Annotated in this window: 52 protein-coding genes and 1 riboswitch (2 of these 53 running past the window's edge); of the genes, 38 read left to right on the top strand and 14 right to left on the bottom strand. The window is 65.0% G+C overall.

What is annotated here, in order from left to right:
• The 9 genes from putP to V9K84_RS19710 all read left to right on the top strand — a co-directional run.
• Nucleotides 1-1,200, top strand: the 3' portion of a protein-coding gene (putP, locus tag V9K84_RS19750) for a sodium/proline symporter PutP (protein WP_088514703.1). The gene continues 285 nt to the left of window position 1, outside the view; only the last 1,200 of its 1,485 coding nucleotides appear in the window; its start codon lies beyond the left edge, outside the window; its stop codon occupies nt 1,198-1,200.
• 128 nt (nt 1,201-1,328) lie between these two features.
• The gene (gene rlmJ, locus V9K84_RS19745; protein WP_043863583.1) at nt 1,329-2,165 is read left to right on the top strand and encodes a 23S rRNA (adenine(2030)-N(6))-methyltransferase RlmJ; all 837 of its coding nucleotides are present in this window, start codon (nt 1,329-1,331) and stop codon (nt 2,163-2,165) included.
• 210 nt (nt 2,166-2,375) lie between these two features.
• Complete coding sequence (locus V9K84_RS19740) at nt 2,376-4,133, top strand: carbamoyltransferase (protein WP_043863582.1); 1,758 nt, start codon at nt 2,376-2,378, stop codon at nt 4,131-4,133.
• Nucleotides 4,117-5,247 (top strand): glycosyltransferase, encoded by a 1,131-nt coding sequence (locus V9K84_RS19735; protein ID WP_088514704.1) that lies wholly within the window; start codon nt 4,117-4,119, stop codon nt 5,245-5,247. The genes V9K84_RS19740 and V9K84_RS19735 overlap by 17 nt, the downstream gene beginning before the upstream one ends.
• Nucleotides 5,247-6,143, top strand: coding sequence for an antimicrobial resistance protein Mig-14 (locus tag V9K84_RS19730; RefSeq protein WP_088514705.1), 897 nt, complete (start codon nt 5,247-5,249; stop codon nt 6,141-6,143). Before V9K84_RS19735 ends, V9K84_RS19730 begins: the two co-directional genes overlap by 1 nt.
• Entirely contained in the window at nt 6,140-7,549 is a 1,410-nt protein-coding gene (locus V9K84_RS19725) for a PIG-L family deacetylase (RefSeq protein WP_088514706.1), read from the top strand. Before V9K84_RS19730 ends, V9K84_RS19725 begins: the two co-directional genes overlap by 4 nt.
• A 49-nt stretch (nt 7,550-7,598) precedes the next feature.
• Nucleotides 7,599-8,555 (top strand): glycosyltransferase, encoded by a 957-nt coding sequence (locus tag V9K84_RS19720; RefSeq protein ID WP_088514707.1) that lies wholly within the window; start codon nt 7,599-7,601, stop codon nt 8,553-8,555.
• A gap of 70 nt (nt 8,556-8,625) precedes the next feature.
• Nucleotides 8,626-9,399 (top strand): hypothetical protein, encoded by a 774-nt coding sequence (locus tag V9K84_RS19715; RefSeq protein WP_088514708.1) that lies wholly within the window; start codon nt 8,626-8,628, stop codon nt 9,397-9,399.
• Nucleotides 9,400-9,447: 48 nt separating this feature from the next.
• Nucleotides 9,448-10,560 carry a glycosyltransferase gene (locus V9K84_RS19710; protein ID WP_088514709.1) on the top strand — a complete coding sequence of 371 codons (1,113 nt, stop codon included), beginning with the start codon at nt 9,448-9,450 and terminating at the stop codon, nt 10,558-10,560.
• On the opposite strand, the gene V9K84_RS19705 is transcribed toward V9K84_RS19710, so the two are convergent.
• Nucleotides 10,546-11,151 (bottom strand): lipopolysaccharide kinase InaA family protein, encoded by a 606-nt coding sequence (locus V9K84_RS19705; RefSeq protein ID WP_088514710.1) that lies wholly within the window; start codon nt 11,149-11,151, stop codon nt 10,546-10,548. The genes V9K84_RS19710 and V9K84_RS19705 overlap by 15 nt on opposite strands.
• A 100-nt stretch (nt 11,152-11,251) precedes the next feature.
• Between V9K84_RS19705 and V9K84_RS19700 the strand changes: the two genes are divergently transcribed.
• From V9K84_RS19700 to hldE, 3 genes are all read left to right on the top strand, one after another.
• Nucleotides 11,252-12,424 (top strand): O-antigen ligase family protein, encoded by a 1,173-nt coding sequence (locus V9K84_RS19700; protein WP_178075067.1) that lies wholly within the window; start codon nt 11,252-11,254, stop codon nt 12,422-12,424.
• A gap of 15 nt (nt 12,425-12,439) precedes the next feature.
• Complete coding sequence (gene msbA / locus V9K84_RS19695) at nt 12,440-14,248, top strand: lipid A export permease/ATP-binding protein MsbA (RefSeq protein ID WP_058541611.1); 1,809 nt, start codon at nt 12,440-12,442, stop codon at nt 14,246-14,248.
• 122 nt (nt 14,249-14,370) lie between these two features.
• Nucleotides 14,371-15,792, top strand: a complete 1,422-nt coding sequence (hldE, locus tag V9K84_RS19690) for a bifunctional D-glycero-beta-D-manno-heptose-7-phosphate kinase/D-glycero-beta-D-manno-heptose 1-phosphate adenylyltransferase HldE (RefSeq protein ID WP_058541610.1) — start codon at nt 14,371-14,373, stop codon at nt 15,790-15,792.
• Between the two features lie 36 nt (nt 15,793-15,828).
• Here hldE and V9K84_RS19685 read toward each other — a convergent pair whose 3' ends face one another.
• From V9K84_RS19685 to V9K84_RS19670, 4 genes are all read right to left on the bottom strand, one after another.
• Nucleotides 15,829-16,782: a metal ABC transporter ATPase gene (locus tag V9K84_RS19685; protein WP_088514711.1), complete on the bottom strand. Its 954-nt coding sequence runs from the start codon at nt 16,780-16,782 to the stop codon at nt 15,829-15,831.
• 40 nt (nt 16,783-16,822) lie between these two features.
• On the bottom strand, nt 16,823-17,635 hold the full coding sequence (locus V9K84_RS19680) for an aldo/keto reductase (protein WP_058541609.1): 813 nt from the start codon (nt 17,633-17,635) through the stop codon (nt 16,823-16,825).
• Nucleotides 17,632-18,807, bottom strand: a complete 1,176-nt coding sequence (locus tag V9K84_RS19675) for an FAD-dependent oxidoreductase (RefSeq protein WP_088514712.1) — start codon at nt 18,805-18,807, stop codon at nt 17,632-17,634. The genes V9K84_RS19680 and V9K84_RS19675 overlap by 4 nt, the downstream gene beginning before the upstream one ends.
• 68 nt (nt 18,808-18,875) lie before the next feature.
• On the bottom strand, nt 18,876-19,208 hold the full coding sequence (locus V9K84_RS19670; RefSeq protein ID WP_043863569.1) for a multidrug efflux SMR transporter: 333 nt from the start codon (nt 19,206-19,208) through the stop codon (nt 18,876-18,878).
• Nucleotides 19,209-19,293: 85 nt separating this feature from the next.
• Between V9K84_RS19670 and V9K84_RS19665 the strand changes: the two genes are divergently transcribed.
• Nucleotides 19,294-20,184 carry a LysR family transcriptional regulator gene (locus tag V9K84_RS19665; protein ID WP_043863568.1) on the top strand — a complete coding sequence of 297 codons (891 nt, stop codon included), beginning with the start codon at nt 19,294-19,296 and terminating at the stop codon, nt 20,182-20,184.
• Between the two features lie 14 nt (nt 20,185-20,198).
• Nucleotides 20,199-21,473 (top strand): lipid IV(A) 3-deoxy-D-manno-octulosonic acid transferase, encoded by a 1,275-nt coding sequence (gene waaA / locus V9K84_RS19660; RefSeq protein ID WP_088514713.1) that lies wholly within the window; start codon nt 20,199-20,201, stop codon nt 21,471-21,473.
• A gap of 78 nt (nt 21,474-21,551) precedes the next feature.
• Here waaA and V9K84_RS19655 read toward each other — a convergent pair whose 3' ends face one another.
• A complete protein-coding gene (locus tag V9K84_RS19655) occupies nt 21,552-22,982 on the bottom strand; it encodes a TolC family outer membrane protein (RefSeq protein ID WP_043863566.1) in 1,431 nt (476 codons plus the stop codon).
• Nucleotides 22,983-23,124: 142 nt separating this feature from the next.
• Nucleotides 23,125-23,230, top strand: a riboswitch (TPP riboswitch).
• Between the two features lie 146 nt (nt 23,231-23,376).
• Here V9K84_RS19655 and thiC point away from each other — a divergent pair.
• Complete coding sequence (gene thiC, locus V9K84_RS19650; protein ID WP_088514714.1) at nt 23,377-25,257, top strand: phosphomethylpyrimidine synthase ThiC; 1,881 nt, start codon at nt 23,377-23,379, stop codon at nt 25,255-25,257.
• Nucleotides 25,258-25,375: 118 nt separating this feature from the next.
• Nucleotides 25,376-26,659 (top strand): putative hydroxymethylpyrimidine transporter CytX, encoded by a 1,284-nt coding sequence (gene cytX, locus V9K84_RS19645; RefSeq protein WP_054915741.1) that lies wholly within the window; start codon nt 25,376-25,378, stop codon nt 26,657-26,659.
• Here the strand turns inward: cytX and V9K84_RS19640 are convergent.
• A complete protein-coding gene (locus V9K84_RS19640; RefSeq protein ID WP_043863563.1) occupies nt 26,628-27,374 on the bottom strand; it encodes an RsiV family protein in 747 nt (248 codons plus the stop codon). The genes cytX and V9K84_RS19640 overlap by 32 nt on opposite strands.
• Before the next feature lie 182 nt (nt 27,375-27,556).
• On the opposite strand from V9K84_RS19640, the gene V9K84_RS19635 reads away from it, so the two are divergent.
• The 9 genes from V9K84_RS19635 to V9K84_RS19595 all read left to right on the top strand — a co-directional run bounded on the left by V9K84_RS19635 (nt 27,557) and on the right by V9K84_RS19595 (nt 36,871).
• Nucleotides 27,557-28,174 (top strand): NUDIX domain-containing protein, encoded by a 618-nt coding sequence (locus V9K84_RS19635; protein ID WP_043863562.1) that lies wholly within the window; start codon nt 27,557-27,559, stop codon nt 28,172-28,174.
• Complete coding sequence (locus tag V9K84_RS19630) at nt 28,165-28,617, top strand: DUF1249 domain-containing protein (protein WP_043863561.1); 453 nt, start codon at nt 28,165-28,167, stop codon at nt 28,615-28,617. The genes V9K84_RS19635 and V9K84_RS19630 overlap by 10 nt, the downstream gene beginning before the upstream one ends.
• Nucleotides 28,618-28,702: 85 nt before the next feature.
• The gene (cpdA, locus tag V9K84_RS19625) at nt 28,703-29,518 is read left to right on the top strand and encodes a 3',5'-cyclic-AMP phosphodiesterase (protein WP_043863560.1); all 816 of its coding nucleotides are present in this window, start codon (nt 28,703-28,705) and stop codon (nt 29,516-29,518) included.
• A 147-nt stretch (nt 29,519-29,665) separates the two neighbouring features.
• Nucleotides 29,666-30,274: a YqiA/YcfP family alpha/beta fold hydrolase gene (locus tag V9K84_RS19620; RefSeq protein WP_043863559.1), complete on the top strand. Its 609-nt coding sequence runs from the start codon at nt 29,666-29,668 to the stop codon at nt 30,272-30,274.
• A 36-nt stretch (nt 30,275-30,310) separates the two neighbouring features.
• Nucleotides 30,311-32,215 (top strand): DNA topoisomerase IV subunit B, encoded by a 1,905-nt coding sequence (parE, locus tag V9K84_RS19615; protein WP_043863558.1) that lies wholly within the window; start codon nt 30,311-30,313, stop codon nt 32,213-32,215.
• Complete coding sequence (locus tag V9K84_RS19610; protein WP_058541604.1) at nt 32,212-33,198, top strand: esterase-like activity of phytase family protein; 987 nt, start codon at nt 32,212-32,214, stop codon at nt 33,196-33,198. Before parE ends, V9K84_RS19610 begins: the two co-directional genes overlap by 4 nt.
• Nucleotides 33,195-33,713: a TIGR02281 family clan AA aspartic protease gene (locus V9K84_RS19605; RefSeq protein ID WP_078479871.1), complete on the top strand. Its 519-nt coding sequence runs from the start codon at nt 33,195-33,197 to the stop codon at nt 33,711-33,713. Before V9K84_RS19610 ends, V9K84_RS19605 begins: the two co-directional genes overlap by 4 nt.
• A 10-nt stretch (nt 33,714-33,723) precedes the next feature.
• Nucleotides 33,724-35,988, top strand: a complete 2,265-nt coding sequence (gene parC / locus V9K84_RS19600) for a DNA topoisomerase IV subunit A (protein WP_043863555.1) — start codon at nt 33,724-33,726, stop codon at nt 35,986-35,988.
• A gap of 172 nt (nt 35,989-36,160) precedes the next feature.
• Complete coding sequence (locus V9K84_RS19595) at nt 36,161-36,871, top strand: PqiC family protein (protein ID WP_043863554.1); 711 nt, start codon at nt 36,161-36,163, stop codon at nt 36,869-36,871.
• A 69-nt stretch (nt 36,872-36,940) separates the two neighbouring features.
• On the opposite strand, the gene V9K84_RS19590 is transcribed toward V9K84_RS19595, so the two are convergent.
• Nucleotides 36,941-38,434: a HAMP domain-containing protein gene (locus V9K84_RS19590; protein WP_058541603.1), complete on the bottom strand. Its 1,494-nt coding sequence runs from the start codon at nt 38,432-38,434 to the stop codon at nt 36,941-36,943.
• 135 nt (nt 38,435-38,569) lie between these two features.
• On the opposite strand from V9K84_RS19590, the gene serB reads away from it, so the two are divergent.
• Nucleotides 38,570-39,784 carry a phosphoserine phosphatase SerB gene (gene serB, locus V9K84_RS19585; RefSeq protein ID WP_043863552.1) on the top strand — a complete coding sequence of 405 codons (1,215 nt, stop codon included), beginning with the start codon at nt 38,570-38,572 and terminating at the stop codon, nt 39,782-39,784.
• A 153-nt stretch (nt 39,785-39,937) separates the two neighbouring features.
• On the opposite strand, the gene asd is transcribed toward serB, so the two are convergent.
• The 3 genes from asd to V9K84_RS19570 are packed head-to-tail and all read right to left on the bottom strand — an operon-like array spanning nt 39,938 to nt 43,187.
• Nucleotides 39,938-40,804 (bottom strand): archaetidylserine decarboxylase, encoded by an 867-nt coding sequence (gene asd / locus V9K84_RS19580; protein ID WP_043863551.1) that lies wholly within the window; start codon nt 40,802-40,804, stop codon nt 39,938-39,940.
• Nucleotides 40,805-40,813: 9 nt separating this feature from the next.
• Complete coding sequence (locus tag V9K84_RS19575) at nt 40,814-41,620, bottom strand: rhodanese-like domain-containing protein (RefSeq protein WP_043863550.1); 807 nt, start codon at nt 41,618-41,620, stop codon at nt 40,814-40,816.
• A 46-nt stretch (nt 41,621-41,666) separates the two neighbouring features.
• Nucleotides 41,667-43,187 (bottom strand): HDOD domain-containing protein, encoded by a 1,521-nt coding sequence (locus V9K84_RS19570; RefSeq protein WP_088514715.1) that lies wholly within the window; start codon nt 43,185-43,187, stop codon nt 41,667-41,669.
• A gap of 148 nt (nt 43,188-43,335) precedes the next feature.
• On the opposite strand from V9K84_RS19570, the gene motA reads away from it, so the two are divergent.
• Together motA and motB are read left to right on the top strand one after the other, a co-directional pair.
• The gene (gene motA / locus V9K84_RS19565) at nt 43,336-44,187 is read left to right on the top strand and encodes a flagellar motor stator protein MotA (protein ID WP_043863548.1); all 852 of its coding nucleotides are present in this window, start codon (nt 43,336-43,338) and stop codon (nt 44,185-44,187) included.
• A 3-nt stretch (nt 44,188-44,190) separates the two neighbouring features.
• Entirely contained in the window at nt 44,191-45,207 is a 1,017-nt protein-coding gene (gene motB, locus V9K84_RS19560; protein WP_043863547.1) for a flagellar motor protein MotB, read from the top strand.
• A gap of 67 nt (nt 45,208-45,274) precedes the next feature.
• Here the strand turns inward: motB and V9K84_RS19555 are convergent, their stop codons facing one another.
• The gene (locus tag V9K84_RS19555; RefSeq protein WP_043863546.1) at nt 45,275-45,754 is read right to left on the bottom strand and encodes a toll/interleukin-1 receptor domain-containing protein; all 480 of its coding nucleotides are present in this window, start codon (nt 45,752-45,754) and stop codon (nt 45,275-45,277) included.
• A gap of 681 nt (nt 45,755-46,435) precedes the next feature.
• On the opposite strand from V9K84_RS19555, the gene V9K84_RS19550 reads away from it, so the two are divergent.
• Nucleotides 46,436-46,723, top strand: coding sequence for a DUF3077 domain-containing protein (locus V9K84_RS19550; protein WP_043863545.1), 288 nt, complete (start codon nt 46,436-46,438; stop codon nt 46,721-46,723).
• A gap of 3 nt (nt 46,724-46,726) precedes the next feature.
• Here V9K84_RS19550 and rsgA read toward each other — a convergent pair whose 3' ends face one another.
• Nucleotides 46,727-47,758: a small ribosomal subunit biogenesis GTPase RsgA gene (gene rsgA / locus V9K84_RS19545; RefSeq protein WP_043863544.1), complete on the bottom strand. Its 1,032-nt coding sequence runs from the start codon at nt 47,756-47,758 to the stop codon at nt 46,727-46,729.
• 100 nt (nt 47,759-47,858) lie between these two features.
• On the opposite strand from rsgA, the gene orn reads away from it, so the two are divergent.
• Complete coding sequence (gene orn / locus V9K84_RS19540) at nt 47,859-48,401, top strand: oligoribonuclease (RefSeq protein ID WP_043863543.1); 543 nt, start codon at nt 47,859-47,861, stop codon at nt 48,399-48,401.
• Between the two features lie 90 nt (nt 48,402-48,491).
• Nucleotides 48,492-49,106 (top strand): trimeric intracellular cation channel family protein, encoded by a 615-nt coding sequence (locus V9K84_RS19535; RefSeq protein ID WP_173925102.1) that lies wholly within the window; start codon nt 48,492-48,494, stop codon nt 49,104-49,106.
• 87 nt (nt 49,107-49,193) lie between these two features.
• Here V9K84_RS19535 and queG read toward each other — a convergent pair whose 3' ends face one another.
• A complete protein-coding gene (gene queG, locus V9K84_RS19530; RefSeq protein ID WP_043863541.1) occupies nt 49,194-50,261 on the bottom strand; it encodes a tRNA epoxyqueuosine(34) reductase QueG in 1,068 nt (355 codons plus the stop codon).
• Nucleotides 50,262-50,325: 64 nt separating this feature from the next.
• Between queG and V9K84_RS19525 the strand changes: the two genes are divergently transcribed.
• The 7 genes from V9K84_RS19525 to hflX form a co-directional block, all read left to right on the top strand.
• Nucleotides 50,326-51,186: an NAD(P)H-hydrate dehydratase gene (locus V9K84_RS19525; protein WP_058541594.1), complete on the top strand. Its 861-nt coding sequence runs from the start codon at nt 50,326-50,328 to the stop codon at nt 51,184-51,186.
• A complete protein-coding gene (gene tsaE, locus V9K84_RS19520) occupies nt 51,174-51,644 on the top strand; it encodes a tRNA (adenosine(37)-N6)-threonylcarbamoyltransferase complex ATPase subunit type 1 TsaE (protein WP_088514716.1) in 471 nt (156 codons plus the stop codon). Before V9K84_RS19525 ends, tsaE begins: the two co-directional genes overlap by 13 nt.
• A 3-nt stretch (nt 51,645-51,647) precedes the next feature.
• A complete protein-coding gene (locus tag V9K84_RS19515) occupies nt 51,648-53,072 on the top strand; it encodes an N-acetylmuramoyl-L-alanine amidase (RefSeq protein WP_196932996.1) in 1,425 nt (474 codons plus the stop codon).
• Nucleotides 53,069-54,976 (top strand): DNA mismatch repair endonuclease MutL, encoded by a 1,908-nt coding sequence (mutL, locus tag V9K84_RS19510; RefSeq protein ID WP_043863537.1) that lies wholly within the window; start codon nt 53,069-53,071, stop codon nt 54,974-54,976. Before V9K84_RS19515 ends, mutL begins: the two co-directional genes overlap by 4 nt.
• Nucleotide 54,977: 1 nt before the next feature.
• Nucleotides 54,978-55,952 (top strand): tRNA (adenosine(37)-N6)-dimethylallyltransferase MiaA, encoded by a 975-nt coding sequence (gene miaA, locus V9K84_RS19505; RefSeq protein ID WP_088514717.1) that lies wholly within the window; start codon nt 54,978-54,980, stop codon nt 55,950-55,952.
• 95 nt (nt 55,953-56,047) lie between these two features.
• Nucleotides 56,048-56,308 (top strand): RNA chaperone Hfq, encoded by a 261-nt coding sequence (gene hfq, locus V9K84_RS19500; protein ID WP_043863535.1) that lies wholly within the window; start codon nt 56,048-56,050, stop codon nt 56,306-56,308.
• Between the two features lie 12 nt (nt 56,309-56,320).
• Nucleotides 56,321-56,799 carry the 5' portion of a ribosome rescue GTPase HflX gene (gene hflX / locus V9K84_RS19495; RefSeq protein WP_058541590.1) on the top strand. Its footprint extends 853 nt past the window's final position, so only the first 479 of its 1,332 coding nucleotides appear in the window; it begins with the start codon at nt 56,321-56,323; its stop codon lies off the right edge, out of view.

The raw sequence follows: 56,799 nt of genomic DNA, 5'->3' as shown, positions 1-56,799 counted from the left end.
CGCCTGCGCGTGCAGACCGAGCACAACGGCGACGCGCTGACCCTGCCGGACTATTTCGCCAGCCGTTTCGAAGACCGCAGCGGCCTGCTGCGCATCATTTCGGCAATCGTGATCCTGGTGTTCTTCACCATCTATTGCGCCTCCGGCATCGTGGCCGGTGCCCGCCTGTTCGAAAGCACCTTCGGCATGTCGTATGAAACGGCACTGTGGGCCGGTGCTGCTGCCACCATCGCCTACACCTTCATCGGTGGCTTCCTGGCGGTGAGCTGGACCGACACCGTGCAGGCCACGCTGATGATCTTCGCGCTGATCCTGACCCCGGTGATCGTGCTGATCGCCACCGGCGGCTTCGACACCACCTTCCTGGCCATCGAAGCCCAGGGCGCGGGCAACTTCGACATGTTCAAGGGCGCCACCTTCATCGGCATCATCTCGCTGATGGGCTGGGGCCTGGGCTACTTCGGCCAGCCGCACATCCTGGCGCGCTTCATGGCGGCAGACTCGGTGAAATCGATCGCCAATGCCCGGCGCATCTCCATGACCTGGATGATCCTGTGCCTGGCCGGTACCGTGGCCGTGGGCTTCTTCGGCATCGCCTACTTCTCGGCGCACCCTGAAGTGGCCGGCCCGGTCACCGAGAACCACGAGCGCGTGTTCATCGAACTGGCCAAGATCCTGTTCAACCCGTGGATTGCCGGTGTGCTGCTGTCGGCCATCCTGGCTGCAGTGATGAGTACCCTGAGCTGCCAGCTGCTGGTGTGCTCCAGCGCCCTGACCGAAGACTTCTACAAGACCTTCCTGCGCAAGAACGCCTCGCAGGTCGAGCTGGTATGGGTCGGTCGCCTGATGGTGCTGGCGGTTGCGCTGATCGCCATCGCGCTGGCCGCCAACCCGGACAACCGCGTGCTGGGCCTGGTGGCCTACGCCTGGGCCGGCTTCGGTGCCGCCTTCGGCCCGGTGGTGCTGATTTCGGTACTGTGGAAGGGCATGACCCGCAACGGCGCACTGGCCGGCATCGTGGTGGGCGCGGTGACCGTGATCCTGTGGAAGCAGTTCGACACCATGGGCCTGTACGAAATCATCCCGGGCTTCCTGTTCGCATCGCTGGCGATCTACTTCGTGAGCAAGGCGGGCAGCCCGTCGGCTGCGATGGTCAAGCGTTTCGAAACCGCTGAAGCGGCGTTCCACGCCGACAAGTAACACGGCTGCATCATGCTGCCCGGCAACGGCCCGGCCTCTTCTGGAGGTCGGGCCGTTGTCATTCTGGCGGCTGTCACCTGACGGCGCGGGCCTGACAGGGTAAACTTCCGGGCCTTGCAGGAGTTGCCATGAACTATCGTCACGCCTTTCACGCCGGCAACCACGCCGACGTGTTCAAACACCTCGTACTGACCCGGCTGATTGCGCTGATGTCGCGCAAGGAGCAGCCGTTCGCCTACCTCGACACCCACGCCGGCCTTGGCCTGTATGACCTGCAGGGCGACCAGGCGACCCGCACCGGCGAGTGGCTGGAAGGCATCGGCCGGCTCTGGGGGCGCGACGACCTGCCCGAGGTGACGGCCGATTACCTGCGCATCCTGCGCAAGATGAACCCCGATGGCGAGCTGCGCTACTACCCGGGGTCGCCCGAACTGGCACGGCGCCTGGCGCGCCAGCAGGACCGCGTGCTGCTCAACGAGAAGCACCCCGAAGACGGGCGCCTGCTCAAGGAAAACATGAAGAAGGACCCGCGCGTGGCGGTGCACCTGGGCGAGGGCTGGCACGTGCCGAGGGCCTTGCTGCCGGTGCAGGAGAAGCGCGCGGTGATGCTGATCGACCCGCCCTTCGAGCAGGCCGATGAGCTCAAGCGCTGCACGGTGGCGATGAAGGAGACGATTGGCCGCATGCGCCAGACGGTCGCGGCCATCTGGTACCCGATCAAGGACCAGCGCCAGCTGGTGCGTTTCTATCAGGACCTGACCAGCACCGGTGCGCCGAAGCTGTTGCGGGTGGAGCTGTACGTGCACCCGCAGGACAGCCCGCAGGGCTTGAACGGCTCGGGCCTGGCGATCGCCAACCCGCCATGGGGCCTGGAAGAAGAGCTGCGCGCATTGCTGCCGTGGCTGGCCCAGGTGCTGGGGCAGACCCAGGGCAGCTGGCGCATGGACTGGCTGATTGCCGAGTAGGGCGTCCGGCCTCTTCGCCGGCAAGGCCGGCTCCTACAAGTGTGCGCGACCCCGTAGGAGCCGGCCTTGCCGGCGAAGAGGGCGCAACTGCCAACACAACGCTGCGCCTCCTACATGCACCCCCACGCTTTACGCTATAATCCCGCCCTTTCGCTGCCACCCGCCCATGAGGCCGGGGCGCACATCTACAGATTTGAAGAGGCTAGACCCTTGGCATTGACGATTCTTGGCCTGTCCGGCGCCCTTAGCCATGATCCTTCCGCGGCCCTGTACATCGACGGCAAGCTGATTGCCGCCGCTGAAGAAGAGCGCTTCGTGCGCGACAAACATGCAAAGAACCGCATGCCCTACGAATCGGCGAAGTTCTGCCTCGAACAGGCCGGCATCAAGCCGTCCGATGTCGATGTGGTAGCGATTCCGTTCGCCCCCATCAGCCTGTTCGGCAAGGCCCGCTGGCACTACGCCAAGCGTTACTGGTACGCCCCGGATCGCGCCCTCGACGCGCTGCTGATGGGCAACCGTCGCTACAAGCGCTACCGCAACAAGATCGTCTGGTGCCTGGAGCAACTGGGCTTCGATCCGAAAAAGATCAAGATCGAACCGGTCGAGCACCACCTGGCCCACGCCTCCAGCGCCTACCACTGCTCGGGTTTCAAGGAAAAGACCGCGATCCTGGGAATCGACGGCAAGGGCGAGTACGCCACCACGTTCTTCGGCTACGGTGAAAACGGCAAGATCCACAAGATCAAGGAATTCTTCGACCCGGACTCCCTCGGCGGCCTGTATGGCGCGATCACCGAGTTCCTGGGCTTCGAAATGCTCGACGGCGAGTTCAAGGTCATGGGCATGGCGCCGTACGGCGACGCCAGCAAGTATGACTTCTCGCGCCTGGCCAGCTTCGAAAACGGCGAGCTGGAGATCAACACCGACTACGCCAACGTCATCGGCCTGCGCCGCTATAAAGAGAAGGGCAAGGGTTTCTACTTCTCACCCAAGCTGATCGAGTGGCTGGGCCCCAAGCGCGAAGGCGACATCGCCGACGAGCCGTACATCCACTACGCGGCCAGCATGCAGGCGCTGTTCGAGAAGCTCGCGCTGCAGATGATCGACTACTACCTGGGTGACGTGCTCAAGGAAACCGGCAAGCTGGCCTTTGCCGGCGGCTGCGCGCTGAACGTCAAGCTGAACCAGAAGATCATCGCCCGTCCCGACGTGAAGGAGCTGTTCGTGCAGCCCGCCTCGGGCGACGCCGGCACCGCAGTCGGTGCTGCCGCCTATGTGTCCCACGCCCGTGGCGTACCGGTCGAGAAGATGGAACACGTCTACCTCGGCCCGGCGTACAGCAACGAGGACGTGATCGCCGCCTGCGCCCGTCACGAACACAAGCCGACCTGGCGCAAGCTGGACAACATGCCCGAGCAGATCGCCCGGATCATGGTCGACGGCAACCCGGTGGCCTGGTTCCAGGGCCGCATGGAGTTCGGCCCGCGGGCCTTGGGCGGACGTTCGATCATCGGCTGCCCGAGCGTGCCGGGCGTGGCCGACCGCATCAACCACCAGATCAAGTTCCGCGAGCGCTGGAGGCCTTTCTGCCCGTCGATGCTCGACACCGTGGCGCCGCAGATGATCAAGATCGATCACCCGGCCCCGTTCATGACCTTCACCTTCGAAGTGGCTGAAGAGTGGAAGACCCGCGTGCCGGAAGTGGTCCACGAAGATGGCACCTCGCGGGCCCAGGTGCTCAAGCGCGAGTACAACCCGCGCTACTACGACATGATGAAGGCGCTGGAGACCCTGACCGGCAACGGCGTGTCGCTCAATACCTCGCTCAACCGTCGTGGCGAACCGATGATCTGCTCGCCGACCGATGCCCTGAACATGTTCTTCGGCTCGGACCTGCAGTACCTGATCATGGAAGACATCCTGGTGGTCAAGGACGGCGCGAAAGCTTATGACAGTGTTGGCTGAACGGCACGTCCTGCAGTTTTGCCATGGCTATGACGGGCCGTTTCTCGACTGCGCCCGTCAGTACGCCAGCCTGTTCGCGGGCAAGGGCTACCGCGTCACCACGGTGTTTCTCACCGGCGCCGCCGATCCGCAGGTGGCGGCGGGCTGTGCGAGCGATGAAGTGCTGTTTCTCGAGTTCAGCTCCAAGGCCATTCGTGGCTTGAAGCTGGGCGCGATTCGCGAACTGCGCCGCATTGCCGCGTCGCGCCGATTCAGCTTCTGCATCGCCCATCGCTTCAAGCCTATCTACATCGCCCTGCTGGCCACCCGCCTGCCGGTGATCGGCGTGCACCACGCCTTTGGCGACTACCAGCGGCGTACCCGCCAGCTGTTCGCCACTATTTTCAGCAAGCGCCTGAGCCTGCTCGGGGTGTCGGACGCGGTGCGCGACGACATGCGCCAGTGCCTGCCCAAGTGGCCGGCCGAGCGTATCCAGACGCTGTACAACCGCATCGATATCGACGCCCTGCAGGCCAGCCTGGTGCCCGCCGCGCAGGCGCGCCAGGCCCTGGGCCTGGATGCGAAGGCGTGGATCGTCGGCAACGTCGGCCGCCTGCACCCGGACAAGGACCAGGCCACCTTGCTGCGCGGGTTTGCCCAGGCGCTGCCGGCACTGCCGGCAGGCGCCCGCCTGGCAGTGCTGGGCACCGGCCGCCTGGAGCACGCGCTCAAGGCGCAGGCCGAGGCGCTGGGGATTGCCGCACAGGTGGACTTTCTCGGCCAGGTACCGGATGCGCGGCGCTATTTCAGTGCCTTCGACGTGTTTGCCCTGAGCTCGGACCACGAGCCTTTCGGCATGGTGCTGCTCGAAGCGATGGTCGCCGGCGTGCCGTTGCTGGCCACCGCCTGCGGTGGCGCCAAGGAAGTGGTCGAAGGTGTCGGCACCCTGTTCCCGCTCGGGGATGCCGAGCGTCTGGCGCAAGGCCTGCAACACCTGGCCGAGCTGGACCAGGCGCAACGCCAGGCCTGTGCCGAGCGCATGCTCGAGCGCCTGCGCGAACGCTTCTCCGACACGGCCGTGCGCGAGACTTTCTGGCACCTTCCCCAGGTTGTCGAACTGACGGGGCAGGCCTGATGCTCAATTATGTACAAGGCTGGCGTGAGCGCGGCTGGCGCGTGATCGATGCGCCGGCCTACGCCGACGCCTGGCAGCGCTTTGGCGGCAGTGTGGCGACCCACCCGCTGGTGCTCGCGCAACTGGCCGAGATGGCCGATATTCCGGTGCGTTACCTGGGCTGGTACCAGGGTGACGAACTGAAGGCGGCCATCCCCACCTGGGACCGCTACCTGGCACTGTCCAAGGACGTGCTCAAGCGCCGGGGCAAGAAGGGCCTGTTCGACCTGGGCAATGCCGAGCTGATTCTACCGGCCGCTGCCGATGCACAGGCGCCGCTGCGCCATGCCGGGCGCTACCTGTCCGAGCTCAACCAGGGCCGTTTCAGCGGCCTCAAGGCGCAGCCCGAAGCCCTGGCCATGGCACGCCAGCCCGAAGAACTGTCGAAGAAGTTTCGCTACAACCAGCGCCGCGAACTGCGTTTGCTGGAAGAGGCGGGCGGGCAGGTGCGGGCCATCACCGAATTCACCAGTGCCGAGATCGCGTCGATATATTGCAACCTGTTCCAGCGCCGCTGGGGCTTTGCGGCCACCGGTGCCGAGCGCATGGCCGAGATGGTCGAACGCCTGCGCGCGTTGCTGATCGGCTCGGTGCTGTTTCTGGAAGACAAGCCGATCGCGATCCAGCTGGTGTACCGCGTCGAGGCTCCCGAGTGGGTCAGCGTCGAGTACGTCAACGGCGGCGTCGACCCCGAGACGCGTGCCTTCAGCCCGGGCAGCGTGCTGAGCTTTCTCAACACCCAGAGCGCCTGGGAAGCCGCGCGTGCGCTGAACAAGCCGCTGCGGTTCTCCTTCGGCCGCGCCGATCGCGAGTACAAGGACCGATGGTGCAACCCCGTGCCGGTGTTTCAGGTGTGAGCCGCAAGCAGCAGTTGCTCAGGCGCCATCGGCGCAACAAGCGCGTGGGCCTGCTGGTCGCTCTGGTGGTGCTGATCGCCCTGGGCGTGCTGGTGAAATGGTGGCTGGCGCTGGTGCTGTTGCCGCTGCTGTGGGTGGCTCACGAGGCATGGTTTGCCGATCACCTGTTCTATTCGCCAGGTGATGATTATCTGTACGAGTTCCCTGAACCCTGCGAGCGTGTGCCGGTGTCGCTGGACGGCCTGGTGCTGCGTGCGCCGGCATCATTGCGCCTGTCGGGCGATGAGACGCTGGTGCTGCAGGTGCGTGTCAAAAGCTCGCTGCTGGGGCGTTTTCGTGATCCTGGCGTCGAGGTGTTGGGCGAGGGGGTGGCGGACCTGCAGGGCTTGGAGCGCGGGGTCGACGGGCTGCGCTACCTCAATCTGACCGGGCAGGCGCCGGCGCTGCTGGCCGGCACGCTGCGCATCCGCGGGCGTTGCTGCCGGGTGGTCGAGGCTGCGTCGCTGATCGTGGTGCGCGCCAGCGACCTGCGCCAGCGACGGGTGATGGTGATTGCGCCCCACGCCGACGATGCGGAACTGGCCGCCTACGGGCTGTACAGCCAGGCCGAAGAGGCGTGGGTCGTGACGCTTACGGCCGGCGAGATCGAGGCCGAGCATTACCAGCAGATGGGCCTGGAGCCTGCGCAGGCCGCACGCCTGAAGGGCCGCTTGCGCGCGTGGGACAGTATCGCCGTACCGCGCTGGGCCGGTGTGCCAGAAGCGCAGTGCGTGCAACTGGGCTATTTCTGCCTGCAATTGCCCGCCATGCAGGCCGCCCCGGATCAGCCCGTCGCCTCACGCGAAGCCGACCTGAGCGATACGCGGCTGTTCCGCCAGCTCAACGCCCTGTCGCTGCCGGGCGACCAGGACGGCGCGCCCACCTGGAACAACCTGCTGGCCGACCTGCGTGCACTGATCATGCAGGCGCGTCCACAGGTGCTGGTGATGCCGCACCCGACCCTGGACCCGCATCCTGACCATCTGTGTGCCCAGGCCGCCGTGCTCGAAGCGTTGCACGGCCTGCAATGGCAGCCCGAGAGCGTGCTGTACTACGCCAACCACCTGCATGACAACGATCGCTGGCCGATGGGTGACAGCGGTGCCGGCATTGCCTTGCCGCCGCAGGTCGAGCCTGGCCAGGCCTGGGCGCCCTACAGCCTGTGCCTGACGCTGGACACCCAGCGCGACAAGGCCATGGCCCTGGGCATGATGCATGACCTGCAGCCGCGTGCACCCTTCAAGCGTCGCCTGCGTCGGCTGCTGCAACGTTGGCTGGCCGGTCGTCAGCCTTCGCCTTACGGTGAGAACGAGTTCTTCCGCAAGGCGGTACGTCGACACGAATTGTTCTGGCGCCGGGACCTCTGAACCCGGTGCATGACTGCATAGCTGTGGCCCGAGCGCCGCAAGGAAGACAATGAAAGTTCTATTTCTGGTGCAGAAGGAACAGCGGGCCATTCTTGACCGGCTGTACGAAGGGGTTGCGGCCCATTGCGAATGCGACCTGCGCTGGTTGAGCAGTGCCGAACAGCGCGACCTGCGCGGGTATTTTCGCCGCGAGGTGGACGTCACCCGGTACGACCGCATCATCTTCTTCCTGCGCTTCAAGCAGGAGATCCGTCAGGTCGGTTTCATCCGTACCGTGCCCAATCTGGTCATTCTGGAGCACGATGCCTACCAGAACTACATTCCGTGCAAGTACACCGGCAAGTTCAGCGCGCATTACCGCAAGCTGCCCTGGGCCCGGGTGATCAGCTCGGGTTTCATGGTCAGCGAGCGCCTGCGCCAGGAAGGCTTCGACGCGGTGTTCGTGCCCAAGGGCTACGACCAGCAGTTGCTGGCCGACCAGGGGCGCGAGCGGGACATGGAGCTTGCCTTCGTCGGCAGCACCAACAGTGTGGCCTACAGCGGCCGCAAGGCGTTGCTCGACGAGCTGGGGCAAGTCGAGAACCTGGTGGTGACCCGTACCAATTCGGGGGCCGAGTATTGCGACACGCTCAACCGCATTCGTTTCTTCGTCAGTGCCGACGTCGGCATGGGCGAATACATGATCAAGAACTTCGAGGCCATGGCCTGCGGTTGCGTGCTGCTGGCGTTCGACCAGGGCGAGGCGGAGAATCGTGCGCTGGGTTTGCAGGACATGCACAACGTCGTACTGTATGGCAGCATTGCCCAGCTGCAGGCCAAGTTGAAGGTCCTGCGTGCCGACGAGGCCCTGGTGCAGCGTATCGCCACCAACGGCCGAGATCTGGCGGTTTCACGTTTCAGTTTCGCCCAGGTCGGGCGCAGTATTGTCGAGCAGTTGCAGCCGGCACTCCGTCCTCACCCACCACTGAGCGCTTGGCAGCGTCTGCGTCTGAAACTGGGGGTCTGACTCCCCTGGGCTGCCACCCGAACGGGTTGGAGAGGTTGCAACTGCATGGATGTATTTACCGGGGGTTGCTGTGCAATTTAGTGAAAAGAGTGATGTGACGCTGGTAGTGACCAGCTGCGGGCGGTTCGATCTGCTCAAGCTGACGCTGGACAGCTTCGATCAGTTCAACACGGCGCCTATCCGTGAGGTTTTCATCACCGAAGACAGCGGTGACCAGGCCGTGCACGACGCCATTCCGGAGCACTGGAAGCCTTACTGCACGGTGTTCGTGAACAAGCCCAAGCTTGGGCAACTGGCGTCGATCGACCTGGCCTACGGTCATGTCAAAACCCCGTACATCTTTCATTGCGAAGATGACTGGCGGTTCTATCGCCCGGCCTTCGTCGAAGATTCGCGGGCGATTCTCGAGGTGCGGCCGAACCTGCTGCAGGTATGGCTGCGCAATTTCGTCTACGACCTCAATGTCAACAGCCCCTACATTCATCTGGGCGAGCGCGAGATCATCGCTGGGGTCCCTTGCTACCCACTGCTCTCGGACAAGCCCGAGTGGCAGTCTTTCTCGCTGAACCCAGGGCTGCGGCGCCTGAGTGACTATCATCTATGTGCACCCTTCGCTGCGCATGGCGGTGAAAAGTCGCTGTCAAAGCGGTATGCCGAACTTGAACTGACCGCTGTGACCCTTGAAGGCGATGCGGTACTGCACACCGGATTCGGCCATCACGTCACGATGCCCGAGGAGCGGCTGCGCAAGGCACGTCGCAAGCAGCGCGAGCGTGTTCGGTTGTCGTTGGCGGCAATAGCGGGGTTGGTGGTGGGAGTTGGCCTTGCTCTTCTGTTGTCGTGAGTCGTTTTCTGCCTTTCCAGTGATAGGTGAATCAAGGTGGGCTGGCCAGTGAACGTCATCAATATCATGTGGGCGGGCGGCTCGCCGTTCGTCTCCGTGCACAAGGTCCACCAGCAGATTCTTTCACTGGTGCCTCCCGACATGTCTGTGAACAGTTGGTTGCTGCAGGGCCATGGGGCGGCGTGTGCCCCGGGCGCAACGCGAGAATGGAACCTGCCACAGCGCCTGATAAAAGGCCGTCATGTGTGGGGGCTGCTGCAGCCCTGGTTGCGCGCTCGCCTGCGCAAGGCGTTGCTGGAGGCCGATGCCGACGCCTTGCTGCTCGATGGGGTGGGTGTGTCGCGCCTGATCTTGCCTGTGCTCAAGAGCCTGCCTGAGGTAAAGGCAACCGTGGTGTTTCACGGCAAGACCCGTTTGAACCCCAGGGATGTGGCACTGTTGCGCGGGTTCAAGCCTGCGCAGCTGTCACTGGTGGCGGTGTCGGCCACGCTGGCGGCGTCATTGCAGGCCGAGCTGGGCCTGAAGGTGACGGCCTTGCGTACCGCGTTGGAACCCAACCGCTTTTGCGCCGAGCAACTGACAGCGCAGCAAGCGCGCCAGGTCATGGGGTTGAGGGAGCCTGGTGTGCGGATCATGGGGGCTGTCGGTCGCCTGGTCATGGACAAGGGGTTCGACTACCTGATCGATGCATTTGCCGCCGCCAGCCGGGCGCAACCCGATCTGCGTCTGGTCATTCTCGGCGAAGGGCCCGAGCGCCCATTGCTGCAGCAAAAGATCCAGGCGCTGGGCCTGCAGGGCAAGGTATCGCTGACAGGGCATTGCGACATTCTGGAGTGCCTGTACCAGGCATTCGACTGGTTGCTTGTGCCTTCCCGGTCCGAGGGCCTGGGCCTGGTATTGCAGGAGGCGGTCATTGCCGGCGTGCCGGTGCTGTGCAGTGACCTGCCGGTGTTTCATGAACAGTTGGGTGATAGTGGCCTGTACGCACGGGTCGGTGATGTGCAGGGCTGGGCCGCTGCCATCGAGCGTTGCGCCAGCTTGCCGGCAACCGCCGTCGCCCAGGCGCAGTACCGCTCGCTGGCCCCGGAGCAGGCCTGGGATTGCTTCAGCCGAACCCTGCGTGAAATGTGGGCGGTCAAGCCTGACTCAGGGAGCCAGTAGGGCCTGTTCCAGCTCGGCGAGGGGGAAGCTCCCGTCGAGTTTTTCACGTGACAGGTAGCGGGCGAAGTGCTGTATGTTGCGCTTGATCATGCGCCGGCTCAGCGGCCCGCGCAGAAAGCGCATGTCCGCCACATCGATCAGCCCCCACTGCTGACCGGGCGTCACCACGATGTTGCCCAGGTGCAGCGAGCGAAAATACACCCCCGAACGGTGCAGGGTGCGTATCAGGCGGACCATGCCCGGCAGTGCCTGCTGCCAGCTGAAGTCTTCCTGGCGGCTGAGCTGGCTCAGGGTTTGGCCGGGCAGGGGGTGGTACAGCACCGCCGTCATGCCGGGCTTTTCCAGGCGGTAATGCGCCAATACACGCAGAGTCGGAATGCCCAACTGCTCCAGCCTGGCGGCGTTGTCGATGAAGCGGCGGGAGTAGGGCCGCAGCAACGCCGACGACAGCAGGCGCTTGCGCCGGAAAAGTTTAAGGATATTGCCGTTCTCTAGCAGGTAGACTTTCGCACCGTAGCTGTCAGCTTCCAGTATCTGGGCACCGACGATCAGTTGGTTGAGGTCGGCCTGAGGGAGCCGGGAGCATTGCATGTAGATGGCCTTGTCGAAATAGCGAGCAGGAATGACAGGGCATAATGCCGAAAACTAAAAGAATGCACCATGTTGGTCGCTTGGGTTGAATGGGGAAGGGATGATGTACACGAGTCGCTGGGCGCAAGTGTGGTTGGCTGTAGGGCTGCTCTGGTTTCTGGCAGGTATTGCTCTGGCGCCTAGTAACAAGATTTATCAGCAAGGTCTGATCGCGTTTCTTTGGCTGCCGACCCTGGTACTGGGCTGGTCGGCCCGGGAGCAGTTCGGCCGGTTGTGGGCGCAGCAGCGTGCACTGTGTGTGAGCGTGCTTCTGTTGCTGGGCTGGGGCCTGGTATCGCTGAGCTGGGCCGTAGGTGAAGAGCCGATCCGGGAGGGCAAGCGGCTGTTCTACATCATCCTGTTCCTGTTGGCGTTTCCTTTGCTGGCGAGTGCAGGTACGCAGCGATTAGTACTTTTGATGCAATGGGGCGGCATCGGCTTGGGACTGGCGGCGGCCATCTCGATCATTCATTTCTACGGAGTCATGGGGCAACCATGGTTGGCCCGGCTGGAAGGCATCGGCGAAGTTTCCCATCCGATTCTGGGCGCCTACGTGATGGGCGCGGCCATTGTCTGGATGTTGCACTGGATGCCGCAACAGCGCTGGATGCAGCTTTTATGGGCACTTTCGGTGGTGTGCCTGGGAGTCTTCGTGATGCTTGGCCAAAGTCGCGGCGCCGCGCTGGCCCTTCTGCTTACCGTCGCGGCAATGCCGCTTTGGTGTCGTGACCGGCGCAGTTGTGTGTTCGCCGCTGGGGCGCTGATCATTTCGGTACTGGGCTTTCTGATGGTCTACCAGCTGATCATGCGCGGTGTTTCCTATCGTCCCGAGATTTTCAACAGCGCGCTTCAGATGATTGCCGACCACCCCTGGTTGGGGTTGGGCCTGGGCACGCAGTTCAAGGTGGTGGCCAACGGCATCGCCTTCGATCACTCGCACAACATGTTCACCCATATAGGCATCGAACTGGGTGTGCCTGGCCTGTTGCTGTGGGCTGCAGTGTGGCTGCTGGTGCTAAGGGAGGGGTGGCGTGCCCGCGACACGCTGTTGGGCAAGGGCCTCATCGGTCTGTGGCTGTTCTGCACCCTGGCCATGCAGTTCGACGCTGCGAGCCTGACCGGCACCCCCCGTGCCGAATGGTTCATCAGTTGGCTGCCAGTGGGGCTGGCCAGCGTGCTGGTGTGGGCGCGTGCCCAATCGGCAGGCTGTGATAAAATCGATCGTTCAACCTGAACAGTGAGCTCGAAGATGGCTGAAACACCGCGCACGGCGCAGCAGAGCTCCAGTCTGAAGATCTATTTCCGACTGTTGACCTACGTAAAGCCCTACATTGGCATTTTCCTGCTGAGTATCCTCGGCTTCGTGATATTCGCCTCGACCCAGCCTATGCTGGCGGGCATCCTCAAGTATTTCGTCGATGGGCTGAGCAATCCCGAAGCGGTGTTGTTCCCCAACGTGCCTTACCTGCGTGACCTCCAACTGTTGCAGGCCGTGCCGCTGCTGATCGTGCTGATCGCCGCCTGGCAGGGCCTGGGCTCGTTTCTGGGCAACTTCTTTCTGGCCAAGGTTTCCCTGGGCCTGGTACACGACCTGCGGGTGGAGTTGTTCAACAAGCTGCTGGTACTGCCCAACCGCTATTTCGACAGCCATAACTCCGGACACCTGATTTCGCGTATCACCTTCAATGTGACCATGGTCACCGGCGCCGCCACCGATGCAATCAAGGTGGTGATCCGCGAAGGCCTGACCGTGGTGTTCCTGTTCGGCTATCTGCTGTGGATGAACTGGAAGCTGACTATCGTGATGCTGGCGATCCTGCCGCTGATCGCGCTGATGGTCAGCAGTTCGAGCAAGAAATTCCGCAAGCAGAGCAAGAAGATCCAGGTGGCCATGGGCGATGTGACGCATGTCGCGTCCGAAACCATCCAGGGCTATCGCGTGGTGCGCAGTTTCGGGGGCGAGAATTACGAGCAGCAGCGCTTCGCCGATGCCAGCCAGAGCAACACCGAGAAGCAGCTGCGCATGACCAAGACCAGCGCGGTGTATACACCGATGCTGCAACTGGTGATCTACTCGGCCATGGCCGTGCTGATGTTCCTGGTGCTGTACCTGCGCGGCGACTCCACCGCCGGCGACCTGGTGGCCTACATCACCGCGGCCGGCCTGCTGCCCAAGCCGATCCGCCAGCTGTCGGAAGTCAGCTCGACCATCCAGAAGGGTGTGTCGGGGGCCGAGAGCATCTTCGAGCAGTTGGATGTGGAGCCGGAAGTCGACCACGGTACCGTCGAGCGCGACCGGGTTACCGGGCGCCTGGATGTCCGCCACCTGAGCTTCACCTACCCGGGTAGCGAGCGCCGCGTGCTCGATGACATCAGCTTCACCGCCGAGCCGGGTCAGATGGTGGCGCTGGTTGGGCGTTCGGGCAGCGGCAAGTCGACCCTGGCCAGCCTGATACCGCGTTTCTATCCGCATGCCGAGGGCGAGATCCTGCTCGATGGCGTGGAGGTGGAGCAGTACCGCCTGCGTAACCTGCGTCGGCACATTGCCCAGGTGACCCAGCATGTGACCCTGTTCAACGACACCGTGGCCAACAACATCGCCTACGGTGACCTGGCCGGTGCGCCGCGCGAGCAGATCGAGGCTGCGGCAGCCGATGCCTATGCCAAGGAGTTCATCGATCAGTTGCCCCAAGGGCTGGACACCGAGGTCGGCGAGAACGGCGTGCTGCTGTCCGGCGGCCAGCGCCAGCGTCTGGCGATCGCCAGGGCCCTGCTCAAGAATGCACCGCTGCTGATTCTCGACGAGGCCACCTCGGCCCTCGACACCGAGTCGGAGCGGCACATCCAGGCCGCCCTGGACCAGGTGATGAAAGGCCGTACCACCCTGGTGATCGCGCACCGCCTGTCGACCATCGAGAAGGCCGACCTGATCCTGGTGATGGATCAGGGGCGCATCGTCGAGCGTGGCACGCATGGCCAGTTGCTGGCCGAAAACGGCTATTACGCGCGCCTGCACGCCATGGGCCTGGATGAGCCGGCCAAGGCCGACATCACCTGAGTCACCCTGCCAGGGCGCGTTCTGCGCCCTGGTTGTCACAGCAGGTTACCGGCGCCGAACAGGCCGGTGCCAGGGCTGTGCTAATATCCCGCCCCTGTTCATTTTGTCTATATGGGTTGCCCATGAAGTTGTCCATGCCGCGTTTCGATCAAGCTCCGGTACTGGTGGTCGGGGATGTCATGCTCGACCGCTACTGGCATGGCGGTACCTCTCGCATTTCACCTGAAGCCCCGGTACCGGTGGTCAAGGTCGAGCAGATCGAGGACCGTCCGGGTGGTGCAGCCAACGTTGCGCTGAACATTGCCGCGCTGGGTGCGCCGGCCTCGCTGGTGGGCGTCACCGGCCAGGACGAGGCCGCCGACAGCCTGGCCAACAGCCTGCAGGCAGCGGGGGTGCGTTCGATCTTCCAGCGCATCGCCCATCAGCCGACCATCGTCAAGCTGCGGGTCATGAGCCGTCACCAGCAATTGCTGCGCATCGATTTCGAAGAACCCTTTGCCACCGACCCGCTGTCGCTGGGCGCCGAAGTCGACGCCCTGCTCGAAGGGGTGAAGGTGCTGGTGCTGTCCGACTACGGCAAAGGCGCATTGAAGAACCACCAGAGCCTGATCCAGGCCGCGCGAGCCAAGGGCATTCCGGTGCTGGCCGACCCCAAGGGCAAGGATTTCTCGATCTACCGCGGCGCCAGCGTCATCACGCCGAATCTGGGCGAGTTCGAGGCCATCGTCGGGCATTGCGCCGACGAGACCGAACTGGTCAACAAGGGCGGCGAGCTGATGCGCGAGCTGGAACTGGGCGCCTTGCTGGTGACCCGAGGCGAGCACGGCATGACCTTGCTGCGCCCGGGCCATCCGGCCATGCACCTGCCGGCACGGGCGCGTGAAGTGTTCGATGTGACCGGTGCCGGTGATACCGTGATCTCCACCCTGGCGGCGGCGATCGCCGCCGGTGAGGAGCTGCCCCATGCGGTCGGTCTGGCCAACCTGGCTGCCGGCATCGTGGTCGGCAAGCTGGGTACGGCGGCCATCAGCGCGCCGGAACTGCGTCGCGCCATCCAGCGCGAAGAAGGCTCCGAGCGCGGGGTGCTGAGCCTTGAGCAGTTGCTGCTGGCCATCGACGATGCGCGGGCGCACAACGAGAAGATCGTGTTCACCAATGGCTGCTTCGACATTCTGCATGCCGGGCACGTGACCTACCTGGAGCAGGCGCGTGCGCAGGGCGACCGGTTGATAGTGGCGGTCAATGACGATGCTTCGGTCAGTCGCCTGAAGGGGCCGGGTCGGCCGATCAACAGTGTCGACCGGCGCATGGCGGTGCTGGCGGGGCTGGGGGCAGTGGACTGGGTCATCAGCTTCTCCGAAGGCACCCCGGAAAACCTGCTTGCCGAGGTCAAGCCCGACGTGCTGGTCAAGGGTGGCGACTACGGCATCGATCAGGTGGTGGGCGCCGATATCGTCAAGGCCTATGGCGGTACGGTGAAGGTGCTGGGGCTGGTGGAAAACAGCTCGACCACGGCGATCGTGGAGAAAATCCGCAAGAACTGAGTGGCTTGACCCGCGATTAGGGCCTGCAAAAACGTCCTACTTCTGCAACGCCAGCCCCAACAGCTGGCGGGCCTTGCCCGTCAGCCTTTTAAGTTTCGAGTCCGGCCTGGGCCCCACCAGCCCCTGCTGCCTCAGCCAATCCTTCCAGCGAATCCGCTCTTCACGCACCAGCCAGCCATCCTGCCGGGCAAAGCTTTCGGCCAGGTAGATACCACGTGTACTCGCCGGCACCAATCGGTCCTTCTTCAGGGTGTACAGCTCGGCCTGCGGCTGACCGTCTTCCAGCGGCATCAGGTACAAGTCTGGCCGGCTGCGGTTGAGGCGTGCCACCAGTTGGTCGCCCTCAAGGCGCTCGTCCACATGGAACAGGCTCAATGATTTGGCTTCCCTGGGCACTTGCAGGCGTAGGTCATAAATCAGTTGCAGTGACGCCGTGGGCAGGTGGACATAGGCTCGCGGTCGCTCGATCAGCGGCTGGTTGCCACAGCGCACCGGTCGCGCGGCCCCCGAGTGAGGGGTCAGCACGAAGGGCATCGCTTCACGGTAATGCAGCGCGTCGGCGTACGGCGCCGGCAACCAGGTGTCGTTGAAACGCCCGCCAAGCCAGCCTTCCGGGGTCTCCAGCAGGCATTCCTCGGCCACTTCCTGCACGGCCGTGTGCAAGGGCAGGTTCAGCTCCTGAGCGGGCACGTAACCGGAGATCAGCTTGAGCACCACATCACCGCGGTCCTGGCGGCGCTGGCGCACCAGTACCCAGTAGTCGCGGTTCTGCCACTGCAGGGTGAGGCGCACCGAAACGCCCAGGTTGGCCAGCTCCACGGCGAAACGCTCGGGGTCGGCCACCTGGATGGCCTTGCGCCGCTGCAGGGTCTGGGCAAAGTTCAGCGGCATGCCGATGCTCTGGTAGCTCAGGCCCTCGGGGCCGGCTTCCACATGCAGGGGCAGGGTCTTGAAGTTGCTGGGGTTCTTGCGGATCAGCGTGCGCGGCATCTCGGCTCCTTCTTGCGTTGGGGTCGGCCGCGACGGCGGCTCAGCGCTGGCTCAGGATCTTGGCGACCACGCCCACGTTGTGGGCCAGGTGCACGGGATTGATGGTGCCGACAATAGCACTGCTCACCCCGGGGTGGGCAAACAGCAGCTCGAAGCTGGCCCGCACCGGGTCGACGCCCGGGGCCAGGCAGGCATGACCGCTGGCCAGGGCCTTTTTCACCAGGATGGCCTTGCCGTGTTCGGCAGCATAGTCCAGCACCGGGCGTTCGCCCTGCTCGTCGAGATTGTAGGTAACCATCGCGCAATCGCCTGATTGCAGGGCCTGCAGCCCACCTTCGACGGTTTTGCCGGACAGCCCGAAGCCGCGAATCTTGCCTTCCTGCTTGAGTCGGGCCAGGGTTTCGTACACCGCTTCCTGCTGCAGAATGCGCAGATCGTTGCCGTCGGAATGCACCAGTACAAGATCGATACAATCTGTTTCAAGGCGCTGGAGGCTGCGTTCCACCGAGCGGCGCGTGTGGGCGGCGCTGAAGTCGAAGTGCGAGTGGCCGTCGTCGAACTCTTCGCCGACCTTGCTGACGATCACCCAGTCGTGGCGCTGGCCGCGCAGCAATGGGCCCAGCCGCTCTTCGCTGCGGCCATAGGCCGGTGCGGTGTCGATCAGGTTGATGCCCAGCTCACGGGCCTGGCGCAGCAGCAGGCGGGCCTCGTCGTCGTCGGGGATGGTGAAGCCGTTGGGGTATTTGACGCCCTGGTCGCGGCCCAGCTTGACCGTGCCCAGCCCCAGCGGGGAAACGCTCAGGCCGGTGCTGCCCAGCGGGCGGTGATAGGGGTGCAGGGTCGGCAGGCTCATGGCAGCAGTTGCTCCCATACCGGTTGTGCCAGGGGCGGTTTTGGCAGGGGCGGCAGGGCAGGCAGGTTGCCTGGCTTGATACCGTCACGTTCCAGGCTGTTCAGCACGCGGTCAGCGAAGTCCGGTGCCAGGGCCAGCTTGGTCGGCCAGCCCGCCAGCAGGCGCTGCTGGTCGGCGAGGAAGGCGTTGTCGGGGCGCACCAGGCCCGATTGCGCGGGTTCGGCGCGGTCGACACGCACGGTGGCCCACTGCACCTGGCTGAGGTCGACCCAGGGCAGCAGCCCCGCGACCTCCTTGCGGGCGGCAGCGATCTGCGCTTCGGGTTCGCGGGCAACGCCCTCGGCTTCGGCCAGGTCGCCGCCCAGGTACCACACCCACTGGCCGTCGGCGGCCGGGTGGGTGGTCACGGTGATGCGCGGCTTGGGCCCGCCGCCCAGGCAGTGGGCGTACAGGGGCTTGAGGCTCGGGCCCTTGGCCATGACCATGTGCAGCGGTCGGCGCTGCATGGCCGGCTGGCTCAGGCCCAGGCTTTGCAGCAGCGCGGCATTGCCGGCACCGGCGCTGAGCACCACGCGCTGGGCGCGGATATCGCGGCCATCGACACGCAAGCCGACCAGTTCGTCACCTTCATGCAGCGGTTCGATATGTTCACCGGCCAGCAGGCTGTCGCCGGCCAGCTCTGCCAGGCGCGCGAGCAGGCTCGGCACGTCCACCACCAGTTCGGCCAGGCGGTACACCTTGCCCTTGAAGGCACGGTCCTGCAGGGCAGGGGGCAACTGGTCGCCCTTGACCTGGTCGACCCGGCCGCGTACCGCCTTGCTGGCGAAGAAGCTGGTGAGGTTGCCGGCCAGGGTGCCGGGCGACCACAGGTAGTGCGCCTCGGACAGCAGGCGCACGCCGCTCAGGTCCAGTTCGCCGTTGCCGGCCAGGGCCTCGCGCCAGCGCCGCGGCATGTCGGCAATGGCCTCGGAGGCGCCGGTGAGCGCACCGTGCAGGGCGTACTTGGCACCACCGTGGATGATCCCCTGGGACTTGAGGGTCTGCTCGCCACCGAGGCTGGCGCGTTCCACCAGCACCGTCGAGTAGCCCAGGCGGCGCAGGCGGGCATTGAGCCAGAGGCCTGCGACCCCTGCGCCGACGATCAGCACGTCGGTGGAAATAACGGATGACATGCACGCACCTCACAAGCAAAGACAGGAGCGCAGTATACAGCCTGTGAGGTTTCGTACCCTGTCGCTCATCAATGCCCGGTGGTTTTGGAGAACACCTGGATCACCACCACGCCGCCGACGATCATGGCCATGCCGAGCATGGCCGGCACATCCAGTTTCTGCCCATAGATCACCAGCGCCGCGATGCTGATCAGCACGATGCCCAGGCCCGACCAGATGGCGTAGGCAATGCCTACCGGAATGCTGCGCACCACCAGGGTCAGCATCCAGAACGCCACGATGTAGCCGCACACCATCAGAAGCAGGGGCAGCGGCGTACTCAGGCCCTTGACCGCCTTCATCGAGGCGGTGGCAATGACTTCGGCGCAGATGGCGATGGCCAGGTAGGTATAGGCGTTCATGGTAGTCCTCTGTTCTGGTCGCGCATTCTAGAGGATGGCGCAATGGGGTAAAGTCATTACCTATCTATTCTGGAGATAGGCTGGCATGCACGGTCAATGGAACCTCGAACAGCTTCGCACCTTCGTGCGGGTCGCCGAACTGCGCTCGTTTTCGGCGGTGGCGCGTGAGCAGCGCAAGGCCCAGTCGGCGGTCAGCAACGCCATCGCGTTGTTCGAGGCCGACCTTGGGGTCACGCTGTTCGAGCGTAGCAGCGGGCGTCAGCCGCGCCTGACCGATGCCGGCCAGGCGTTGCTCGAGGAGGCACGCGAGCTGCTGCGCCAGTGCGAGCGCCTGGACGGCCGGGCGCAGGCGCTGATGCGCGGGCAGGAGGCGCAACTGCGCCTGGCGCAGGACGAGGCCATGCCCTTCCAGCCGGTGCTCGACAGCCTCGACGAGCTGGCCGTGCAGTACCCGCTGCTGGAAATCCAGGTGGCCAGCGGGGCCCAGGGCGATGTGGCGCGCAAGCTGCTGGAGCGCCGTGCCGACCTGGGCCTGATGTTCCACCACGAGCACATGCCTGCAGCGCTGGAGCGCCAGGCACTGGGCAGCGTGGAGATGGTCACCGTATGCGCGGTGCATCACCCGCTGGCGCAACTGGCCAGCGTCAATCGCCAGCAGCTGGCGCAGCACCGTCAGTTGCTGATCACGCCCCAGCAGAGCGGCTACCCTGGCGGCGAACCGATCAGCCCGCAGATCTGGCGCGCCGACAGCTTCTACGTGATGGCCGAGATGCTCATGCGCGGGCTGGGCTGGGCCTGGCTGCCGCGCCATGTGGTGCAGTACCCGGCCTACCAGCAGCAGATGGTGGAGCTTGCCAGCGAGTGGCGCCCGCCGGCGCTGGTGGTGGAGTTGGCGTGGCGCCGCGACGAGCCGCTGGGGCCGGCCGCGCGCTGGCTGGCCGAGCGCTTCGCAGTGCATTTGTGCGCCATTGGCTAGTACACTTCGGCGCCATGAACAGAACCCTATATACCCTGCTGTTTCACCTGGGCCTGCCGCTGGTCGCGCTGCGCCTGTACCTGCGCTCGCGCAAGGCGCCGGCCTATGCCCGGCGCATCGCCGAGCGCTTCGGCCTGAAGCTGCCGCCCCTGCAGCCGGGGGGCATCTGGGTGCATGCGGTGTCGGTGGGCGAGAGCATCGCCGCCGCGCCGATGGTGCGTGCCCTGCTGCAACGTTATCCACAGTTGCCGATCACCATCACCTGCATGACGCCCACCGGTTCCGAGCGCATCCAGGCGCTGTTCGCAAACGAGCCACGCATCCAGCACTGCTACCTGCCGTACGACCTGCCGTGGGCGGCGGCGCGGTTTCTGGAGCGTGCTCGCCCGCAACTGGCGGTGATCATGGAGACCGAGCTGTGGCCCAACCATATCCACCAGTGCGCCCGACGTGGCATACCGGTGGCGCTGGCCAATGCGCGGTTGTCGGCGCGTTCGGCCAGGGGCTATGCGCGTTTTGCCGGGCTGACCCGGCCGATGCTGGCCGAGATGAGCCTGATCGCGGTGCAGACCGAAACCGAGGCCGAGCGTTTTCGCCAGCTCGGTGCGCGGCCCGAGTGCGTGCAGGTGACCGGCTCGATCAAGTTCGACCTGACCATCGATGCACAGCTGCTGGTGCGCGCCAGGGCGCTGCGTGAAGAGTGGCAGGCGCTGCAACGGCCGGTGTGGATTGCCGCAAGCACCCATGAGGGCGAGGACGAGGTGATCCTGGCAGCGCATCGGCAGTTGCTGGCGCACCATTCGGACGCGCTGCTGATGCTGGTACCGCGCCATCCGGAGCGTTTCAACGCGGTGCATGGGTTGTGCGCAGCGCAGTTTTCCACGGTGCGCCGCTCTGGCGGGGCGCCGGTGACGGCGGATTGCCAGGTATTGCTGGGCGATACCATGGGCGAGCTGCTGTTTCTGTATGCGCTGGCGGACATCGCGTTCGTCGGCGGCAGCCTGGTGCCCAACGGCGGGCACAATCTGCTGGAGCCGGCTGCACTGGCCAGGCCAGTGTTGAGCGGGCCGCATCTGTTCAACTTTCTCGAGATCGCGGCAATGCTGCGCGAGGCGGGGGCGTTGTGCGAAGTGGATGATGCCCAGGGGCTGGCGGCCGAGGTGCGGCGCCTGATCGAGTTGCCCAGCGATGCACTGAAGATGGGCGAGGCGGGGGTCGGGGTGATGCGGGCCAATCAGGGGGCGTTGAAGCGCCTGCTGGATGGGCTGGGGAATCTGCTCAAGGCGTGAGGCCTGTTCGCCGGCAAGGTCGGCTCCTACACGGGGTGCGCAACACCTGTAGGAGCCGGCCTTGCCGGCGAAGCTGTTTCAGGGCCTTTCGAAATTGGCCTGCGCCGCCTTGGCCAGGTCCGGCGGCAGGAAGTCCTTGTCCGGGTTGTAGTCGGGCTTGAGGTAGCGACCCAGGTCATTCAGGTCCTGCGGGCTCAAGGTCCCGGCGGCCTGCTTCAGGCGCAGGTTGTCGAGGATGTAGTCATACCGGGTGTTGTTGTAGTCGCGCACCGAGGTGTACAGCTGGCGCTGTGCATCCAGCACGTCGACGATGTTGCGCGTACCCACCTGGTAACCGATTTCGGTCGCTTCCAGCGCACTCTGGTTGGAAATGATCGACTGCTTGCGCGCCTGCACCTGCTCCACGTCGGTGTTCACCGCGCGGTGCAGGTTGCGGGTGTTTTCCACCACCTGGCGACGCAGGCTCTCGCGCTGCTGTTCGCTCTGGCTCAGGCGCTGGTACGCCTCGCGCACCTGCGAGCTGGTCAGCCCGCCACTGTAGATCGGGATGTTCAGCTGCAGGCCGATGCTGGTCTGCTCCACGTCGCCGCGGTAGTTCTGGCCCGTCAGGTTGGGGTTGCTGAAGCCCAGGCTGTCGTTGTCACCCTTCTGGTAGCGCGCCACCGCGTCCACCGTCGGCGCGTGCCCGGCCTTGCGCTGGCGCAGGGTTTCCTCGGCCGCGTTGACCGCGTAGTTGGTGGCCTGCAGGTTCAGGTTCTGCTTTGCGGCGGTTTCTACCCAGGCCTTGGCGTCATTGGGCGTGGGTACCTGCACCGGCAGGGTGTGCACGATGCCCTGCACCGAGTTGTAGTCGCGGTTGGTCAGGGTCACCAGGGCCTCGAAGGCGTCGTCCACCTGGCGCTGCGCGACGATGCGGTTGGCCCGTGCGGTGTCGTAGCTGGCCTGGGACTGCAGCACGTCGGTCTTGTCCGACAGGCCCACGTCGAAGCGCTCGTTGCTCTGGTCGAGCTGGCGCTTGAACGCGGCTTCTTCGGCCTTGGTCGAGGCCAGGGTGTCCTGGGCGCGCAGCACGGCGAAGTAGTTCTCGGCACTTTGCAGAATCAGGTTCTGTTCGGTGGCCGACAGCTCCAGCGCCGCCTGTTCGTTCACCGCTTCGGCTGCCTGCAACTGGAACCAGCGGTCGGCGCGGAAGATCGGCTGGGCCAGGGTGGCCTGCCAGGAGTTGCCGCTGCGGTTGGCGGTGATCGAGGGGTGATCGATCTTCGTACGGCTGTTCATCATCTCGGCGCCGGCCGAGAGGTTGGGCAGCAGGCCGGCACGGGCCTGGGGCACCACTTCCTTGCGGGCGCCGTAGTCGGCGCGGGCAGCGGCCAGGTCGGCGTTGTTGTTCACCGCTTCCTGATACACGCTGACCAGATCGGTGCGTACCGACAGGGGCGGTTCTGCTGCCCAGGCCATTCCGTTGGTAGCACACGACACGGCGAGGGCCAGTGAAAGTTTGCGCAGCATAGGGCAGTCCTTGAACGGTTGAGTATTTCTGAACCGATGAGTGTAGTTGCGCAGGCATTTTGCAACAATCCGCTATTTGCGCCTTTTATCATGCTTGTGCTTGGACTGTTGGCGTTTCGCGTCGCACCGGTCTATGCTGGGCGCGTTCTTGTCGGGGTGCCTTGCGTTGAGGCTGAGATCGGATAATTCCGGATCCCGTTGAACCTGATCAGGTTAGCGCCTGCGTAGGGAACAAGATTGCTCGTCTCCCGCGAGCCCTCTTGTGTCGGCTGCGGGATTGTCATTTCAGCTTTTTGGCTGGTGTGGCATCTTCCGTTTTCGGCACAGCACCAGCCCTGGTGCGCCCGTGCCTTTCAGGTTCACTCCGACTGCCAACCCGTCTGGAGAGCCTGTGATGAGCCAAAAACAAAAATACCCCGCGCACCTGAGTGAATCGGCCAAGGTCGACGAGCAGTCCGTGCAGCCGTTCACCCGTTCGCGCAAGATCTACGTGCAGGGCTCGCGCCCCGATATCCAGGTGCCGATGCGCGAAATCAGCCTGGACGACACCCCCACCGATTTCGGCGGCGAAGCCAACGCGCCGGTGCTGGTGTACGACACCTCCGGCCCCTACACCGACCCCACCGTGCAGATCGACGTGCGCAAGGGCCTGGGCGATGTGCGCTCGGCCTGGATCGACGCGCGTGGCGACACCGAGCGCCTGGCCGGGCTGTCCTCCAGTTTCGGCCAGATGCGCCTGAACGACGTGGAACTGACCAAGCTGCGCTTTGCCCACGTGCGCAACCCGCGCCGGGCCAAGGCCGGCGTCAACGTCAGCCAGATGCACTACGCGCGCCAGGGCATCATCACCGCCGAGATGGAGTACGTGGCCATCCGCGAGAACATGAAGCTGCAGGAGGCCCGCGCCGCCGGCCTGCTCGACCAGCAGCACGCCGGGCACAGCTTCGGCGCAAGCATCCCCAAGGAGATCACCGCCGAATTCGTACGCGAGGAAGTCGCTCGCGGCCGCGCGATCATTCCGGCCAACATCAACCATGTGGAGCTGGAGCCGATGATCATCGGCCGCAATTTCCTGGTGAAGGTCAACGGCAACATCGGCAACAGCGCGCTGGGCTCCTCCATCGAGGAAGAAGTGGCCAAGCTGACCTGGGGCATCCGCTGGGGCTCGGACACGGTAATGGACCTGTCCACCGGCAAGCACATCCATGAAACCCGCGAGTGGATCATCCGCAACTCGCCGGTGCCGATCGGTACGGTGCCGATCTACCAGGCACTGGAGAAGGTCAACGGCGTGGCCGAGGACCTGACCTGGGAGCTGTTTCGCGACACGCTGATCGAACAGGCCGAGCAGGGCGTGGACTACTTCACCATCCATGCCGGCGTGCTGCTGCGCTACGTGCCGCTGACCGCCAAGCGCGTGACCGGCATCGTCAGCCGCGGCGGCTCGATCATGGCCAAGTGGTGCCTGGCGCATCACAAGGAAAACTTCCTCTACACCCATTTCGACGAAATCTGCGAAATCATGAAGGCCTACGACGTCAGCTTCTCGCTGGGCGACGGCCTGCGTCCGGGCTCGATCGCCGACGCCAACGACGCGGCGCAGTTCGGCGAGCTGGAGACCCTGGGCGAGCTGACAAAGATCGCCTGGAAGCATGACGTGCAGTGCATGATCGAAGGCCCCGGCCACGTGCCGATGCAGTTGATCAAGGAGAACATGGACAAGCAGCTCGAGTGCTGCGACGAGGCGCCGTTCTACACCCTGGGCCCGCTGACCACCGACATCGCGCCGGGGTACGACCACATCACCTCGGGCATCGGTGCGGCGATGATCGGCTGGTTCGGTTGCGCGATGCTCTGCTACGTGACGCCCAAGGAGCACCTGGGGCTGCCGAACAAGGACGACGTCAAGACCGGCATCATCACCTACAAGATCGCCGCGCACGCGGCGGACCTGGCCAAGGGGCACCCGGGCGCGCAGATCCGCGACAACGCCTTGAGCAAGGCGCGGTTCGAGTTCCGCTGGGAAGACCAGTTCAACCTGGGCCTGGACCCGGACACCGCACGCTCGTTCCACGACGAGACCCTGCCCAAGGATTCGGCCAAGGTCGCGCACTTCTGCTCGATGTGCGGGCCGAAGTTCTGCTCGATGAAGATCACCCAGGAAGTGCGTGAATACGCCGCCAACCAGCCGGTCGAGGTGGCGGTAGAAGAGGGCATGCGCGAGCAGGCCGAGCGGTTCCGCCAGGAAGGCAGCCAGTTGTACCAGAAGGTCTGAGGCGATCCCTTCGCCGGCAAGGCCGGCTCCTACAGGCGACACGAAGCCCTGTAGGAGCCGGCCTTGCCGGCGAAAGCGTCCTGCAATCCAACCCCCACTCTCCTGCCGAGCCCTGATCGTGAGCACACCCAGCCACTACTCCCCCGATTCCCCCATTCCCGACAGCCAGCGCGTCTTCGGCGCGCGTGACCTGTTCTCCCTGTGGTTCTCCCTCGGCATCGGCCTGATGGTGCTGCAGACCGGCGCCTTGCTCGGCCCCGGCCTGGGCCTGTCCGGGGCGCTGCTGGCCATCACCCTCGGCACGCTGGTCGGCGTTCTGCTGCTGGCCGCCGCCGGCGTCATCGGCAGCGACACCGGCCTGTCGGCCATGGGCACCCTGCGCCTGAGCCTGGGCCGCCACGGCGTGGCGCTGCCGGCCATTCTCAACCTGCTGCAACTGGTTGGCTGGGGCGCGTTCGAAATCATCGTGATGCGCGACGCCGCCAGCCTGCTGGGTGCGCGGGCCTTCGGCGCCGACAGCCTGTGGGTCAGCCCGTTGCTGTGGGCACTGTGCTTCGGCGCCCTGGCCACCGCGCTGGCGGTGGCCGGCCCGCTGACCTTCGTGCGCCGCATTTTGCGCAAATGGGGCATCTGGCTGCTGCTGGGCGCCTGCCTGTGGCTGACCTGGAACCTGTTCGCCAAGGCCGACCTGGCTGCCCTGTGGGCCCGCGCCGGGGATGGCTCGATGTCGCTGGGGGTGGGCTTTGACATCGCCATCGCCATGCCGCTGTCGTGGCTGCCGCTGATTGCCGACTACTCGCGCTTCGGCAGGCATTCGGGGCAGGTGTTCGTGGGTACCGCACTGGGCTACTTCATCGGCAACCTGTGGATGATGAGCCTGGGGGTGGCCTACATCCTGGCCTTCGCCACCGATGGCGAAGCCAGCACCCTGCTGCTGGCGCTGGCCGGCGCAGGCTTTGGCATCCCGCTGTTGCTGGTGCTGCTCGACGAGTCGGAAAAGGCCTTTGCCGACATCCACTCGGCGGCGGTGTCCAGCAGCCTGCTGTCAGGCGTGAAGGTCGAGCACCTGGCACTGGTGATCGGCGTGGTGTGCACCCTGATCGCCTGCTTCGCGCCGCTGGGCCAGTACGAGAACTTCCTGCTGCTGATCGGCTCGGTGTTCGCGCCGCTGTTCGGTGTGGTGCTGAGCGATCACTACGTGCTGCGCCGGCGTCGCCTGCCGGGTGTGGTCGACGGCCTGCACTACGGGGCGCTGGTGGCGTGGGCCTGTGGCGTGGCGACCTACCATGTGCTGGCGCATTACGCCGCAGACGTTGGCGCCACCCTGCCAGCCTTGCTGCTGGCAGGGGCGCTGCATCTGTTGCTGGGCTTCAACCGCGGCCGGGAAACAGCTCGGGCCTGATCACACCGTTCAGGCGCGGGTAGGGAATCTTGAGCTCGATGTGGCCCATGGAGTACGGGGCGATGGCATACACCTCGTACTTCACCACCACCGCGCCGTAGGTCAGGGCGACGTGCGGTGACTTCTGGAACGGCCAGTTCTTCACGAACTCGGCGTCCTTGTCCATGCCGGTGCTGATCAGCCAGCCCTTGTGGGCCTCTTCGACGGTCTTCCAGAAGGTTGCCTCCTGGCCCGGCACCAGCATGTCCTGCAGGGTCAGCACCTTGTCCTGCTGGCGCGAATAGTTGATGAAGCCGCGCCCCGGCATGCCGTGCGCGCCGCCGGTGTCCAGGTAGCTGGACAACTCGATGATCACCAAGCCGTCATGCTGCTCGCGTACCTTGGCCTGCAGGTAGCTGCTGTTGCGGCTCTGGGCCGATTGCAGGTAGCTGTCCTCGTAGGACTTGAGCGAGGCCGGCAACGGTGCGCCCTCGCCATCGCTGGTGAGCTTGAGCAGGCTGCGCTCGACGATCGCATCGAGCTTGGGGTTGGTGGGGAAGTGCACCGTGTCGATGTTCACCAGCGGGCAGTCGGCTGCGGTGCAGCCCGGCTTGATGTGCTCCCACCTGTCGCGCTTGACCTCGAGCGGCACGCGCATGTTGGGCTGGAACAGGCTCTGGCAGGCGCCCAGAGTCAAGGCCAGGGCGGTCACGCAGGCTAATTTCGCAAGTGACATGATGATCCTTGTAGTGCAACGGTAATCGGGCTTGGACCGTCGGCAATGCCGTCGGTTCGCCACTAAGCTGACAAGAAAGGCTGCGCCTATCCTCGCAGCCCGCACGATTGTTTTAAAGGGGTGAAACCGCGCAGTGTGCAGGTTAGGATGGCGCGACGTGGTAATGGGGTAACGAGGTATCCATGACAGACAAGCCAAAGGCCATGCCGACCGACGTACAGATCGTGCGGCGCGAAAACTGCTTCAAGGGCTTTTACCGGCTCGACCGGCTGCACCTGCGCCACGAGCTGTTTGCCGGCGGCATGGGCCGCGAGATCAGCCGTGAGCTGTTCGTGCGCCACGACGCAGTGTGCGTGCTGCCCTATGATCCGCAGCGTGACGAAGTGGTGCTGATCGAGCAGTTTCGCGTCGGCGCCATGGGCAAGGTCGATAACCCCTGGCTGGTGGAACTGGTCGCCGGTCTGATCGACAAGGACGAACAGCCCGAGGAGGTTGCGCACCGCGAGGCGCAGGAGGAAGCTGGGCTGACATTCAGTGCGCTGTGGCCGATGACCAAGTACTTTCCGTCGCCCGGCGGCAGCGATGAATTCGTGCACCTGTACCTGGGGCGTTGCCACAGCGACGGCGCGGGCGGCCTGCACGGGCTGGAAGAAGAGGGCGAAGACATTCGCGTGAAGGCCTGGGCGTTCGAGGATGCGTTGCAGGCCGTGCGCGATGGGCGCATTGCCAATGCCGCGAGCATCATTGCCCTGCAATGGCTGGCGTTGAACCGTGATGAAGTCAGGGGGCTGTGGTCGTGAATCTGTTGCGCGAGCGCTACCGGGTCGATCTGGTCGGCTTGCAGGCTGCCTGCGAGGCCAACTATGCGCGCCTGATGCGACTGTTGCCCGACATGCGCACCACCCAGAGCTCGCGCCGCATCGGCATGACCCAGGGTGACCAGATGCTCGGCGTGCTGGTGCTCGACGTGGTGCTGGCCTGCCCTTACACCACCACCCTGCGCGTGCGCCAGGAGCACAGCCTGCCGTGGCTGCCGGTGCCGCAGCTGGAGGTGCAGGTGTACCACGACGCGCGCATGGCCGAGGTGGTCAGTGCCGAGCATGCGCGGCGCTTTCGCAGTGTCTACCCATACCCCAATGCGGCCATGCACCAGCCGGACGAAAAGGCCCAGCTCAACCTGTTCCTGGGCGAGTGGCTGAGCCATTGCCTGGCCTGCGGCCACGAACTGGAAGCGGTTCGCTGAAAATGTGACCGGTGTCGTGGGCGCGGGGTTTGCCGTTGCCTGCATTCCCACCATAATCGTGCAGAATCCGCCCAAGGAGACGGCCTTGCCGCACTCGATCATCCCTTCCCGTGACGCCTCGGTGCTGCTGGTGCAGCTCTCCGACAGTCATCTGTTCGCCGAAGCCGAAGGCACGCTGCTGGGCATGAACACCCGCGACAGCCTGCGCCGGGTGGTCGAGCGGGTACTCGACGAACAGCCGGTGGTCGACCTGGTGCTGGCCACCGGCGACCTGTCGCAGGATGGCAGCGTCGAATCCTATCTGCAGTTTCTGGCCCTCAGCGGCAGGATCCCGGCCCCGGCCCGCTGGCTGGCCGGCAATCACGACGAGCCGTTCCCCATGGCCCAGGTGGCACGCGGCAGTTCGCTGCTCGAGCCGGTGGTGGATGCCGGCGCCTGGCGGGTGATCATGCTCAACTCGGCCGTGTGCGGCTCGGTGCCGGGGCTGCTGGCAGACGATCAGCTGCAACTGCTCAGGCAGGCCCTGGAGGCCGCACCGCAGCGCCATTGCCTGATCTGCTTCCATCACCAGCCGGTTTCCATCGATTGCGCCTGGATGGCGCCCATCGGGCTGCGCAACGCCGATGCGCTGTTCGACCTGCTCAAGGGTTATCCACAGGTGCGCGCGCTGCTCTGGGGGCATATCCATCAGGAGTGGGACCAGCTGCGTGACGGTGTGCGTCTGCTCGCCTCGCCGTCCACCTGCATTCAGTTCGAGCCGGGCAGTGAAGACTTCAAGGTGGGCGACCAGGCCCCGGGGTATCGCTGGCTGCGCCTGCATGACGACGGCAGGCTCGAGACCGGGGTCTCGCGCGTGACCGACTTTGCCTTCACCGTCGATTACGGCAGCAGTGGGTACTGAGCGCTGCAAGCTGCAAGTGAACGCGAATATCACCGCCCGGTTGTAACCTGATGTTTGAAAGTTGCCGCTCAAGGCTTCTCGAACAGGCTAAACTGCGCGTCTTTTGTGCTCGTTGCGACGGGCGTTGCATGGGCATCGGGGGCGATCATGTCGGGTTCGATTCTTTATATCCACGGGTTCAACAGTGCGCCCAGTTCGACCAAGGCCAGCCAGCTGAGCAGTGTGATGCAGCAGCTGGGGCTGGCCGGGCAGCTGCGCGTGCCCCTGCTGGACAACCATCCGCGCCAGGCCGTGGCGCAGCTTGAACGTGCCATCGCCGAGCTGGGTTCGCCATTGCTGGTCGGCAGCTCGCTCGGGGGCTACTATGCCACCCACCTGGCCCAGCGCCACGGGCTCAAGGCCCTGCTGATCAACCCGGCCGTCAATCCGCACCAGCTGTTCGACGGCTACCTGGGCCCGCAGCAGAATTTCTACACCGGGGAAACCTGGGAGCTGACACTGGACCACGTGCAGGCCCTGGCCGAGCTGGAAGTGCCCGCACCGAGCGACCCCGAGCGCTTTCAGGTATGGCTGCAGACGGGCGATGAAACCCTGGACTACCGCCGTGCCCAGGCCTTCTATCGGGCCTGTGCGCTACGCATCGAGGCCGGTGGCGACCACAGCTTCCAGGGCTTCGCGCAGCACCTGCCGGCCATGCTGAGCTTTGCCGGCATTGCACCGCAGGTGTACCAGGCGTTCGATTTTTCTGTACTTTGACTGATTATTTTCACCTACGACTGACGACGAGAACCCATGGCCAATCCCAGCGCTAGCGCCTATAACGCAGACGCCATCGAAGTCCTCTCCGGCCTTGACCCGGTGCGCAAGCGCCCGGGCATGTACACCGACACCAGCCGGCCCAATCACCTGGCCCAGGAAGTCATCGACAACAGCGTCGACGAAGCGCTGGCCGGCCACGCCCGCACCGTGCAGGTCATCCTGCATGCAGACCATTCGCTGGAAGTGTCCGACGACGGTCGCGGCATGCCCGTGGACATCCACCCCGAAGAGGGCGTGTCGGGCGTCGAGCTGATCCTCACCAAGCTGCACGCCGGCGGCAAGTTTTCCAACAAGAACTACCAGTTCTCCGGCGGCCTGCACGGGGTGGGCATCTCGGTGGTCAACGCCCTGTCCAACCAGGTACGGGTACGGGTCAAGCGCGACGGCAACGAGTACCAGATGACCTTCGCCGACGGCTTCAAGGCCACCGAGCTCGAAGTGATCGGTACCGTCGGCAAGCGCAACACCGGTACCAGCGTGTACTTCGCGCCCGATCCCAAGTATTTCGACTCGCCCAAGTTTTCCATCAGCCGCCTCAAGCATGTGCTCAAGGCCAAGGCCGTACTGTGCCCGGGGCTGCTGGTCAGCTTCGAGGACAAAGGCACCGGCGAGAAGGTCGAGTGGCATTACGAGGACGGCCTGCGCTCGTACCTCGAAGACTCGGTAAGCGAGTTCCTGCGCCTGCCCGATGCGCCGTTCTGCGGCAGCCTGGCGGGCAACAAGGAGGCCGTGGACTGGGCCTTGCTGTGGCTGCCCGAAGGCGGCGACAGCGTGCAGGAAAGCTACGTCAACCTGATCCCCACCGCCCAGGGCGGCACCCACGTCAACGGCCTGCGCCAGGGCCTGCTCGATGCCATGCGCGAGTTCTGCGAGTTCCGCAACCTGCTGCCGCGCGGGGTCAAGCTGGCCCCCGAGGACGTGTGGGAGCGCATCAGCTTCGTGCTCTCGATGAAGATGCAGGAGCCGCAGTTCTCCGGCCAGACCAAGGAGCGCCTGTCGTCCCGCGAGGCCGCCGCATTCGTTTCCGGCGTGGTCAAGGATGCCTTCAGCCTGTGGCTCAATGCCCACCCCGAAGTGGGCATGCAACTGGCGGAACTGGCGATCAACAACGCCGGGCGCCGGCTCAAGGCGAGCAAGAAGGTCGAGCGCAAGCGCGTGACCCAGGGCCCGGCACTGCCGGGCAAGCTGGCCGACTGCGCCGGGCAGGACCCGATGCGCGCCGAGCTGTTCCTGGTCGAGGGTGACTCGGCCGGTGGTTCGGCCAAGCAGGCGCGCGACAAGGAGTTCCAGGCCATCCTGCCGCTGCGCGGCAAGATCCTCAACACCTGGGAAGTCGACGGCGGTGAAGTGCTGGCCAGTCAGGAAGTGCACAACATCGCGGTGGCCATCGGCGTCGACCCCGGTGCCACCGACATGAGCCAGCTGCGCTACGGCAAGATCTGCATCCTGGCCGACGCCGACTCCGACGGCCTGCACATCGCCACCTTGCTCTGCGCCCTGTTCGTGCAGCACTTCCGTCCGCTGGTGGAGGCCGGCCACGTGTACGTGGCGATGCCGCCGCTGTACCGCATCGACCTGGGCAAGGAGATCTACTACGCCCTGGACGAGGCCGAGCGCGACGGCATCCTCGACCGCCTGGTGGCCGAGAAGAAGCGCGGCAAGCCGCAGGTCACCCGATTCAAGGGCCTGGGCGAGATGAACCCGCCGCAGCTGCGTGAAACCACCATGGACCCGAACACCCGGCGCCTGGTGCAGTTGACCCTGGAAGACCTCGAAGGCACCCGCGAGATCATGGACATGCTGCTGGCCAAGAAACGTGCGGGCGACCGCAAGAGCTGGCTGGAGTCCAAAGGCAACCTGGCCGAGGTACTGGCTTGATCGCTCGGTGCCTGGCAGCGCTGTTGTCACTGCTGGGCGTGCCGGCGCTGGCCGAAACCTGGCCGGAGCTGGCGATGCAGAGCGAGCATCCGGTAGAGGGCATGCGTGGCGGCAACCTGTCGGGGCTGGCCCTGTGCAACGGCGAGCTCTGGACCGTCTCGGACCGCGACGACGACCTGCTGTACCGCCTGGACACCACCCAGACGGTGTGGCAGGCCGAAGGTATTCGCCTGGAGGTGCCGCCGGTGCCGGACAGCGGCCTGCCCTGGGGCCTGCGCTCGAGCAACTGGGCAATGTCCTACGTGCGCGGCGGCGAGCTGGATTTCGAAGGCATCAGTTGCGATGCCGCAGGCAATCACTACCTGGTCAGCGAAACCCATGTGGCGGTGCTCAAGGTACCGGTCGCAGGCGACCCCAGCTGGCTGAAGATCGACCCGAGCATGGTCCGCCAGGCGCGCGCCAGCGGCATGCTGCTGCACTTCAATGCATTGTTCGAAGGCATCGCCGTGAACCCGGCCGGCGATCGCCTGTGGCTGGCCGCCGAGCGCGAGCGCCGCGGGCTGATTTCGATCAATCGCCAGCAGACCACCTGGCACTGCGGTGATGGCTGCGTGCTGCTCAGCGAGGCCGGCACCGAGATGCAGCCTGCGCAGATGCCCAATGCCCGCGAGCGGCCCCGGGATTTTGCCGACCTGGCGCTGTTCGAAGGCAAGCTGTTCACCCTGGAGCGCAACGCCTACCGTATCTGCCGGCGTGATGCCGACACTGGAAGCGTGGAGCGCTGCTGGTCGTTCGCTGCCGATGCCCTGATCGAATCGCGGCAGTATTCGCAGCCGTTCGGCCTGGCCGAGGCCCTGGTGATCGATGCCAAGGGTGCCTGGATAGGCCTGGACAACAACGGCGGTCGCCGCGCCGATGGTGAAAACCGCCCGATCGTGTGGCGCTTTGCAGCGCCCCAGGGCGGCTGGAGCGCCAAACCGTGAGCCAGGCACCGGGCAAGCGTGCCGGCCGGGTGATGCTGGTGCTGGCGTGGGCGGCCGGCCTGTTCCTGGCCACGCGCTTTTTCGGCGACTGGGAGCAGCGCCAGGCCAACCCCAACAGCCAGATCAGCTCGCAGCACGGCGATGGCTATGTCGAGGTGCGGCTGCTGGGCAATGGCCAGGGGCATTTTGTGGCCGACGGTCTGATCAACGGCCAGGCCGTGCATTTTCTGCTGGATACTGGCGCCACCGACGTGGCGATCCCCGAGAGCCTGGCCCGGCAGTTCAGCCTAGAGCGTGGTGCGCCCGTGACCCTGAGTACCGCCAATGGTCGTACCGAGGGCTATCGTACCCGCCTCGACAGCCTGCAACTGGGCGATATTCTGCTGCGCGACGTACGCGCCCTGGTGGTGCCGGGGCTGGACGGCGAGCAGGTACTGCTGGGCATGAGTGCCCTGAAACAACTCGAATTTACCCAGCGCGGCGGCACCTTGCTGCTGCGCCAGACCTTGAAATGATGAGGCCCGCATGAGCGACTCCCTTGATCTCAGCCTCGATGGCGTAGAGCGCCGGTCACTGGCTGACTTCACCGAACAGGCCTACCTCAACTATTCCATGTACGTGATCATGGACCGTGCGCTGCCGCATATCGGCGACGGTTTGAAGCCGGTGCAGCGACGCATCGTCTACGCCATGAGCGAACTGGGCCTGGACGCCGATTCCAAGCACAAGAAATCGGCGCGTACCGTCGGTGACGTGCTCGGCAAGTTCCACCCGCATGGCGATTCGGCCTGCTATGAAGCCATGGTGCTGATGGCGCAGCCCTTCAGCTATCGCTACACCCTGGTCGACGGCCAGGGCAACTGGGGTGCGCCGGACGATCCCAAATCCTTCGCGGCCATGCGCTACACCGAAGCGCGCCTGTCGCGCTATTCCGAGGTGCTGCTCAGCGAGCTGGGGCAGGGCACTGCGGACTGGGGCCCGAACTTCGACGGTACCCTCGACGAGCCCCTGGTGTTGCCGGCACGTTTGCCGAACATCCTGCTCAATGGCACCACCGGTATCGCCGTGGGCATGGCCACCGACGTGCCGCCGCACAACCTGCGCGAAGTGGCCACCGCCTGCGTGCGCCTGCTCGACGAGCCCAAGGCCACGGTCGAACAGCTGTGCGAGCACATCCAGGGCCCGGACTACCCGACCGAAGCAGAGATCATCACCCCGCGCGCCGACCTGCTGAAAATCTACGAAACCGGCCGTGGCTCGGTGCGCATGCGCGCCGTGTACCACATCGAGGACGGCGACATCGTGGTCACCGCGCTGCCGCACCAGGTGTCGGGCGCCAAGGTGCTGGAACAGATCGCCGCGATGATGCAGGCCAAGCCGTCCAAGGCGCCGCAGGTGGCCGACCTGCGTGACGAATCGGACCACGAGAACCCGTGCCGCATCGTGATCATCCCGGTGCACAGCCGCGTCGACCACGAAGCGCTGATGCAGCACCTGTTCGCCAGTACCGACCTTGAGTCCAGCTACCGGGTCAACATCAACATCATCGGCCTGGACGGCAAGCCGCAGTTGAAGAACCTGCGCACGCTGCTGGTCGAGTGGCTGCAGTTCCGCGTGCAGACCGTGCGCCGTCGCCTGCAATTCCGCCTGGACAAGGTGGAGCGTCGCCTGCACCTGTTGGACGGCTTGCTGATCGCCTACCTCAACCTGGATGAAGTGATCCACATCATCCGTACCGAGGAGCACCCGCGGGCCAGGTTGATCGAGCGCTTTGCATTGAGCGAGATCCAGGCCGACTACATTCTCGACACGCGCCTGCGCCAGTTGGCCCGTCTGGAAGAGATGAAGCTGCGCAACGAGCAGGACGAACTGCTCAAGGAACAGGCCAGGCTGCTGGCGCTGCTGGGCAGCGAAGCCAAGCTCAAGAAGCTGGTGCGCACCGAACTGCTGCAGGACGCCGAAACCTATGGCGACGACCGTCGCTCGCCGATCGTCGAGCGCGCCGAAGCCCGTGCGATGACCGAGCACGACCTGCTGCCCAACGAAAAGGTCACGGTGGTGCTGTCCGAGAAGGGCTGGGTACGTTCGGCCAAGGGCCACGACATCGATGCCACCGGGCTCTCGTACAAGGCCGGCGACGGCTTCAAGACCGCAGCCGCGGGGCGCTCGAACCAGTATGCGGTGTTCATCGACTCCACCGGCCGCAGCTACTCGGTGCCGGCGCATACGCTGCCGTCGGCACGGGGCCAGGGTGAACCGCTGACCGGTCGCCTGACCCCGCCGCCCGGTGCTTCGTTCGAGTGCGTGCTGATGCCCGAGGATGACGGCTTGTACGTGATTGCCTCCGATGCCGGCTACGGCTTCGTGGTCAAGGGCGAAGACCTGCAGGCCAAGAACAAGGCCGGCAAGGCCCTGTTGAGCCTGCCGAACAACGCCAAGGTGATCCTGCCGCGCCCGGTGGGCAACCGCGAGCAGGACTGGCTGGCGGCGGTGACCACCGAAGGGCGCCTGCTGGTGTTCAAGATCAGCGACCTGCCACAGCTGGGCAAGGGCAAAGGCAACAAGATCATCGGCATTCCGGGCGATCGCGTGGCCAGTCGTGAAGAATTTGTCACCGACCTGGCAGTGATTCCCGAAGGTTCGACCCTTGTATTGCAGGCCGGCAAGCGTACCCTGTCGCTCAAGGGCGATGATCTGGAGCACTACAAGGGCGAGCGTGGGCGGCGTGGCAACAAGCTGCCGCGCGGCTTCCAGCGGGTCGATGCGCTGCTGGTGGAAAACGTCGAATAAGCGACCTGGTGGCCGCAAACGGGTATTTTAGTGACCGTTTGCGGCTTAAACACTGGAGTCGCACGGAACTTTCGCGGATGATAGGCCCCTTGTGGTGCCAGCGTAGCTGTGTGCCCGACGTATTCATGAGTATCACTGCGGCAAGCCGTGTGGCGGCCGCCTGGATGGGATGATGACTTTTCTGCGCCTTCCATTTGTTCTACTGCTCAGTGGCGTGCTGGGCTTGGCCGGGTGCAGCATGCACCAGCCGGTAGCGCTGTATCAGCTCGACAGTGGCGAGCCGGGGCAACCTGGCCAGAGCAACGGCATGGCCGTGGTGCTGGGGCCGGTCTCGGTGGCCGACTACCTGCAACGCGAAACCCTGCTGCAACGCCAGCGTGACGGCAGCCTGACGGCAGCGACCGATGGTCGCTGGGCGGGCAGCCTGTCGGCCGACATCGACCAGTTGCTGGTGCGCCAGCTGGCCTGGCGCCTGGACAGCCAGCGTGTGGTGCTGGCACCGGCCAGTACCGGGTTCAACCCGGATGTGCAGGTGCTGCTGTCGATCACGCGCCTGGACTCGGGCGTTGGCCAGCCGGCGATCCTCGATGCCCAGTGGCGCTTGCTTGATCGTCGTGGCCAGGTGCGTGACAACCGCATCGTGCATTTCGAGCAGCCCCATGAAGGCAGCTCGGCGGCGCAGGTACAGGCGCAGGGGCAACTGCTGCAGCGTCTGGCCGAGCAGTTGAGCGTGGCGTTGAAGCCGTTGGCCAATCAGCCGCCGATCGTGCAGGAACAGCCGAAGAAGGCCACGCCGGTACAGCAGGTGCGCAAGGAACCGGAGAAACCGAAGATTCCGATGGCGACACCGATTCGTACCGAGATGGAAGTGTTCCGGTTTTAACCGGCCACAAAAAAGCCCGCAGCGATGCGGGCTTTTTTGTGGTCGGTTGAAACCGGCTCCTACGGGGCCTCAGGTCTTGATCTGGCGCTCGTGCATCCGTGCCAGCTGGCGCTCCAGCATAGACGGATACGGCTCCATCAGGCGCTCCACACAGCACGCCCCTTCAGGGCTGGCAATCGGGCGGATGCGGGCACGCTGGCGAATCAGCGCATCATCACTGACCTTGCGCTCCACCAGCAGCAGGTTGCGGCTGTGTTGCGACAACGCCAGGGCATCCTGGGCCTTGTCGGTCAGCAGCAGGTCGATCTGGCTCAGGCCGTGCAGGTCTTCACCCAGCGCCAGGCCCAGCTGCAATTGCAGGGTAATCCCGCTGTCGGCCACTTCCACCTGCAACGCATGCCCCAGGGCACGCAGCAGTTCGCCACAGCAGATGGCGTTGGTCAGGTAGTCCTCGCCGCTTTCCGAGCTGTGGAACAGCAGCAGCGTGCTGCCATCGTTGAGCGTGTGCACTTCGCTTTCATACAGCGACGCGGCCTGGTCGAGGCAGTCGCGGTAGCGGTCCAGCAGTTCGGTCAGACGTGCCCGAGGCAGACGGCGCAGTTGCTCCTGGGAGCCCAGTTGCACCGCCAGCACCGCACTGGCCTGCGGCTCGCGTGGCGCAGTGGGTACTACAGCCTGCGGCGCGGCATCGCTGTCGTCGCGCAGGTCGGCAAACGCCTCGTCGTCGTCTTCATCATGCGCTACTGGCCTGGGCAGCGCCGGCTTGGGCTCCAGCGCCGGCTCGCGCAGGTTGCGCACCTGGAAGGCCGGCTGCGCTTCGTGTTCCTCGTAGTCGTCTTCTTCCTCGGGCTCTGCTTCAGGCTCCGGCGGTGGCGGGGCAAAGCGCGAATGCAGCTGGCGCGCCAGGTCGCCGATCTCGTCCTGGCGGTCGGTGGCCGGGGTGTAGGCATCCAGGTCGCGCAGCCACACCCGCAGTTGCAGCAGCGGCGTCGAAATGAAGCGCCCCAGGCGCAGGCTCAAGGCCAGGGCCAGGGCCAGCAGGATCGCCGCCAGAATGCCCATGCTCTGCAGGCTGATGGTCAGCGGCTGCTGGAACTGGCTCATGTCCAGGCTGATGCGCAGTTGCCCGGCCGTCACGTCCTGGAAGGTGATCTTGGTCTGATACAGGCCCTCGACCTCGCCCAGCAGGCCGTTTTTCGGGCGCTGGCCGGCTTCGGCGAGGATCCGGTTGTCGACGCTGTAGATGGCGGCATGGGCCACCAGCGGGTTCTTCACCAGGTTGCCGAGCAGCACGTTGAGGCTGAGGATGTCGTTGGACACCAGCAGTTCGGTGGCAGACGTGGCGGTCTGCGTGGTCAGGCTCTGACCCAGGGCGTCGGCCTGCTCGTGCATGGCCTGCTTGAACTGCAGGCCCATGACCCCGGCGTAGATGACCAGCGCCAGCGCTACCAGAAACACGTTGTGGCAGGCGATCCGCAAGGCCAACGGCACACGGCGCTGGCGCAGGGCACGGAAGATCAGCAGGAAGAAATTGTCGGTTTTAACTGGCGTGGGCCGGTTCACAGAGCGCGGCTCTTTATGTCGGAGAAGGTGCTGCGCAGTATAGCGACAGGGCATGGGCCGGCAAAGTATCGACTGCGCCCGATGGTCTGCGAAAGTGGGTAGAATGCGCGTTTTGTCACTGTGTCGGAGCCCGTTTTGCGCGAAATCGTTCTGATTAACATCACCGGCGAGGACCGTCCGGGTCTCACCGCGGCCATTACCGGCGTGCTCGCCCAGGGCGGGGTGAACATCCTCGACATCGGCCAGGCGGTCATCCACGACACGCTGTCGTTCGGCATCCTGGTGGAAATCCCCAGCACCGAGCAGGCCAGCGCCGTGCTCAAGGACATCCTCTTCACCGGGTACAAGCTGGACCAGCAGGTGCGCTTCACCCCGGTTTCCGAGCAGGACTACCAGCAGTGGGTCGACGGCCAGGGCAAGGCCCGCCACATCGTGACCCTGCTGACGCGCAAGGTCACTGCCGAGCAGTTGCAGCGGGTGAGCTCCATCACCGCCCAGTACGGGTTGAACATCGACCATATCGACCGTCTGTCGGGTCGTATCGCGTTGGACACCCCGGCCGACCAGGGCAAGGGCTGCATCGAGTTCTCCGTGCGTGGCGAGCCGGCCGACCCGCAGGCCCTGCGTGCCGAGTTCCTCAGCGTGGCGCAGGAGCTGAACGTCGACATCGCCTTCCAGCAGGACTCGCTGTTCCGCCGCAACCGTCGCCTGGCGGTGTTCGACATGGACTCCACCCTGATCGAGGCCGAGGTCATCGACGAGCTGGCCAAGGCGGCAGGCGTGGGCGAGCAGGTGTCGGAAATCACCGAGCGTGCCATGCGTGGCGAGCTGGATTTTCGTGCCAGCTTCAAGGAGCGCCTGGCGCTGCTCAAGGGCCTGGACGTCAACGTGCTGGACGAGATCGGTGCTTCGCTGCGCCTGACCGAGGGCGCCGAGGTGCTGTTCGCCGAGCTCAAGCGCCTGGGCTACAAGACCGCGATCCTGTCGGGTGGCTTCACCTACTTTGCCAAGCAGCTGCAGGCCAAGCTGGGTATCGACTATGTGTTCGCCAACGAGCTGGAAGTGGTGGACGGCAAGGTGACCGGCGTGGCCGTGGAGCCGATTGTCGACGCGCAGCGCAAGGCTGACCTGTTGACCGAGCTGGCACGCAAGGAAGGCTTGCAGATGGAGCAGACGATTGCCGTGGGCGACGGTGCGAACGACCTGCCGATGTTGGCGATTGCCGGCCTGGGCGTGGCGTTCCGGGCCAAGCCGCTGGTCAAGCAGTCGGCCAAGCAGGCGATCTCGACGCTGGGGCTGGATGGGGTGCTGTATCTGCTGGGCTTCAGGGATCGCGACGGTCGCGACTGAGAAAGCGGGGCCGCTGCGCGGGTCAAGCCCGCTCCCACAGGTTTGCCATCGCTTCAGAAGGCCGTGCAGCCCCTGTGGGAGCGGGCTTGACCCGCGATGAGGCCCGACAGCCTGGCACAAAAAAGCCCGCATCGCTGCGGGCTTTTTGTTGGGTCAGGCGTGCTGCGCCGGCAACCCCAGGCATTCGCCCATGTTCACCACCGACCCCGCACCCAGCGATTCGGCCCACTTCACCTGCTCTGGCCCGAACAGCACCACAGCCGTCGAACCCAGCTTGAAGCGGCCCAGCTCGGCGCCTTTTTCCAGGTGGATCGGTGCACGCGCTGCCTCGTCGTAGCGGAAGGTCTTCAGCTCGCGCTTGGGCGGCGTGACCAGCCCGGCCCATACCGTCTCGACCGACGCCACGATCATCGCGCCCACCAGCACCACGGCCATCGGCCCGCGCTCGGTATCGAACAGGCACACCACGCGCTCGTTGCGCGCAAACAGCTCCGGCACGTTTTCGGCGGTGGTCTGGTTGACCGAGAACAGCCGGCCCGGCACGTAGATCATCTCGCGCAGGGTACCGGCCAGCGGCATGTGCACGCGGTGGTAGTCCTTGGGCGACAGGTAGATGGTGGCGAATTCGCCGCCCATGAACGGCGCAGCATTGGCCGGGTCGCCGCCCAGCAGCTCAAGGGCGCTGAAGCTGTGGCCCTTGGCCTGGAAGATGCGGCCATGCTCGATCGGGCCCAGCTGGCTGACAGCGCCGTCGGCCGGGCACAGGATCGCCCCCGGGGTCTGGTCCAGCGGGCGTGCATCCGGCTTGAGCGCGCGGGTGAAGAATGCGTTGAAGTGCTCGTAGGCGGTCAGGTCTTCGACCTGGGCCTGGGACATGTCGACCTGGTAGCGCTTGGCGAACCAGGCGGTGAAGGCATTCTTGAACCATTTCACGCGGCATTCGGCCACGCAGCCGGCCAGGCGCGACAGCAGGTGGTGGGGCAGCAGGTACTGGCTGATGATGAACAAGCGGGATTTCATTGAATTTCCTTAAACTTCTACAGGCGTGTCGGGGTGGTTGCCCCATTCGCCCCATGAGCCGGCATAGGCCTTGACCCGTGGGTAGCCCAGGTGTTTGGCCACAAGATAGGTGAAGCCGGAGCGGTGGTGGGTCTGGCAGTGGGTGATCACTTCCTTGTCGCGGGTGATGCCCAACTGCTCGAGGATCTGGGGCATGTCCTTGCGGATGCGCAGGTGATCGTTCTGGTCCATGCCGGCCGTCCACTCGAAGTTGACCGCGCCCGGGACGTGTCCGCCCTTGGCGGCCAGCACTTTCTCGCCCCGGTATTCCTGCGGGCTGCGCGCATCCCAGACCGCCAGGTCGGCAGCGCCCAGGCGGCTTTGCAGGTATTCGCGGGTGGCGGTGGGGGCTTCGTGCAGGGTCAGGCTGACGCTGCCGGCAGCGGGCGCGGGCACATCGGTCGAGAGCTCGCCGGTCCAGCCCAGCGCGCCACCGTCGAGGTAGTGGTAGCGGGTATGGCCGATCACATCCAGCAACCAGATGAAGCGCCCGGCCCAGCCGCCGCCTTCGTCGTCATACACCACATACACGGCGTCCGGGTTGTGCCCCAGCTCGCCGAACAGCTTTTCCAGGTCGCCTTGGCTCGGCAGCAGCCCGGGCGCGGGTGGCTGGCCCAGCTGGGTGCGCTTGGGGTCGACGAAGCGCGCACCGGGAATGTGCCCGCTGCCATAGCGTTTCGTGCTGGTCAGGTCGACCAGGATCAGCCCCGGCGCATCCAGGCGGGCTTGCAGGTCGGCGGGTTCAATCACCAGGGGCAAGCCGGAAAAGTCAGTCATCCAGAGTCTCCAGATCGGAACAGAGTGGGCGATTGTAGCGCATGGGTCAGGTGCTGCGGTTGCTGAAGGCGGTGAGGGCGCGCTCGATGCACTGGGCGGTCTTGCCGAACGCCTGCACGCTGATCTCCGAGAACGGGCCGCCGCCCTGGTCGGCCAGCACCACCATCACCACCTTGCCGTTGCTCGACAGCGAGCGCAGCAGCAGGTGCTGGCCACGGAACAGCACGCGCAAGGTGCCGGGCAGCAGGGCACCGAACTGGGCATAGTTGTCCGGGGTCAGGCGCAGTTGTGCCGACTGGGTCAGCAGGCGTTGCAGCAGCTTGCTCTGGGCGAGCGGCACCACCAGGCCGCCGGCCTCGGCGGGCAGCCCGGCGATCTGGTGCACGCGCAGGTGGGTCATGCCCTTGTCGGCCATCAGCATCATCACCCGCTGCATGCCGCAGGCCACCAGGGCATCGCGGGCGTAGGTGGTCAGGTGCATGGCGTTGGTGAATGCACTGGGCTCCACCAGCAGGTCGGCGCAGTATTTGCGCCAGGCCCCCAGCGATTCGGTCGAGGGCACGTCGGCAGGCCGCAGGCGGCGGTGCACGTAGTGCGAGCCGGTCGGCCAGATCAGCGATTCGGCGGGGTGGTAGAGGTCGCCGTCGGCGTGCAGGCGCGCACTGTTGGCGGCCTGCTGGTGCACCTGTTGCTGCACGTCGCTCAGCGGCACCTGCAGGTACAGGCTGGTCAGGCGTTGCCAGCGCTGGCTGTGCGGGCAGTCCCAGGCGTGCTGCGCCGCCAGGGCCAGGCCGTTGGCCAGCAGCACGGTATTGGCCGGCTGGTTGAGCCAGCGGCGCAGGGCCGGGTCGGCGTCCAGCAGCTGTTGTTGGCGCAGCGGGTTGTCGTGCAGGCGGGCGATGTGCATGACCTTGACCAGCAGGCGGCGTTCTTCGCTGAGCACGTGGTAGCCCTGGGTGACCCAGTTGGGCAGGCGCCAGTAGTCGGCCAGGGCGCGGCACAGCGCCAGCAGGGGTACACCGAACAGTTCGCGCTCCACGCGCAGGGCCGGCTCGCCGCGGTGCACCACGCGCACTTCCCATTCCTCGATCAGCTTGGGGTGCGCCAGGGCCAGGGTCCACAACGGCGAGAGGAACAGCAGGCTGCCCCAGTGGATCTCCTGCCACAGCCGCGCCAGTTGGCTGGCGAACAGGCCGCTGGCCTGCTGGCTGGCATGCAGGCTGATCATCTGCAGGTGGCGCAGGGCCTTGGGGATCTGCGTCGGCGGCGCGGTGGGCAGGCGCAGCAGCAGTTCTTCGGCGCGCTTGAGGCCAAGCCGGTTGAGGGCGATTTCCAGGCTTTCGGCCGGCTCGGCCATGCTGGCGTGGGTATGCCGGTTGGCTTCGCGCATCACGCTGAGCACCAGCGCGGGGCTGTCCTGCATCAGATCGGCGATGTCACGCAGCGAGCGGCGGCTGTCGCCGATGGCGGCTTTTACCCGCTCGTGACTGTCCAGCGGCACCGGCAGTTGCACGCTGTCGAGCAGTTTGATCCAGGCGTCTAGGGTCTTTGGAATTTGAGTTGGCACGTGAGTTCACTAGGCATGCTGGGAGGTGGCCGAACTGGCTTTTCGCCTTGACTGGCTATAGTCTGGCGCAGAACTGCCGATAAGTAGAAGAAGAGTTTTACGAACTTCCGCCCCCGACCCTGACCACGACAGTAAGTGCTTCCAATCTATGGCTAAAATTATCGGCATCATTGTCGTATTCGCGAGCGTGCTTGGCGGATACGTTCTTTCTCACGGCAAGATCGCGGCCCTGATTCAGCCTTTCGAGGTGCTGATCATCGGCGGTGCCGCCTTTGGTGCGTTCCTGCAGGCCAACCCCGGCTACATGACCATGCACGTGATCAAGAAGTCGCTGAGCATGTTCGGCTCGCGCTTCTCGCACACCTTCTATATAGAAGTGCTGGGCCTGATCTACGAGATCCTCAACAAGAGCCGGCGCGAAGGCATGATGGCGATCGAGGGCGATATCGAAGACGCCGCGGCCAGCCCGATCTTCGCCAAGTACCCGGCGGTACTCAAGGATGAGCGCATGACCGCGTACATCTGCGACTACCTGCGCATCATGTCCACCGGCAACATGGCCCCGCACGAGCTCGAAGGCCTGTTCGACATGGAACTGCTGAGCATGAAGGAAGAGCTCGACCACCCGTCCCATGCCGTGACCGGCATCGCCGACGGCATGCCCGGCTTCGGTATCGTGGCGGCGGTACTGGGTATCGTGGTGACCATGGCCTCGCTGGGCGAGGGCGACCAGAAGTCCATCGGCCTGCACGTGGGTGCGGCGCTGGTGGGTACCTTCTTCGGTATTCTGGCGGCCTACGGCTTCTTCGGCCCGCTGGCCACCTCCCTGGCCCACGACGCCAAGGAAGAGGTCAACGTGTACGAGGCGATCAAGGCCGCACTGGTGGCGTCGGCCTCCGGCATGCCGCCATCGCTGGCGGTGGAGTTCGGTCGCAAGGTGCTGTTCCCCAAGCACCGTCCAAGCTTTGCCGAGCTGGAACAAGCAGTTCGCGGTCGCTGATCCATGGAAAACAATCAGCCGATCATCATCAAGCGCGTAAAGCGCTTCGGCGGCGGCCATCACGGCGGCGCCTGGAAAATCGCGTTCGCCGACTTCGCCACGGCGATGATGGCGTTCTTCCTTGTGCTGTGGCTGCTGTCCACCGCCACGCCCGAGCAGAAGATCGCGATTGCCGGCTACTTCAAGGACCCGATCGGGTTCTCCGAGAGCGGCACCCCGTACATCATCGACCTGGGCGGCTCGCCGGAGCTGGCCCCGGAAAAGACCATCAACCCTGAAGTGCAGTCCGAGCCGACGCCTGACACCAGCATCCAGCTGGACAAGGACGCGGTCGAGAGCATGGCCGAGCAGGTCGAGAAAGACCGCTTGAACCTGGTGCTGCAGGAGCTGCAGAACAAGGTCGAAGAGAACCCGCAACTGCAGAAGTTCAAGGACCAGATCCTGTTCGAGATCACCCAGGACGGCCTGCGCATCCAGATCATGGACGCCGAGAACCGGCCGATGTTCGACCTGGGCAGTGCGCGCCTGCAGCCGTACTTCGAGGACATCCTGCTGGCCATGGCCGACACCATCAAGGCGGTGCCGAACAAGATCAGCATCAGCGGCCACACCGATGCCAAGCCCTACGCCGGCACCGGTGATTACGGTAACTGGGAGCTGTCGGCCAACCGTGCCAACGCGGCGCGTCGGGCGCTGGTGGCCGGTGGCTATCCGGATGCCCAGGTGGCGCGGGTGGTGGGGTATGCATCGTCGTCGCTGTTCGACCGCGAGAACCCGCTCAACCCGGTGAACCGTCGTATCGACATCATCGTGCTGACCAAGAAGGCCCAGCGCACCATCGAAGGCGAACAGACCTCGCCGACGCCGCCGGACGCAGCCCAGCCGGGCGCGGCACCTGCGCCGGGCGCTGCGGCACCGACGCCCGAGCCCGAGCCGATGCAGCCGCGTGAACTGCGCGAGAAGCTGAACATCTTCGAGGATGGCGTGTTGAAGATGGACGAGCCCAACAAGCCGCAGTGAGCCGGCAGCCGACAACGCCCGCATGGAGTGATCCGTGCGGGCGTTGTGCTGTGTGGGGTTCGGCATTTCAGTAGCCGCGACCGATGCTGGCCTTGAGCTCGGCCTGGAAGTGCTGGGCATTGCAGCGATTGTCGCCGGGTGCGGCCTGCGTGGGCAGGTTGAGGGCACGGCCAAGGGTGTGTTCCAGGCGGTACGCGCTGACGAACAGGTCCAGGTCGGTGGCTTGCGCCATGGTCGGCAGTTCGCCCAGGTAGGTGGGGCTGGCCGGCTCGCCCAGCTGGAACGTGGCGACCCGTCGGTCGGCCAGCGCTGCGGCGCCCAGGGCGAAGGGCACCCACCAGGCGCCGCAGGTGTTGCCCGACACCAGCACGATCAGGTGGGTGCAGCCGTGCAGGCTGCGGCTGATGAGGGTGGTGAGGGTGCAGGCATCGTCGGCCTGGGGGTCGATGGCCTCCAGGCAGGTGGCCAGGCCCTCGAGGCGCAGGTGCTCGCCGATGGCCATGGCGGCGGCCAGGTCGTTGCGGCAGTAGAGGAGTGAGACTGGCATCCGGAGGTCCCTGGTGGGCGCAAATCTGGTGCGGGATACCTTTGATGATTACGACGCGTGGTGCAAGGCGTGGGATTGAATCAGGAGGTGGACTACATGCCTGGGTGAAAAGGCCTACAAATGTGTTGCGACAACTGACGCCTTCGCCGGCAAGGCCGGCTCCTACAGGTGTCCGCGTAAGGCGAATCTTCGGAATTTCCCTATTCCCTGTAGGCCCCTTCCCAATCATACTTTTGCCGCTTTCCCGCCATTGCGGTGGTCACGGTAGCGCTCTAGTCTGCGTTGCGTCGTTGGTGTTCAACGACCGGTTTTGACAGGCCGTTACTGATTTCGGACCACATGTGCATCGCTTTATGGCGGCTGTGCGTGGGGCACTTCGTGTGCGCCGAGTTCCGGTATCCTCGGTCTGTCAACCCGCGTACAGCTGCCACCTATTTGTTTGACAGCAAAGCGTGGTAGCTCCACTGATACTGGAGTTGGTCATGTTGAAAATCGTCCCCGATCCACCCCAATACGCCAATCTGCCCCTCGAAGACATCCTCTCGTGCACTGATCGCGAGCGCTGCGCGCTCGTTCGCCGGCAAGTCCGGCTCCTACAAAGGCTCGCAGTACCTGTAGGAGCCGGCCTTGCCGGCGAAGACGCCCGTAGAGCCAATTAAGAAAGTCGTCGGGAGATAACAGATGGAAAACAGCTCAGTCTTCAAGACACTAGGCGTCGGCACTTTCGGCGAAGGCGAGGGCGGCCCCACCGCCGAGCGCCTGTTTCGCGTGCAAGCCGGCCACAACGCCGACTTCGCGCTGGAACAATCGGCCCTGCTGCTCAGTTGCGCCTACAAGCTAACCTTGCAAGCCGGCATCGAGCCGGATGGCACGCTTGTCTGGGCGGCACATTACCTGAGCGGCATGTCCAAGGCCCTGGTCGAGGATGTGGCGCACGCGATGTTCATCGAACAAACGCCTGCGCCATGACCGTCAGTAGCTGTCCTGCGGCAGGCTGGCAATGATCGAGCGATAGCTGTTCATGCGCTGCTGCTGCACGCGCCCGTCTTCCAGCGCCTTGAGCAGCGCACAGCCCGGCTCGCGGTCGTGCTTGCAGTCGCGGAAGCGGCAGGTGCCGATCAGGTCGTTGAACTCGATGAAGCCGGCCTCCACGTCCGCCCGGCTCACGTGCCCCAGGCCGAACTCGCGAATGCCCGGCGAGTCGATCAGCTCACCGCCACCCGGGAAGTGATACAGCCGCGCGGTGGTGGTGGTGTGCTGGCCCTGGCCCGACCACTCCGACAGCTCGCCCACGCGGGTGTCGACATCGGGCAGCAGGCTGTTGACCAGCGACGACTTGCCCACACCGGACTGGCCGACGAACACGCTGATGTGCCCATCGAGCAAGGTCTGCAACTGCTGCATGCCGTCGCCATGGTGCGCCGACACTTCCAGCAGCGGGTAACCCAGCTGACGGTACACCGCCAGCAGCGCATTCAGCGCCGGGGCGTTCTGCTCGTCGATCAGGTCGGCCTTGTTCAGCAGCAGCAGCGGGCGGATACCGGCATGCTCGGCGGCCACCAGGTAACGGTCGATCAGGTTGGCATGCGGCTCGGGGGCCGGGGCGAACACGATCACGATCAGGTCGACGTTGGCCGCCACCGGCTTGAGCTGGCCACGGCTGTCGGGGCGGCACAGCTCGGTGCTGCGCGGCATCTGCGCCACGATCACGCCGATACCCTGGTTGCCGGCGCGCCATACCACCTTGTCACCAGTGACCAGCGCCGGCAGGTTGGCACGCAGGTGGCAACGGAACACCTGGCCGGCCACGTCGCCGTCCTGTGCTTCGACTTCTACCTGCACGCCGAAGTGTGCAATCACCAGGCCCAGTTGTTCAGGCCCCAGGTCGCCGCCTTCGAGGGTGTCCAGCGTGTGCTGTTCGCGTTTGGCAGCGCGGGCGGCGCGCTCACCCTGGATTTTTTCGATGCGCCAGTTCTGGCGGCGATTGAGCTGGCGTTTGGCCATGTAGGTCTCGTTTCGTCAAGCAAAGCATGTGAGGGTGCAACGGCGTCGAGTCTAGCACGCTCCACTAGGCTAAACTGCGCGCCTACCGAGGAGCAGAATCATGCAGAACCCACAGAACCTGATCTGGATCGATCTGGAAATGACCGGCCTGGATCCGGACAGCGACGTCATCATCGAGATGGCCACCATCGTCACCGACAGTGACCTGAACACCCTGGCCGAAGGCCCGGTGATCGCCATCCACCACAGTGACGAGGTGCTGGCGCGCATGGACGAGTGGAACACCCGTACCCACGGCAACTCCGGCCTGACCCAGCGCGTGCGCGAGAGCAAGGTGAGCATGGCCGAGGCCGAGGCCGAGACGATTCGCTTCCTGGAGCAGTGGGTGCCCAAGGGCAAGTCGCCGATCTGCGGCAACAGCATCTGCCAGGACCGTCGCTTCCTGTACCGCCACATGCGCGAGCTGGAGAATTTCTTCCACTACCGCAACCTGGATGTGTCCACCCTCAAGGAGCTGGCCGCACGCTGGGCTCCCGAGGTGCGCGACAGCTTCAAGAAGGGTGGCACGCACCTGGCGCTGGACGATATTCGCGAATCCATCGCCGAGCTGCGCCACTACCGCGAGCACTTCATCAAGTTCTGACCCGCACCGCGCCAACAATCGTTGGCGCGCCCCCTTTTGGTGCCTGGGGCAACTGGGTAGACTGCGCGCCTCTTTGCACGGACCTGCGCCATCATGCTGTTGATGCTCTATTTGATCGCCATTACCGCCGAAGCCATGACCGGGGCGCTGTCGGCCGGGCGGCGCGGCATGGACTGGTTCGGCGTGGTGCTGATCGCCTGCGTCACGGCCCTGGGCGGAGGCTCGGTGCGCGACGTGCTGCTGGGCCACTACCCGCTGACCTGGGTGAAGCACCCGGAGTACCTGGTGCTGACCAGCGTGGCGGCCTTGATCACCATTTTCATCGCGCCGCTGATGCGCCACCTGCGTTCTCTGTTTCTGGTGCTCGATGCGCTGGGGCTGGTGGCGTTCACCCTGATTGGCTGCATGACGGCGCTGGAAATGGGCCAGGGCATGCTGGTGGCGTCGATCAGCGGGGTGATCACCGGCGTGTTTGGCGGCATCCTGCGGGATATCTTCTGCAACGACATTCCGCTGATCTTCCGGCGTGAGCTGTATGCCAGCGTGTCGTTTCTGGCGGCGTGGTTCTACCTGGGGTGCGTGTACTTCAAGGTGCCGGGGGAGCAGGCGATTCTGCTGACGCTGTTTGGCGGGTTGCTGCTCAGGCTGCTGGCGATACGGTTTCGTTGGGAAATGCCCAAGTTCCAGTACAACGACGAGCATTGAGGGCCTGTTCGCCAGCAAGGCTGGCTCCTACAGACGGCACCGGCCTGTGTAGGAGCCGGCCTTGCCGGCGAAGGCCGCACCGCCTGCCTAGAGGCGTGCCTGATGCTGACGCAGCGCCCACTCCACATGCTCCCTCACCAGCTCCGACGGATACTCCCGCCGCGCCTGGAGCGCCTCCAGCACCGGTATGGTCGAGGGCGCATTGCCCAGCCCCACCGCCAGGTTGCGCAACCAGCGCTCATACCCCGCCCGGCGCAGCGGCGAGCCTTCGGTGCTGGCCAGAAACGTCTCTTCATCCCACATGAACAGCTCCGCCAGCCCGGCATTGTCCAGCCCGTGCCGCGGCTTGAAATCCGCTTCGCCGGTGGGCCGGGCAAAGCGGTTCCACGGGCACACGATCTGGCAATCGTCACAGCCGAACACCCGGTTGCCGATCAGCGGCCGCAGCTCTTCGGGGATTGCACTCTTCAGTTCGATGGTCAGGTACGAAATGCAGCGCCGCGCATCCAGCACATACGGCCCCACGAAGGCCTGGGTGGGGCAGATGTCCAGGCATGCACTGCACCGCCCGCAATGCTCGGTGGCTTGCGCCTCGTCCACCGGTAGCGGCAGGTCGACGAACAGTTCGCTGAGGAAGAAGTAGCTGCCCGCCTTGCGATTGAGCAACAAGGTGTTCTTGCCGATCCAGCCCAGCCCGGCCTGTTCGGCGATGGCCTTTTCCAGCACCGGCGCGCTGTCGACGAAGGCGCGGAAGCCGAACGGCCCGATGTCTTTCTGAATGCGCTCGGCCAGGTGTTGTACGCGCTTGCGGACCAGCTTGTGGTAGTCGCGCCCCAGCGCATAGCGCGAGATGTAGGCCTTTTCGGGCTGGGCGAGCATCTGCGCCATCTGCGTGTCGCCCGGCAGGTAGTCCATGCGCAGCGACACCACGCGCAAGGTGCCCGGCACCAGCTCGTCGGGGTGCGAGCGTTTGCTGCCATGGGCGCCCATGTACTCCATCTCGCCGTGATAGCCCTCGGCCAGCCAGCGTTCCAGGTGTTTTTCGTGTTCGCCCAGCTCCACACCGGCAATGCCGACGTGCGCAAAGCCCAGTTCACGGCCCCAATCCTTGATCGATTGGGCGAGGGCGGGTAGATCGAGGGGGGAAGCAGACATGCGAAATAGGGCAACGATGACTCAGGTGCGTATAATTCTGCCAGACATCGGAGCCGAACGACGCATGCCTCAGACCAAACATCCTGCAAATCAGCCATTGGTGCTCACCAGCGTCACCCTGGCGAGCCTCGCGCCGCGCTCGAATGCCGCGCACAAGGGCGACTTCGGCCATGTGCTGGTGGTCGGTGGCGACCGTGGCACGGGCGGGGCGGTGCTGCTCAGTGCCGAGGCGGCGCTGCGCTGCGGCGCCGGCCTGGTGTCACTGGCCACCCGCAGCGAGCAACTGCCCGCCGCGCTGGCCCGCCTGCCCGAGGTGATGAGCCTGGGCGTGCATTCGGCCAACCAGTTGATGGCGCCGATTGAACGCGCCACCGTACTGGTGGTCGGACCCGGACTGGGGCAGGCCGCCTGGGGGCGCAGCCTGCTCTCGGCGGTGGTGCCGGCCAGGCACGCCCAAGTGTGGGATGCCGATGCGCTGAACCTGCTGGCGCAAGCACCCTTGCCGCTGGCGGCGGGCAGCATCATTACCCCGCATCCGGGGGAGGCGGCGCGCCTGCTGGGGATTTCCACCGAAGCGGTGCAGGCCGATCGCTCCTGGGCGGCGCTCAAGCTGGCGCGCAAGTACGCGGCGGTGTGTGTGCTTAAAGGCGCCGGCACGCTGGTGGCCGACCCGGCCGGGCAGTTGGCACTGTGCCAGCGCGGTCACCCGGCCATGGCCGGTGCCGGCCTGGGCGATGTGCTCAGCGGCGTGCTGGGTGCGCTGCTGGCCCAGGGCATGCCGGCCTGGGACGCCGCCTGCCTGGGGGTGTGGCTGCACGCCTGTGCCGGCGAGCGCCTGGGCGTACAAGGTCGCGGGCTGGCGGCCAGCGACCTGATACCGGTCATTCGTCAAGTTCTGGAGGAGCATTCAGCGTGTCAGGTGTAACCCTGTTTATGGCCGACGAAGCGGCCATGGGTGCGTTCGGCGCCCGTATCGCCCAGGTGACCAAAGGTCACGGCGTGATTTTTCTCGAGGGTGACCTGGGGGCCGGCAAGACCACCCTGTCACGGGGCATCATCCGTGGTCTGGGACACACCGGCGCGGTGAAAAGTCCTACCTTCACCGTGGTTGAGCCCTACGAGATTGGCGACATTCGTGCCTTCCATTTCGACCTGTATCGCCTGGTCGATCCGGAGGAGCTGGAGTTCATGGGCATTCGCGACTACTTCGAAGACGACGCCCTGTGCCTGTTCGAGTGGCCCCAGAAGGGGGCGGGCATTTTGCCAAAGCCCGACCTGACCATTACCATAAGCCCCCAGGCGGACGGGCGTTCGCTGAACCTGTTGCCGCAGGGCTCTCGCGGTGAAGCCTGGTGTGCCGCTCTGGCCTTGGAAATCAATTAGAAAATGGGGATAGGTATGCGCTTTCGCGCACTGTTTGGCGTTGTAGGACTGCTGCTGGCGGCAGTCACCGTCGATGCCTTCGCGATCACGCAAGTCAAGAGTGTCCGTTTATGGCGTGCGCCGGACAACACACGCCTGGTGTTCGACCTGTCCGGCCCGGTGCAGCACAGTGTGTTCACCCTGACGGCCCCGGATCGCCTGGTGATCGACATCAATGGCGCAACCCTGGGTGCGCCTTTGAACGTGTCCACCTCCAATACCCCGATCACCAGCGTGCGCTCGGCACAGCGCACCCCTACCGACCTTCGCGTGGTCATCGACCTGAAAAAGTCGGTGACACCCAAGAGCTTCACCCTGGCGCCCAACGCCCAGTACGGCAACCGTCTGGTGGTCGACCTGTTCGATCAGGAATCCGACGCCACGCCACCCACCCCGACCCCGTCGGTGGCCACCACGCCGGCCGTGCCGGTGACCCCGACGCAGCCGGCGATCAAGCTGACCCCGGTGCCAAGCGGCAAGCGTGACATCGTGATCGCCATCGACGCCGGTCACGGCGGCGAAGACCCGGGTGCGTCCGGCTCGCGCGGCCAGCATGAGAAAGACATCGTGCTGGCCATCGCCAAGGAACTGCAGCGCCAGATCAACAGCGAGAAGGGCTTTCGCGCCGAGCTGACGCGTACCGGCGACTACTTCATCCCACTGCGCAAGCGTACCGAGATTGCGCGCAAGAAGGGCGCCGACCTGTTCATCTCGATCCACGCCGACGCCGCGCCGTCCAAGGCGGCCTTCGGTGCCTCGGTGTTCGCCCTGTCCGACCGTGGCGCCACGTCCGAGACGGCGCGCTGGCTGGCCGACAGCGAAAACCGCTCCGACCTGATCGGTGGTGCCGGCAACGTCAGCCTCGACGACAAGGACCGCATGCTTGCTGGCGTGCTGCTCGACCTGTCGATGACCGCCTCGCTCAGCTCCAGCCTCAACGTGGGGCAGAAGGTGCTGGGCAATATCGGCCGGGTCACCCCGCTGCACAAGCGCCGCGTGGAACAGGCCGGGTTCATGGTGCTCAAGTCGCCGGACATCCCGTCGATCCTGGTGGAAACCGGGTTCATCTCCAACGCCAACGAGGCCTCCAAGCTGGCCACTGCCAGCCATCAGCAGGCCCTGGCGCGCTCGATCCACAGTGGCGTGCGCCAGTTCTTCCAGCAGAACCCGCCGCCGGGCACCTACATCGCCTTCCTGCGTGACAGCGGCAAGATCGCCCAGGGCCCGCGCGAGCACACCGTGCGTCCGGGCGAGACCCTGGCCATGATCGCCGTGCGCTACCAGGTCAGCGTGGCCAGCCTGCGCAGCACCAACGGCCTTAAAACCGATGAGCTGAAGGTTGGCCAGAACCTCGACGTACCGGCTACCACGCTGGCTGGCCAGCCATGAGCAGCGGCGCTCGCATCGAGCTGCTCAGCCCGCGGCTTGCCAACCAGATCGCCGCAGGCGAGGTGGTCGAACGCCCGGCCTCGGTGATCAAGGAGCTGCTGGAAAACAGCCTCGACTCCGGCGCCCGGCGCATCGACGTCGAGGTGGAGCAGGGCGGGGTCAAGCTGCTGCGGGTGCGCGATGATGGCAGCGGTATCGCTGCCGACGACCTGCCGTTGTCCCTGGCGCGGCACGCCACCAGCAAGATCCGCGACCTGGAAGACCTCGAGCGGGTAATGAGCCTGGGCTTTCGCGGCGAGGCACTGGCGTCGATCAGCTCGGTCGCGCGCCTGACCCTGACCTCGCGCACCCGCGACGCCGACCAGGCCTGGCAGGTTGAAACCGAAGGCCGCGACATGTCCCCGCGGGTGCAGCCGGCAGCGCATCCGGTGGGTACCTCGGTCGAGGTCCGCGACCTGTTCTTCAATACCCCGGCCCGGCGCAAGTTCCTCAAGACCGAAAAAACCGAATTCGACCATCTGCAGGAAGTCATCCGGCGCCTGGCGCTGGCGCGCTTCGACGTGGCCTTCCATTTGCGCCACAACGGCAAGAGCGTCCTCAGCCTGCATGAAGCCCATGACGACACGGCCCGCGCACGGCGCGTGGCCTCGATCTGCGGCCCGGGCTTTCTGGAGCAGGCGCTGCCGATCGAGGTGGAGCGCAATGGCCTGCATCTGTGGGGCTGGGTCGGCCTGCCGACCTTCTCGCGCAGCCAGGCCGACCTGCAATACTTCTTCGTCAACGGCCGTGCCGTGCGCGACAAGCTGGTCGCCCACGCGGTGCGTCAGGCCTACCGCGACGTGCTGTTCAATGGTCGGCACCCGACCTTCGTGCTGTTTCTGGAGGTCGACCCCACCGGCGTGGACGTGAACGTGCACCCCACCAAGCACGAGGTGCGCTTTCGTGACGGGCGCATGGTGCACGACTTCCTGTACGGCACCCTGCACCGGGCGCTGGCCGATGTGCGCCCGCAGGATCACCAGCCGGGTGCAGCCGCTGCCCCCGAGGTGGAGCGCCCCAGTGGCCTGCAGGCCGGCGAGTTCGGCCCCCAGGGCGAGATGCGCCTGGCCGCCAATCTGCTCGAACAGCCCCCGGCGCAGCCGATGCTGAACACGGCGGGCAGCGCCGCGGGCAGTGGCTCGGGCGCCGGCTACCAGTACCAGTACACCCCGCGTCCGGCCCAGGCATTGCCCGCGGCCGAGGCCCAGGGGGTGTATCGCGAATTTTTCGCCCCGCTGCCCGGCAGCGAGCCGGCCAACCTGCCTCAGGGCCAGGGCGATATTCCGCCGCTGGGCTATGCGCTGGCGCAGCTCAAGGGCATCTATATTCTTGCCGAGAACGCCCAGGGCCTGGTGCTGGTGGACATGCATGCGGCCCACGAGCGGATCATGTACGAGCGGCTCAAGGTGGCCATGGCCAGCGAGGGCCTGAGCGGCCAGCCGCTGCTGGTGCCCGAGTCTCTGGCCCTGAGCCAGCGCGAGGCCGATTGCGCCGAAGAACACGCGGCGTGGTTCCAGCGCCTGGGCTTCGAACTGCAGCGCCTGGGCCCGGAAAGCCTGGCGATCCGGCAGATCCCTGCGTTGCTCAAGCAGGCCGAGGCCAATCGCCTGGTGCAGGACGTGCTGGCCGACCTGATGGAATACGGCACCAGCGACCGTATCCAGGCACACCTGAACGAGCTGCTCGGTACCATGGCCTGTCATGGCGCGATTCGCGCCAACCGGCGCCTGGCCCTGCCGGAAATGAACGGCCTGCTGCGCGACATGGAAAACACCGAGCGCAGCGGTCAATGCAACCATGGCCGACCGACCTGGACCCAGATGGGCCTGGACGATCTGGACAAACTGTTCCTGCGCGGTCGCTGATATGGCAGTTCGCAATCCCCCGGCCATCTTCCTGATGGGCCCCACCGCCGCCGGCAAGACCGACCTTGCCATCGAGCTGACCAAGGTGCTGCCGTGCGAGCTGATCAGCGTCGATTCGGCGCTGGTCTACCGCGGCATGGACATCGGCACCGCCAAGCCGTCCAAGGCGTTGCTGGCCGAGCACCCGCACCGGCTGATCGACATCCTCGACCCGGCCCAGAGCTATTCGGCAGCCGATTTTCGCCGCGATGCGCTGCAGGCCATGGCCGAGATCACCGCGCGCGGCAATATCCCGCTGCTGGTGGGCGGCACCATGCTGTATTTCAAGGCGCTGCTCGAAGGCCTGGCCGATATGCCTGCGGCCGATGCGCAGGTGCGTGCCGAGCTTGAAGCCGAGGCTGCACAGCTGGGCTGGCAGGCCTTGCACGCCCAGCTGGCGGAGGTCGACCCCGAATCGGCGGCGCGCATCCACCCCAACGATCCGCAGCGGTTGGTACGGGCGCTGGAGGTGTACCGGGTCAGCGGCATGACGATGACGTCACATCGCGAGCGTCAATCGGCGCAAAGTAGCGTCGCAGGCGCTTCGGGCCAGGAACAATTGCCCTATACTGTCGCCAGCCTGGCAATCGCCCCGCAGGATCGAAAGGTGCTGCACGAGCGAATTGCGCTACGATTTGGGCAAATGCTGGAACAGGGCTTCGTCGACGAGGTCCGATCACTGCGTGCCAGAAGTGACTTGCATGCAGGGCTGCCGTCTATACGGGCAGTCGGTTATCGCCAGGTCTGGGATCACCTTGATGGCAAGTTGAGTGCAGCTGAAATGCAGGAGCGCGGCATCATTGCCACTCGCCAATTGGCGAAGCGGCAGTTTACCTGGTTGCGCAGTTGGGCCGATCTGCACTGGTTGGACAGCCTGGCTTGCGACAATCTGCCACGCACCTTGAAATACCTGGGATCGGTCTCCATATTGGGCTGAGTCCCTGCAATTGCCGTCTACTCTTGGGGGTGGGGCGGCCTGAGCCATCATATTTCTTTGATTTTTTACTATTGATCCTTACAGGAGTGCGGCATATGTCAAAAGGGCATTCGCTACAAGACCCTTACTTGAATACTTTGAGAAAAGAGAAGGTCGGCGTTTCGATCTATCTGGTCAACGGCATCAAGCTGCAGGGCACGATCGAGTCGTTCGACCAGTTCGTGATTCTGCTGAAGAACACCGTCAGCCAGATGGTCTACAAGCACGCGATCTCGACAGTGGTGCCGGTTCGTCCGATTCGTCTGCCAAGCGCAGCCGACGCCGAACAGGGCGACGCTGAGCCAGGTAACGCCTGATAGGAGTCTGCTTTGTTCTTTGAGCGCCACGGTGGTGGTGAACGGGCAATCCTCGTTCACTTGGAAGGTCAGAGCCCTGAGGCGCGCGAAGACCCGCAGGAGTTCCGCGAGCTGGCCCTGTCGGCCGGTGCCGATATTGTCGCGTTCGCCAATGTGGCGCGACACCAGCCTACCGCCAAGTTCCTGATTGGCAGCGGCAAGGTCGAGGAATTTCGCGACCTGGTCAAAGCCGAACAGGCCGATTTGGTCATTTTCAATCACACCCTCACGCCCAGTCAGGAACGTAACCTCGAACGTATCTTCGAGTGTCGCGTGCTTGACCGCACGGGTCTGATTCTCGACATCTTCGCCCAGCGGGCACGTACCCACGAAGGCAAGCTGCAGGTCGAACTGGCCCAGCTCGAGCACATGAGCACGCGCCTGGTGCGCGGTTGGACTCACCTCGAGCGGCAGAAGGGCGGTATTGGTCTGCGCGGGCCGGGTGAAACCCA

The sequence above is a fragment of the Pseudomonas sp. AE27 genome (assembly GCF_037113495.1).
In the GTDB taxonomy this organism is placed as follows: domain Bacteria; phylum Pseudomonadota; class Gammaproteobacteria; order Pseudomonadales; family Pseudomonadaceae; genus Aquipseudomonas; species Aquipseudomonas palmensis.
The sequence above is the reverse complement of the archived record's forward strand: the minus strand, read 5'-3'. Positions and strand labels throughout refer to the sequence as shown.

Bases quoted from the DNA above. Each gene is read 5' to 3' on its own strand.
- rlmJ (WP_043863583.1), top strand. From the start codon at position 1,329: ATGAACTATCGTCACGCCTTTCACGCCGGCAACCACGCCGACGTGTTC.
- V9K84_RS19735 (WP_088514704.1), top strand. From the start codon at position 4,117: ATGACAGTGTTGGCTGAACGGCACGTCCTGCAGTTTTGCCATGGCTAT.
- V9K84_RS19730 (WP_088514705.1), top strand. From the start codon at position 5,247: ATGCTCAATTATGTACAAGGCTGGCGTGAGCGCGGCTGGCGCGTGATC.
- V9K84_RS19720 (WP_088514707.1), top strand. From the start codon at position 7,599: ATGAAAGTTCTATTTCTGGTGCAGAAGGAACAGCGGGCCATTCTTGAC.
- V9K84_RS19705 (WP_088514710.1), bottom strand. From the start codon at position 11,151: ATGCAATGCTCCCGGCTCCCTCAGGCCGACCTCAACCAACTGATCGTC.
- V9K84_RS19700 (WP_178075067.1), top strand. From the start codon at position 11,252: ATGATGTACACGAGTCGCTGGGCGCAAGTGTGGTTGGCTGTAGGGCTG.
- msbA (WP_058541611.1), top strand. From the start codon at position 12,440: ATGGCTGAAACACCGCGCACGGCGCAGCAGAGCTCCAGTCTGAAGATC.
- hldE (WP_058541610.1), top strand. From the start codon at position 14,371: ATGAAGTTGTCCATGCCGCGTTTCGATCAAGCTCCGGTACTGGTGGTC.
- V9K84_RS19685 (WP_088514711.1), bottom strand. From the start codon at position 16,782: ATGCCGCGCACGCTGATCCGCAAGAACCCCAGCAACTTCAAGACCCTG.
- V9K84_RS19680 (WP_058541609.1), bottom strand. From the start codon at position 17,635: ATGAGCCTGCCGACCCTGCACCCCTATCACCGCCCGCTGGGCAGCACC.
- V9K84_RS19675 (WP_088514712.1), bottom strand. From the start codon at position 18,807: ATGTCATCCGTTATTTCCACCGACGTGCTGATCGTCGGCGCAGGGGTC.
- V9K84_RS19670 (WP_043863569.1), bottom strand. From the start codon at position 19,208: ATGAACGCCTATACCTACCTGGCCATCGCCATCTGCGCCGAAGTCATT.
- V9K84_RS19665 (WP_043863568.1), top strand. From the start codon at position 19,294: ATGCACGGTCAATGGAACCTCGAACAGCTTCGCACCTTCGTGCGGGTC.
- waaA (WP_088514713.1), top strand. From the start codon at position 20,199: ATGAACAGAACCCTATATACCCTGCTGTTTCACCTGGGCCTGCCGCTG.
- V9K84_RS19655 (WP_043863566.1), bottom strand. From the start codon at position 22,982: ATGCTGCGCAAACTTTCACTGGCCCTCGCCGTGTCGTGTGCTACCAAC.
- thiC (WP_088514714.1), top strand. From the start codon at position 23,377: ATGAGCCAAAAACAAAAATACCCCGCGCACCTGAGTGAATCGGCCAAG.
- V9K84_RS19640 (WP_043863563.1), bottom strand. From the start codon at position 27,374: ATGTCACTTGCGAAATTAGCCTGCGTGACCGCCCTGGCCTTGACTCTG.
- V9K84_RS19635 (WP_043863562.1), top strand. From the start codon at position 27,557: ATGACAGACAAGCCAAAGGCCATGCCGACCGACGTACAGATCGTGCGG.
- V9K84_RS19620 (WP_043863559.1), top strand. From the start codon at position 29,666: ATGTCGGGTTCGATTCTTTATATCCACGGGTTCAACAGTGCGCCCAGT.
- parE (WP_043863558.1), top strand. From the start codon at position 30,311: ATGGCCAATCCCAGCGCTAGCGCCTATAACGCAGACGCCATCGAAGTC.
- parC (WP_043863555.1), top strand. From the start codon at position 33,724: ATGAGCGACTCCCTTGATCTCAGCCTCGATGGCGTAGAGCGCCGGTCA.
- V9K84_RS19595 (WP_043863554.1), top strand. From the start codon at position 36,161: ATGACTTTTCTGCGCCTTCCATTTGTTCTACTGCTCAGTGGCGTGCTG.
- asd (WP_043863551.1), bottom strand. From the start codon at position 40,804: ATGAAATCCCGCTTGTTCATCATCAGCCAGTACCTGCTGCCCCACCAC.
- V9K84_RS19575 (WP_043863550.1), bottom strand. From the start codon at position 41,620: ATGACTGACTTTTCCGGCTTGCCCCTGGTGATTGAACCCGCCGACCTG.
- motA (WP_043863548.1), top strand. From the start codon at position 43,336: ATGGCTAAAATTATCGGCATCATTGTCGTATTCGCGAGCGTGCTTGGC.
- motB (WP_043863547.1), top strand. From the start codon at position 44,191: ATGGAAAACAATCAGCCGATCATCATCAAGCGCGTAAAGCGCTTCGGC.
- V9K84_RS19555 (WP_043863546.1), bottom strand. From the start codon at position 45,754: ATGCCAGTCTCACTCCTCTACTGCCGCAACGACCTGGCCGCCGCCATG.
- V9K84_RS19550 (WP_043863545.1), top strand. From the start codon at position 46,436: ATGGAAAACAGCTCAGTCTTCAAGACACTAGGCGTCGGCACTTTCGGC.
- rsgA (WP_043863544.1), bottom strand. From the start codon at position 47,758: ATGGCCAAACGCCAGCTCAATCGCCGCCAGAACTGGCGCATCGAAAAA.
- orn (WP_043863543.1), top strand. From the start codon at position 47,859: ATGCAGAACCCACAGAACCTGATCTGGATCGATCTGGAAATGACCGGC.
- queG (WP_043863541.1), bottom strand. From the start codon at position 50,261: ATGTCTGCTTCCCCCCTCGATCTACCCGCCCTCGCCCAATCGATCAAG.
- V9K84_RS19525 (WP_058541594.1), top strand. From the start codon at position 50,326: ATGCCTCAGACCAAACATCCTGCAAATCAGCCATTGGTGCTCACCAGC.
- V9K84_RS19515 (WP_196932996.1), top strand. From the start codon at position 51,648: ATGGGGATAGGTATGCGCTTTCGCGCACTGTTTGGCGTTGTAGGACTG.
- mutL (WP_043863537.1), top strand. From the start codon at position 53,069: ATGAGCAGCGGCGCTCGCATCGAGCTGCTCAGCCCGCGGCTTGCCAAC.
- miaA (WP_088514717.1), top strand. From the start codon at position 54,978: ATGGCAGTTCGCAATCCCCCGGCCATCTTCCTGATGGGCCCCACCGCC.
- hfq (WP_043863535.1), top strand. From the start codon at position 56,048: ATGTCAAAAGGGCATTCGCTACAAGACCCTTACTTGAATACTTTGAGA.